Raw genomic sequence first — 57488 nt, 5'->3', positions numbered from 1 at the left:
TACGACTGCTGATCGCGCCGGTCGCCGCCCTGGTGGCGGTACTGGTGGTGATGACGGCCGTCGCGCCGGGCGCGCACGCGGCCACCGACCTCTCGAAGGTCGCCGAGGAACTGCGCGAGAACCCCGTCTACGTCGACCCGGCCGCCTCCGACCAGCTCGCGGCGTCGGACGCCGAGGCCCTCGCCGACAAGATCAAGGACGCGGACAAGCCCGTCTTCGTGGCGGTCCTCCCGGCCGATACCCCCACAAAGGACCTCTTCCGCAACCTCCGCACCGAGACCGGCGTCACCGGCCTGTACGGCGTCCGCGTCGGCGAGCAGTTCGACGCCCGTGCCGACAGCGCGGTGATGAGCCGCCAGGCGGTCTCCAACCTGGTCAGTGCCGTGCAGGACACGGGCGACACCAAGGCCCAGCTCAACGACTTCGTCGACGACGCCCTGCGCAGCATGGGCGGCACGGCGCCGAGCAGCTGGAGCGACGGCTCGGAGACCGGCGTACCGGTCGGCGGTCTGATCACGTTCGGCGCCCTGGTCGCGGCCGGCGGCGCGGGCACCTACGCCGTGGTCCGGCGCAACCGCCGCCGCCACGAGGAGGAGCAGCGGGCCGCTCTGGAGAAGCTGCGGGTCGTCGTCGACGAGGACATCACCGCCTTCGGCGAGGAGCTCGACCGCCTTGACTTCCACCCCGGGGAGCCCGCCGCCGACGACGCGATGCGCGCCGACTACGAACGCGCCCTGGACTCCTACGAGCGGGCGAAGTCCCTGATGGCGGCCGCGACGAAACCGGAGGACGTCCGGCCCGTCACCCAGACCGTGGAGGACGGCCGCTTCTCCCTGGCCCGGCTCGCGGCCCGGCGCGAGGGCGACCGGCTGCCCGAGCGCCGCCCGCCCTGCTTCTTCGACCCGCGCCACGGCCCCTCGGTCGCCGACATGAGCTGGACGCCCTCGGGCGGCACCACACGCGACGTCCCCGTCTGCGCGGCCGACCGGACCCGGCTCACCGAGGGCCGCGACCCGGCGATCCGCGAGGTCGACACCGACTACGGCCGCCGCCCCTACTGGGAGGCCGGCCCGGCGTACGGCCCCTGGGCCGGCGGCTACTTCGCCGGCGGCATCCTGCCCGGCCTCCTCGTCGGCACCATGCTCGGCAGCATGATGGCCGCCCCCGCCTACGCGGCCGACTACGGCTCCGGCTACGGAGACTTCGGCGGTTACGAGGGCGGTGACGTCTCCGGCGCCAACTTCGACTCCGGCGACTTCGGGGGCGGCTTCGGCGGAGGCGACTTCGGCGGTGGAGGCTTCGGTGGAGGGGACTTCGGGGGCGGGTTCTGAACCACGCCATCGACTGACCGCGGCGGTCACTGAAACCGGCCGCGACTGACCACGGCGGTCACTGAACCCGATGGGTCCCGTTGGGTTCTGCGATCGCCGCGGGCTCCGACCCGCCTCGCGCGCCCGCCCGGGGCTCAGCGCCGTAGCGCGTCCCGGTCCGCGAGCCGCGCCCGCTGACGCCACACCACCCCGGCCACGACGCCCGCGAGCGCGATCAGCCCCGCGCTCACCCACACCGGCGACCGGTACCCGAACCCGGCGCCGATCGCCGTGCCACCGGCCCAAGGGCCCAGCGCGGCGCCGACGTTGAACGCGGCCGTCGCGAAACCCCCGGCCAGTGTGGGTGCTCCCGGTGCCGCGTAGAGCGCCTGGGCGATCAGCGTGGAGCCGACGCCGAAGGAAAGCGCTCCCTGGGCGAAGACGAGCCCGAGGGCCAGGACCGGGTGCCCGGCCCCGAGGGCCAGCAGGCACCAGCCCACGCAGGCCGCGACGCCCCCACCGGCGAGGAGCGGCACGGGGCTGCGGTCGGCGAACCGCCCCGCCGCGGTCACCCCCACGAACGACCCGGCGCCGAACAGCGCGAGCACCCCGGGCACCCACCCGCTGCCCAGCCCCGTCACCTCGGTGACCAGCGGCGCGAGATAGGTGAAGGTGCAGAACGTCGCGCCGTTCACGAGGGCGCCCAGCAGCAGCGTGACGACCAGCCGAGGGCTGCGCAGTGACCGCAGTTCACCGCGCAGGGCGGGCGGCGCACCCTCGGCGGTCCCGCCCGGCACGGACCACGCCACCGCCACCAGGGCCGGCAGCGACAGCAGCGCCACGGCCCAGAACGCCGTACGCCAGCCCCACAGCCCGCCCAGCAGGGCCCCGGCGGGCACCCCGGCCACACACGCCAGTGTCACGCCGCCCAGCAGTGTGGACGTGGCCCGGCCCTTCGCGTCAGCCGGGACCATTCCCGCGGCGGCTACGAGGGCGACGGCGAGGAACCCCGCGTTGGCGAGCGCCCCCACCACCCGCGTGGCGAGCAGGACCTCGAAACTGCCGGTGAGAGCACCGACGACATGGACGGCGAGAAAGACGACGAGGAACGCCGACAGCGCGCCCCGCCGCGACCAGCGCCGCGCGAGACCCGCCACGAGCGGCGCCCCTACGACCATTCCCGCCGCGAAGGCGGAGGTCAGCGCACCCGCGGCGGGAACGGACACCCCCAGATCCCGCGCGATGTCCGGCACCAGCCCGGACAGCATGAACTCGGACGTCCCTTGCGCGAACACGGCAAGGCCCAGCAGAAGTAGAGCGAACGGCATGAGGAAACTCCGCACCCGGAAGTCGACGACGAACACGACACGTCGGTCGGCGATCCGGTGGCGGAGCGAAGAAGGGGCCTGCCTCAGCGGCCCGGCATCACAAGCAGCCACCGGAGAGCCGGTGGCCGCACTCTGGATGCCTCGGGGCTGGACACGACAGGGACGTTAGGCGGATTCGGAGGACCGGGTCCACCGGTTTTCCCGCCGCTCTCCCCGGGCGGCGGTCACGGCAGCGTCCCCCCGGTGCCCGCCGCGGTGGACGATGACGACGGCCGCGAGGCAGACGGCCAGCCCGAGGGCGGTCTGGAGGCCGAACGGCTCGCCGAACATGAGCGCGCCCCAGACGGCCGTGACCGGGGCCATGAGGAACATCAGGGTGTTGACCTCGGTGACGCCGGAGCGCTTCAGGATGAGCCAGTACAGCCCGTACCCGCCGAACGTGGACAGGCCCACGAGCCAGGCGACCGCCACCCAGAAGGCTCCCTCGGCCGGCGGCGCGGCGGCTCCGGCGGCCAGCGCAAGCACGGTGAAGAGGACGGCGCTGGTGACGCAGTGGACGGTCAGCGACACCGAAGGGGCGACCCGCGAGCGGGAGCGGCTCTCCAGGAACGTCGCCGCGACCAGGGACAGCATGCCGAGCAGCGGGACGGCGTACGCCCACCAGACCACGTCGGTCCCGGCGGCGTCGGCCAGGGTGACCACGGCGACGCCGCTCAGCCCGAGGCCCAGGCCGATCCACTGCCGTCCCGAGACGTGGCTCCCGAGCAGCGGTCCCGCGAGGGCTCCGGCGACGAGGGGCTGGATGCCGTCGATCAGGGCCGTGGTGCCGCTGGAGACGCCGAGCTGGATGGCGTAGTAGACGCTCAGCAGATAGCCGCTCTGCGACAGCACGCCGATCACGGCCTGCCGGGTCACGTCCCGGGCGGTGAGCCCCCGCCACGCGGAGCGCGTGAGGACGGCGACGGCGATCAGGACGACGGCCAGCGGCAGGAACCGCCACATCAGGACCGTGAGCGCGGACGCGCTGCCCGCGCCGAGCTTGGCTCCGATGAACCCGGAGCTCCAGCACAGGACGAAGGCGAGGGAGAGCAGGATGTTCACGACACCACAACCACTAGACAGATCGGTTTACCCGTTCCTCGTCGACTATACAGATCGGTATACTCGGGTGCCATGGGTACCACTGCCTCCGAAACCCCCCGCCGGATCACGCTGACGCCGGCCGCCCGCCGCGCCCTCCAGGCCGCCGCGCGGCTGTTCTACGAACGCGGCATCCATGCCGTCGGGGTCGACCTCATCGCCGCCGAGGCCGGGGTCACGAAGAAGACCCTCTACGACCGGTTCGGCTCCAAGGAGCAGATCGTCGTGGAGTACCTCGCCGACCGCGACGAGCGCTGGCGGGCCTTCCTCGGCGAGCGCCTCGACGCGGCCGGGCCGGACCCGGGGGAGCGCGTCCTGACGGTCTTCGACGCCTCACGCGATTGGGCGCGGGACAGCAGCCCGAAGGGGTGCAGCATGGTCAACGCCCACGCGGAGATCAGCGACCCCGCGCACCCGGCCCACCCGATCATCACCGGCCAGAAGCGGTGGATGCTCGACCTGTTCACGAGTCTCGCCGCGGACATCACCCCGGACGAACCAGCCCGTCTGGCCCGGGCGTTGATGCTGCTCCACGAGGGCGCGCTCGTCGCCCACGGCCTCGGCATCTTCCCGGACGCCATCGACCACGCCCGCGAACAGGCGCGCGCGCTGCTCGCGTAGCGGACGGAATCTGTCCTACTCGGTCCCTACGGTGGTGCCATGACCTCCTCCGACGGCCCGGCCCCGCTCCCCTTCGCCACCGTGGCCGACCTGGACTCCTGGCTGACCACCCACCCCGCCCCGCATCCCGGCCTCTGGGTCAAGGTCGCCAAGAAGGGTTCGGGCATCCCCTCCGTCAGCGCCGCCGACGTCAACGACGTGGCGCTCTGCCACGGGTGGATCACCGGGCAGCGCAAGCGCCTCGACGCGTCGTACTACCTCCAGAGGATCACCCCGCGCCGCCCCGGCAGCCTCTGGTCCATGGTCAACGTCCGCCGGGTGGAGGAACTCACCGCCGCCGGACGTATGCGCCCCGCCGGGCATGACGAGGTGACCACCGCGAAGGCGGACGGCCGTTGGGACGCGGCCTACGCCTCCCAGCAGGAGGCCGAGGTCCCGGAGGACTTCGCGACAGCGCTGGCACGCAGCCCGCGAGCCGCAGCAGCTTTCGAGTCCCTCGGCCGAACGGACCGCTACCTCACGATGCTCCCCGTCCTCCGCGCCCTGACACCGGGGAGCCGGGCAGCGCAGGTGACGGCGGCGGTGGCGAAGTTGGAGGCGGGTGGTCGGGGGTGAGCGGCCTGACGGGGCGGGCTGGGGCGACGGGGGTTGTTCTGGCGCGAGCGTTCGGGCTCGGGCTCGGTGGCGCGGGCCGGATCGGCTGAGGCCAGCCCCAACACCCGGGCGCGGGCCCGCCATCGGACGGGTCGGGCAGGTAGGCGGACCCTGGCCGTCTGGGCGTGGGCCCGCCGACGGCCGGGCCGGATTGACGGGGGCGCTCCAGCGCGCGACGCAGACTCGGCGGGGGGGAGGGGCCGAGGTGACGGGAGTTCGCCCCATCGCCCGTGCGGGGACCCTCCTCGGGCGGGGCAACTCACCCCACAGGCGCGGGCCCGGCCCCGGATGACCCGACCCGACCGGCAGTCACCCGACCGCACAGCCACGGGCCCGGTGCCCAACCGCCCGCACCGGACCCGCAAGCCGCTTCGTCACTGCCGAGGGCGCGTCAGAGGGTGGACGCCGCCGAGGCTATCGCCGAGGCGAACGTGGAGACCTCCGTGTAGACGCCGGGGGCCTCGGGGCGGGCGCAGCCCTCGCCCCAGCTGACGATGCCGACCTGGATCCAGGCGCCGGCGTTGTCCTTGCGGAACATGGGGCCGCCGGAGTCGCCCTGGCAGGTGTCGACGCCGCCCGCGTCGAAGCCGGCGCAGATCTCCTCGCTCGCGACGAGGCCGCTGTACAGACCGCCGTAGGCCTTGCACGCGGCGTCGCTGACGAAGGGCACGGTCGCCTTCAGGAGGTAGCGCTGCTGGGAGCCGCCCTCACGGTTCGCGCCCCAGCCGGCGACGGTGAAGTCACCGGTGTTGTACTGCGAGGTCGTGGCTGTCTTCAGGGTCGGCAGATTGATCGGCTGGGCGAGCTTGATGAGCGCCCAGTCCTTGCCGGTGCCGTTGTAGCCGGGCGCGCGGAGCACCTTGGTGGAGCGGACCTGGACCCGGCCGCTCGTGGACTGGAGGTCGACGACCCCCGCGGTGGCGGTGATGCTGGTGTTGTTGCCGGAACTGCCCACACAGTGCGCGGCCGTGAGCACGATCTGCTGGGTGTAGAGCGCGCCGCCACAGCCCATGGACAGCCTGACCATGAACGGGAACTCGCCCTGCGCGGCCCGCGTCCCGCCGACGACGGGCGAGGGCGCGGCCTGCGCGGCGGTGACGGGCTGAAGGCTGGCGATCGCGAGCGCGGCGGCGCCGAGGACCGCGCATCTCTTGAGAGCCGTGAGAAGTCTCTTCAACGTGATGCCTTCCGTGGGGGGTTGACCTGGGGAGATGTGCAACCGAAGCATCCGTTTGACGAGCTCATGTCAGCAGCAGGAGCAAAAAGAACGTCCATGTGCTGGCATGGACCGGTCAAAATTCTGCTGCTGGATTATGAGAACGCCGTGAGTCCTCGCACAAGAGGCCCGATTCGGCCACGCCGCACGGAGTGGTCCCGTGCGGCGTGGCCGGTGGTGCGGGCGATGCGGGAGGTTCAGGCGTTCCTGATCGCCGAGATGTCGAAGTTGAGCTTGATCTTGTCGGAGACGAGCACGCCGCCGGTCTCCAGCGCGGCGTTCCAGGTCAGGCCCCACTCGGAGCGCAGGATCTCCGCCTTGCCCTCGAAGCCGACGCGCTCGTTGCCGAAGGGGTCCTTCGCGGCGCCGTTGAACTCCAGGTCGATGGAGAGGGGGCGGGTGGTGCCGAGGATCGTCAGGTCGCCGGTGATGCGGTAGTCGTCGCCGCCGAGGGACTCCGCCTTCGTGGAGCGGAACGTCATGGTCGGGAACTCGTCCGCCTTGAAGAAGTCCGCGCTCTTGAGATGGCCGTCCCGGTCCGCGTTGCCCGTCTCGATGCTGTCCATCACGACGTCGAGGGAGGCCGCGGACCGCGAGGGGTCGGTGCCGTCGAGGCTGAGCGTGCCCGTGAAGTCCTGGAAGCCGCCCTTGACGTTGGTGACCATGGCGTGGCGGGCGACGAAGCCGATCGTCGAGTGCGCGGGGTCGATCGTGTAGTCGCCGGTCAGGGCGGCCAGCTCCGGCCGTACGGCGCCGGACGTGCCGGTGGCGGTCTCGATGTCCTTGCTGCTGAAGATGCTCATGGGTAGGCCTCCTGCGAGTGATGCGATGAGAAGTCTCGATGTTGAATCTTGAACTACATCAACGCGCACCACCGTAGACCTATTCCGGTTCAATGTTCAACATCATTGGAGGCCGTGTCGCGATACCGCCGCCTGGCGGCACCGCGCGGCCCGCAGGGGTGGTCCTGCCGCGGGCGTCGCGGACGGGCCCGGCCCGTGGACCGCCAACGGAAACGGGCACGTCGGGCCGGGTGAGCCAGGCCCGCGAGCAGGGCTCCAGCGCTGGCGGGACGCACCGGGATGGCGGTGTCCTGGGAGAGGAGGTTCCGTGTGAAGGGACCCGCATGGATACAGACGAGACCACGGCGGACGTACACCGCAGGGAGACCGACCGATGACACTCACCGGCTCCGGCTCGGCCTACGACCCACCGGGCCCCGCCCCACGCGGCCCCGTAGCCCCCTCACACGTGCGCGAGCACGGACCGGCACGGCGTCTGGACCGGCGCGTGGCCCTCGTCACCGGGGCCTCCTCGGGGATCGGGGCGGCGACGGCACGGCGATTCGCCATGGACGGCTGGCAACTGCTCCTCAACGGACGCGACCGGCGCTGTCTGGAGCAGACGGCCTCCGGCACCTCGGCGCTCGTGCTGCCCGCCGACCTCGCCGCCCCGGGCGGACCGCGCCTGCTGGCCCAGTCCGCGCTGCACGCGACCGGCCGGATCGACGTCCTGGTCGCCGGGGCGGGCATCGGCTGGACGGGCCCGTTCGCCGCCATGCCGCACACCGACATCGACCGGGTGCTGGCCTTGGACCTCAACGCCACGCTCCACCTTGTGCGTGAAGTGCTGCCGTCCATGATCGAGGCCGGCCGGGGCCGGGTGGTGCTGCTCGGCTCGGCCGCGGGCTGCTCGGGCGTACGGGAGGAGGCGGTGCACTCCGCCGCCAAGGCGGGCCTCGCCGCCTTCGCCGACGCCCTCCGCCAGGAACTGCGCGGCACGGGCGTGGGCGTGACCCTGGTCGTCCCCACCCGCAGGGACAGCGGCCCCTACGACCACACCACCCCCCGTCCCGTCTCACCCGGCAACGTCGCCCGCGACATCTTCGAGTCCGTACGCCAGGACAGCGACGAGGCGCCCCCCACCCCCACCTGGCGAGCCCTCCCGAGCCGCCTCAGGGCCCTGACCCCGGGGCTGAACCGCCGCATAGCGAACCGCCGCTACTGACCGGCAGGGGCCCGCGCCGGGAGGCCGGCCTCGGTGTGCATCCGGCCGAAAGCACCGTTCAGGTGGCCGTCTGCCCGGGCTCGGGCGTGGGCATGATCGTCGAGAGTCGTGTCCCCCCCCGGCCTGGCGAGGCGTCCCGGGCCGCCTCAGGGCCCGGCGGCCGGGGCACGTGCCGGGAGGCCGGCCTCGGTGTGCATCCGGCCGAAAGCACCGTTCAGGTGGCCCTCTGCCCGGGCTCGGGCGTGGGCATGATCGTCGAGAGCCGTGTCCCCCCCGGCCTGGCGAGCCGTCCCGGGCCGCCTCAGGGCCCGGCGGCGGGGGCACGTGCCGGGAGGCCGGCCTCGGTGTGCATCCGGCCGAAAGCACCGTTCAGGTGGCCGTCTGCCCGGGCTCGGGCGTGGGCATGATCGTCGAGAGTCGTGTCCCCCGGCCTGGCGAGGCGTCCCGGGCCGCCTCAGGGCCCGGCGGCCGACCCGGCGCCGGGAGGCCGGCCTCGGTGTGCATCCGGCCGAAAGCACCGTTCAGGTGGCCCTCTGCCCGGGCTAGGGCGTGGGCATGACCGTCGAGAGCCGTGTCCCCCCCCCGGCCTGGCGAGCCGTCCCGAGCCGCCTCAGGGCCCGGCGGCCGGCCCGCGCCGGGAGGCCGGCCTCGGTGGGCATCCGGCCGAAAGCACCGTTCAGGTGGCCCTCTCCCCGTGGTAGGGCATGGGCATGACCCCCGAGCGTCGCGAATTTCCCCGCCGCACGGCCAAGGACGCCACCACCCTGCCGAGCCCTGGCCGTCGGGCCCTGCTGCTCGCGGTCGGGGCGCTGGCGGCGACCGGCTGGGCGGCGTCCATGCCCCGCGCCGCGTATGCCTCCGAAGCCGAGGACCCCTACGAGACCCTCCGCCGCCGCTGGCTCGGTATCGCCCTCGGCGAGGGCTACGACCCGGCAGCGGAGCCGTACGCCACCCGGCTCGCCGAGACCGGTGCACTCGCCCGCGGGCTGCGCGCCTCCATGGCCCCGGCGGCGAACTCCCTCTGGCCCGGGCACCCCTTCGACCCGCCGGCCGGCATCACCCTCAGCTACGGGCGTCTGTGGACCATGACCCAGGCCTACGTTCAGAAAGGCACCGGCTCGACCGCCGACCCGGGCCTGCTCGCCGACGTCCTGCGCGGCCTCGACCACCTCAACGCGACCGTCTACAACCCTTCCACCACCCGCTACGGCAACTGGTGGGAGTGGCAGATCGGCAGCCCCCGCCTGCTCACCGACATCACCGCCGCCCTCTACGACGAACTGGGCGAAACCCGCGTCCGGGCCGCCTGCGCCGCCGTCGACCACTTCGTCCCCGACTCCGCCCTCGGCGACTACACCGGCACCTCCACCGGCGCCAACCGCGTCGACCTGTGCCGCTCCGTCGCCCTGCGCGGCATCCTCGGCCGCGACCCGGCCAAGATCGCCCTCGCCCGGGACGCGCTCTCCCCGGTCTTCCCCTACGTCACCCGGGGCGACGGCCTCTACGCCGACGGCTCCTTCGTCCAGCACACCTGGGTCGCCTACTCGGGCACCTACGGACAGGTCATGCTCGACGGCCTCGGCCGGCTCTTCACCCTGCTCGCCGGATCCGACTGGGCGGTCACCGACCCGAACCGGCAGATCATCCTCGACAGCGTCGAGCGGGCCTACGCCCCGCTCATCCACGACGGACTGGTCATGGACAGCGTCAACGGCCGTGCCATCAGCCGCGGTTACCTCATCACCGACGACCGCAAGGTGATGCGCAGCGACCACTTCCACGGCCAGCAGCTCATCGCGGCCATCGCCCTCCTCGCCGCCGCCGCGACCCCCGCGGAACGCGACCGCTGGCACGCCCGCGTCAAGGGCTGGATCGAACGGGACACGGTCACCCCGATCCTCACCGCACCCCAGTTCGGCGTCGCCACCCTCGCCCGGCTGCACGCCATCGCCGCCTCACCCGCCCCGGCCGCACCCGAACCCACCGGGCACCACCTCTTCGCCGCCATGGACCGCGCCGTCCACCGCCGCCCCGGCTTCACCGTGAACATCGCCATGGCCAGCGACCGCATCGCCCACTACGAGTGCGGCAACGGCGAGAACCCACGCGGCTGGCACACCGGCGCGGGGATGGTCAGCTGGTGGTCCGGTACGAGCGACCAGTACACGGACTGGTTCTGGCCGACGGTGGACTGGTACCGCCTGCCCGGCACCACCGTCTCCACCAAGCGCCTCGCCGACCGGGAAGGAGGCGAGTGGGGATCCGCCCGCCCGGACGCCCGCTGGGTCGGCGGCACCACCGACGGCACCTGCGCGGCCCTCGGTCAGCACCTCAAGGGCCTCGGCTCCACCCTCCAGGCCCGCAAGTCCTGGTTCTGCGTCGCGGACGCGGTGATCTGCCTCGGCGCCGGGATCGGCTGCGCCGACGGCGTCCCGGTGGAGACGATCGTCGACAACCGCAACCTCGGCGAGTCCGGCACCCAGCGCTTCGCCCAGGGCCCGAACTGGGCCCACCTGGAGGACCACGGCGGCTGGGTCCTGCTCGACGGCGAGCCGAAGGCGCTCCGCGAGGACCGCACCGGCGCCTGGGCCGACATCAACACCGGCAGCACCCCGGAGCGCCGCACCCGCCGCTGGCAGACCCTCTGGCTCGACCACGGCACCGACCCCGAGGACGCCACATACGCCTACGTCCTGATGCCCGGGGCGTCCCGCCGCGCGGTCGCCCGCCGCGCCGCCCACCGGCACTGGCTGTCGGTCCTCGCCAACGACGCGGACCGCCAGGCGGTCACCGTGCCCTCCCTCGGCTTCCTGGCAGCGAACTTCTGGCAGGCCGGCACGGCAGGTCCGCTCACCGCCTCCGCCGCCGCGAGCGTGCTGACCGTCCGCCGGGGCCGTACCGCTACCCTCTGTGCGAGCGAGCCGCCCCGCACGGGCACGCCGCTGGAGATCACCTGGGACCGCCCGGTCCGCCAGGTCGTGCGCGCGGACGAGACCGTCGAGGTGCTCTCGACCGGCCCTCGACTGAGGCTGCGCATCACCCCGGGGGAGGTATGCGCGACCCACCGATGTGAGGTGACTCTCGGTTGAGGTCTTTGTGCGACCCCTACAAGCCGCACACCCTCTGAGCAGTCGGATTGGCTGCACTCCACCATGGTTCTGTTCAGGGGTACCAGGAAAACACGCCGGAGACTGTGAGGAGTCGACGGCCCGCTTTCCTGGGTTGGCTTCGTAAGGTCACTACATGACCGTTTTGGATGAGGCGCCGGGTGAGCCGACCGACGCGCGTGGACGCGTGGCCGAACTGCACGAGATCCGTGCGCAGGCGGTGGCCGGACCGAGCGAGAAGGCGACCAAGGCGCAGCACGCCAAGGGCAAGCTGACCGCACGGGAGCGCATCGAGCTGCTCCTCGACCCGGATTCCTTCCGTGAGGTCGAGCAGCTCCGCCGGCACCGGGCCACGGGTTTCGGCCTGGAGGCCAAGAAGCCGTACACCGACGGTGTGATCACCGGCTGGGGGACGGTCGAGGGCCGGACGGTCTTCGTCTACGCCCATGACTTCCGGGTCTTCGGCGGCGCGCTGGGCGAGGCCCACGCCACCAAGATCCACAAGATCATGGACATGGCCATCGCGGCCGGCGCGCCCCTGGTCTCCCTGAACGACGGCGCCGGTGCCCGTATCCAGGAGGGCGTCTCCGCCCTCGCCGGCTACGGCGGCATCTTCCAGCGCAACACCAAGGCCTCGGGCGTGATCCCGCAGATCAGCGTCATGCTGGGGCCCTGCGCGGGCGGCGCGGCCTACAGCCCCGCCCTGACGGACTTCGTGTTCATGGTCCGCGAGACCTCGCAGATGTTCATCACCGGCCCGGACGTCGTCAAGGCGGTCACCGGCGAGGAGATCACCCAGAACGGCCTGGGCGGCGCCGACGTGCACGCCGAGACCAGCGGCGTCTGCCACTTCGCCTACGACGACGAAGAGACCTGCATCGCCGAGGTCCGCTACCTGCTCTCCCTGCTCCCGCAGAACAACCGCGAGAACCCGCCGCGCGCCGAGGCCTCGGACGCCGTCGACCGCCGCTCGGACGTCCTGCTGGACCTGGTCCCGGCGGACGGCAACCGGCCGTACGACATGGCCAAGGTCATCGAGGAGATCGTCGACGACGGCGACTACCTGGAGGTCCACGAGCGCTGGGCGCGGAACATCATCTGCGCGCTGGGCCGGATGGACGGCCAGGTCGTCGGCATCGTCGCCAATCAGCCGCAGGCCCTCGCGGGCGTCCTGGACATCGAGGCCTCCGAGAAGGCGGCCCGCTTCGTCCAGATGTGCGACGCCTTCAACATCCCGATCATCACTCTTCTGGACGTACCCGGCTTCCTGCCCGGCGTCGACCAGGAGCACGGTGGGATCATCCGCCACGGCGCCAAGCTGCTCTACGCGTACTGCAACGCGACCGTGCCGAGGATCTCGCTGATCCTGCGCAAGGCCTACGGAGGTGCGTACATCGTCATGGACAGCCAGTCCATCGGTGCTGACCTCACCTACGCCTGGCCGACGAACGAGATCGCCGTCATGGGCGCGGAGGGTGCGGCCAACGTCATCTTCCGCCGCCAGATCGCCGAGGCCGAGGACCCCGAGGCCATGCGCGCCCGCATGGTCAAGGAGTACAAGTCCGAGCTGATGCACCCGTACTACGCGGCGGAGCGCGGCCTGGTCGACGACGTCATCGACCCCGCCGAGACCCGCGAGGTCCTCATCAAGTCCCTCGCGATGCTCCAGACCAAGCACGCCGACCTGCCTTCCCGCAAGCACGGCAACCCTCCGCAGTAACCCCGCGGACATCTCTCTCACGGAGACTGACACCCATGAGCACCCCTGACATCCGCGTCGAGAAGGGCCACGCCGAGCCCGAGGAAGTCGCCGCCATCACGGCGATCCTCCTGGCCCGCGCCGCCGCCCGCCCCACCGACCCCACCCCGACGCACCGAGGCCGCGACAAGGCCGGCTGGCGCCGCCTGGAACGCGAGCCGGGCTTCCGAGCCCCGCACAGCTGGCGCTGACCCCAGCACCTGAAAGAGGCCCCTCCACCAGGAGGGGCCTCTTTTGCTTTTTGCCTTTAGGGGCGCGGGGAACTGCGCGACAAGCCACGATCAACCCGCACCCGGCAACGCAACAGCCCCCGGCAACCCAGAGGCCGCCAGGGGCTGTCCCACAGCAAGAAACTAACGAAGCCGTGCCATCAGCGCGTGCTCAACCAGCGTGATCAACGCCGACTTCGCATCGGCCCGATGCCGCGCGTCCGTCGTGATGATCGGCGTGTCCGGCCCGATCTGCAGAGCCTCCCGCACCTCGTCCGGGTTGTACGGCTGCTGCCCGTCGAACCCGTTCAGCGCGATCACGAACGGCAGACCCGAGTTCTCGAAGTAGTCGACGGCCGGGAAGCAGTCGGCGAGACGCCGCGTGTCCACCAGGACGATCGCGCCGATGGCGCCGCGCACCAGGTCGTCCCACATGAACCAGAAGCGGTCCTGACCGGGCGTACCGAAGAGGTACAGGATCAGGTCCTGGTCCAGGGTGATACGGCCGAAGTCCATGGCGACCGTGGTGGTCGTCTTGTCCCCGGTGTGGGTGAGGTCGTCGATGCCGGCCGAAGCTGACGTCATGACGGCCTCGGTACGCAGCGGGTTGATCTCCGAGACGGCCCCGACGAACGTGGTCTTGCCCACGCCGAAGCCACCCGCCACCACGATCTTCGCTGAGGTGGTGGAGCGGGAAGGACCGCCGCTAGAGCTTGCGAAGTCCACTGAGCACCCTTTCGAGCAGTGTCACGTCTGGCTGGCCGCCGGCGTTCTCGTCGCCGCCGGGCTGATGGATGGCGACCAGTCCCGCCTCCGCCAAGTCGGCGACGAGGATCCTGGCCACGCCGAGAGGGATCGTGAGGAGCGCCGAGATCTCGGCGACCGACTTGATTTCCCGGCAGAGGTTGCAGATCCGCTGATGCTCGGGCAACTGGCCCTGCATCTGGTGCGGCTGCGCAGTGGTGTGCACCAGCGCCTCGATGGCGAGCTGGTAACGCGGGCGGGTCCGGCCACCGGTCATGGCGTACGGACGCACCAGCGGGTTGTTCGACGCCCCGGCGGGCGCCGGCTCGGGGGTGCGGCGCTGCGGCTGCACAGGCTGGATACGCGGGGCCGGCGGCTGGTCGTACGGCGACGGGCCGGGGCCCTGCGGCGCGTACGGCTGCCGGTGGCTCGGTGTGGAGGGGAAGTTGTAACGGTTCGGGTTCTGGGCACCGTCGTTCTGGCCCTGTGCGGGGCCGTACGACCAGTTGCCCGAAGACGAACCGCCTGGGGGTGTTGCCACTTTCTCCTCCTCCGACTGTGCTGGCACCCATGGCTGTGGAGCCGCGTCCCGAAACTTTACGGCCACGGGACGCCAAAACGCACCGTCCGTCTGTTAGTTGAGCAGGCTCCCCTGGAGCTCCGCACGAAGGTCCGGTGTCAGGACCGTACCGGCTCGGTCCACCAGCAGCGCCATCTCGTACCCGATGAGGCCGATGTCCGCCTCGGGATGTGCGAGAACAGCGAGCGAGGAGCCGTCGGATACGGACATGATGAAGAGGAATCCCCGCTCCATCTCCACAACCGTCTGGTTCACAGCGCCTCCCTCGAAGATCCGGGAGGCGCCTGCCGTCAGGGACGTCAGACCGGAAGCGACGGCCGCGAGCTGGTCGGCGCGGTCGCGGGGGAAGCCTTCGGACATAGCCAGAAGGAGTCCGTCGGCGGAGACCACCACCGTGTGGGACACCCCCGGGGTGTTGTCCACGAAGTTGGTGATCAACCAGTTCAGGTTCTGTGCCGCCTGGCTCATCGGGCTCACACTAACGCTCCTGGTTGTAGGTGCTGTCAGGACCACCGTGCTGATTCCACGTGGCCTGGCCGTTCGTTTCAGTGCCTGCGTTGCGTCCGCGTTCCACGCCGCGCCGCAGGTTGCTCAGCCTGCCCCGGACGTCCTCCGGGGCGCGGGAGACCTGTGGGCCTCCCTGGGGGGTGCTCTCGGCGGCACCCTCGATCAGGTTGGCCTTGGGTACCCGCCTCGGCAGGCCGGAGGAGGTGACCCCGCCCGCCCTGGGCTTCCGGAGCTGCGAAGCCTGCTGCCACCGCTCGTCGTTCGCCGAGCGCCAGTCGCTGTCGCCGGTGCTCTCCGGGGCGGAGGCCTCAGGCTCCTGGCTCACGTGCCGCGCGCCGCCCGTGCCGTTCGCACCGCTCCCGGTGGAGCCGCGGCGGGGAAGTCCCGCGTCGGTCATCGAGTGGGCGGCGGAGTGGGCCGGTCCCGGACGGTCGAAGCCTACGCGGTCCTGCTCACTCGCGTCAGCGGCCTGCGCAGATTCCGTTTCCTGGGCCTGAGAAGGGTACTGGCTCGGGTAGCCGTTCTGGTAACCGTCCTGCTGCGGCCAGTCGTCCTGGTGACGGCGCTGCTCGAAGGCGGGGAAGCTCTCGCGCCCGCCCGCACCCTGCGCCGGGGGCTCCTCGTGAGCCGGCTCCGCATAGGAGGGCTCCGGGTAGCCGCCGTTCGGCGCGAAGGTGTCGTTCTGCGGCATGCCGCCGCCCGGCGCGAAGTACTGATCGCCGTACGCAGGCTGCTGCGGCTCCTCGTACGCCGTGTGCCGCTGCTCCTCGTACTGCGCCTGCTGGTTCTCGTACGTCGGCTGACGGTCGTACGCGGAGGGCTGCTGCTGGGGGTAGCCGGTCCGGCCGGTGTCGTAGGCCTGGCCGGTGTCGTAGCCCTGCTGCCCGTTGAACTCCTCGGGGTACGCGTGCCCCTCGTCGGGGTCCTGCGGGTTCCGTCCGGGCAGGGCGGGCTGCTCGTCGTGGGACTGGGCCTCCAGGGCCGCCCTGCGCTCCTCGCGCATCAGGGAACGGCCGACGGGGTCCAGCTCACGTATGTCGTCCGGGACCTCGGAGTAGCGGCTGTCGTCGAAGCCGAGCTCCGCCGCCGTACGCATGGGCTGCTGGTTGAAGTTCTCGCCGCCGCCGAAGTTCTGCTCCGGGATGATCTGCGAGACGGTGAACTCGTCGCGGTCCACATGCTGCTCGCCGCCACCACCGTGGGTGATCGCGTCGGGCAGCATGACCAGCGAGGTCGTACCGGCCTGCTCGCCCGAGGGGCGGAGCTGGACGCGGATGCCGTGCCGGTCGGACAGCCGGCCGACCACGAAGAGGCCCATGCGCTGCGAGATCGCGGCGTCCACGGTCGGCGGGTTGGCCAGCTTGTGGTTGATGTCCGCGAAGTCCTCGGCGGTGAGGCCGATGCCCTTGTCGTGGATCTCGATCATGACCCGACCGTCGGGGAGACGGGTGGCGGTCACGCGAACCTTGGTCTGCGGGGAGGAGAACGTCGTGGCGTTCTCCAGCAGCTCGGCGAGCAGGTGCACGAGGTCGGTCACGGCACGGCCGTGGATCTCGGCCTCCGGGACACCGGACAGCTCGATGCGCTCGTACTGCTCCACCTCGGAGGAGGCGGCGCGCAGCACGTCGACCAGCGGCACCGGCTGGTCCCAGCGGCGGCCGGGCTCCTCGCCGGCGAGGACCAGGAGGTTCTCGCCGTTGCGGCGCATACGGGTCGCGAGGTGGTCCAGGCGGAAGAGGTTCTCCAGCTGGTCCGGGTCGGCCTCGTTGTTCTCCAGGTCGGTGATCAGGGTCAGCTGGCCCTCGATCAGCGACTGGTTGCGGCGCGACAGGTTGGTGAAGATCGCGTTGATGTTGCCCCGCAGCAGGGCCTGCTCGGCGGCGAGCCGGACGGCCTCGCGGTGGACCTGGTCGAAGGCGCGGGCGACTTCGCCGATCTCGTCGGTGGTGGTGATCGGGATGGCCTGGACCCGGGTGTCGACGCGGCCGGGGTCGGTGCGCGAGAGCTGGTCGACCAGCATCGGCAGACGCTGCTCGGCGATGCCGAAGGCGGCGTTGCGCAGCTGGCGCATCGAGCGGCTCATCTGGCGGGCGACCGCGCCGGCCAGGATGAAGGCGAGGAGCAGCGCGACCACGACGGCGGCACCGGTGACGTAGGCGTCACGCTGGGCGTCGGCGGCGATGTCCGAGGCTTCGGCCACGGCCTTGTCGGCCATGTCCGCCTCGATCTTCTCGTACGCGTTGAACTTGAGCGTGTTGACCGCCCACCAGTTCTCGGCGGTGATGCCCTTCTCGGCGAGGGCGGCGCGGGCGCTCGGGTCGGTGTTCGGGAGCGTCGCGACGGCCGAGACCATCGTCGTCGGGTTGGCCGGCGGGGGCACGTAGTCCGGGTTCTTGGCCTTCGCCTCCCGGGCCATCGCGGCACCGTCGGTCTTGATCTTGGCCTCGGCCGCATCGAGCTTGTCCGCGTCCTGCTGGGTGCCACCGCCGATGTACTCCTGCACGGCGATGCGCTCGAGGTAGGCGTACGAGGACAGGGCGATGCGCTGGCTGGCCAGGTTGCCGTCGTCCGGGCCCGGCTTGATCAGGATGTGCATGCCGATGGAGCGCTGCAGCGACAGGGCCGCCTTGGTGAGCTCGATGGCGTACACGGTCCGGCCGTAGCTGGTGATGTTGCCGGTGCCCAGGCCGAGCTCGTTGGCGAACTCCGTCAGCGGGTGGGCGACCTCGACGTAGCCCTCCTCGGTCTGCACACCCTTGAGCTTGGAGGTGTACGCGACCTGGCGCAGCGTCTGCAGCTTCGGCTCCAGCTTGCGGAACACATCCAGCCGGCGTTCCAGACCGGGCTTCGCCGGCATGTTCTGGGCCGCGGCGTCGAAGTCGTCGGCCGCCTGGTCGGTGGCCTTGCGGAGCTGGGTGACGGTCGCCTTGTCCTGGGCCGTCTGGGCGCTGCCCTTCAGCAGGGGCGCCGCCGAGGTGTCGCGCTCGTTGTAGAGGGCGTTGGCGTACAGCAGGGAGGCCCGCACCAGACGCGCGGTGTTCTCCGCGTCCTCGGCCTCCTGCCAGGTGTCGATCGAGCTCTTCACCTGGAAGCCGCCCATGACGAGGCCGACCAGCACGGGTATGAGCAGGATCGCGTTGAGCCTGGTCGCCACGCGCCAGTTGCGCGGGGAGAGACGGCCGCTGCTCTCGGCAGGCGTGGCCGTCGGCTCCGAACCGGGCACGGGGGCGGGCGCCGCTGTGCGCGGCGGCGGGGTGAAGTTGCCCCGGGCCGACGGCTCGGGACTGTTCTTGCTTCGCCTCACTCGACCAACAACCTCTCGGCGGTCGGCACCAACGTTGTGCCGCAGTGTCTCAGAGCCCAACACGCCATCGACGGACGAGTGCGTCATTGACTATTGGGCAGTTCAGGCATTCCAGCACGACGACCTGCGCTCTTCCAAACAGTCCGAGGCAGGGAATCAGGGCCATGTAAGCCCCAGATAAAACGGTCATAAAGAGCGAGCCCCGCCAAAAGGCGGGGCGATTGTGCGCGCAGCGAGACCGGATGTGCGCGACGCGTGGCCGTACCACCAGATTCCTCTGCCGAAACGTTATGAACACCTTGGCCGACCGTGTCAAAGGACACAGCCGGCTCCGGTGCATCTACGACAACTGCCGTATGGCGCGCTCTGATTGGGTGCTACCTCAGCCGTGCCATCAAAGCGTGCTCGACCAGCGTGATCAGGGCACTCTTCGCATCGGCCCGGTGGCGGGCGTCCGTCGTGATGATCGGGGTGTCGGGCCCGATCTGCAGCGCCTCGCGCACCTCCTCCGGCTGGTAGGGCTGCTGCCCGTCGAAGCCGTTCAGCGCGACCACGAAGGGCAGGCCGCTGTTCTCGAAGTAGTCGACGGCCGGGAAGCAGTCGGCCAGCCGGCGCGTGTCCACCAGGACCACCGCGCCGATGGCGCCGCGCACCAGGTCGTCCCACATGAACCAGAAGCGGTCCTGGCCCGGCGTACCGAACAGGTACAGGATCAGGTCCTGGTCCAGGGTGATGCGGCCGAAGTCCATGGCCACCGTGGTGGTGGTCTTGTCCCCGGTGTGGGTCAGGTCGTCGATCCCCGCGCTGGCGGAGGTCATGACGGCCTCCGTGCGCAGCGGGTTGATCTCCGAGACGGCACCGACGAACGTGGTCTTGCCCACGCCGAAGCCGCCCGCCACCACGATCTTCGCGGAGGTGGTGGAACGACCCGCGTCAGAGCTTGCGAAGTCCACTGAGCACCCTTTCGAGCAGTGTCACGTCCGGTGCGCCGGTGGCGTCGTCGCCGCCCGGCTGGTGGATCGCGACGAGACCGGCCTCCGCGAGGTCCGCGACGAGGATCCTGGCCACACCCAGCGGCATGTTGAGCAGCGCCGAGACCTCGGCGACCGACTTCACCTCACGGCACAGGTGGCAGATGCGCTGGTGCTCCGGCAGCAGCCCCATGAGTGCCGCGGGGTCCGCGGTCGTGCTGATCAGAGCCTCGATGGCCAGCTGGTAGCGCGGCCGCGTCCGGCCGCCGGTCATGGCGTAAGGCCGTACCAGCGGCTGGTCGCCCTCATCCTCGTACGGCTCCGCGTACGGATCATGAGAGGCGGGGGGCGGGGTCATGGGTCCTCCGGGCGGGACAGCAAGTCGGTCAGTCGAGCCGTCTGACGGGGCCTGTGTGGGGTGTGTGGCGGCCGGACGGTGATGTGGTGAGACGGGTGGTGCCGGGCCGTTCAGTGGAGCAGACTGCCTTGGAGCTCGGCTCGCAGGTCGGGGGTGAGGACCGCGCCCGCGCGGTCGACCAGGAGCGCCATCTCGTAGCCGACGAGGCCGATGTCGCATTCGGGGTGTGCCAGGACGGCCAGTGACGAGCCGTCCGAGACGGACATCAGGAAGAGGAACCCCCGCTCCATCTCCACCACCGTCTGCGCGACGTCGCCCCCCTCGAAGATCCGGGAAGCGCCTGCCGTCAGGGACGTCAGGCCGGAGGCGACGGCCGCGAGCTGGTCCGCGCGGTCACGCGGGAAGCCCTCCGACAGCGCCAGAAGGAGACCGTCGGCGGACACGACGACGGTGTGGGACACCCCGGGGGTGTTGTCCACGAAGTTGGTGATCAACCAGTTGAGGTTCTGTGCCGCCTGGCTCATCGGACTCAACTAACGCTCCTGCTGGTGAGAGGGTCGAGGGAAGCTGCCGGTCTGTGTGGACCCGGCCTGACGACCCTGTGCGATACCGCGGCGGAGATTGGTCAGCCGGCCCCGGACGTCATCGGGCGCCCGGGAGATCTGCGGACCGCTCTGCTGCGCCGGTTGCTGCTGAGCCGTGCCCGCGACGAGGTTCGCCCGGGGTACACGACGCGGCAGGCCGGAGGTGGTGACACCGCCCGCGGCGGGCTGGCGGACGCGCTCGGCCTGGCGGCCGAGATCGTCGTTCGGTGAACTGCGCCAGCCGGCGGGGGCGGACGACCGCTGCGGACCGGTGGGTCCCTGCGGTTGCTGCGGGGCCGGAGCCGAGCCGTTGTTCTGCGGCTGCTGCTCCTGCTCCTGCTGGCCGTGTTGGCCGTGGAACCAGTTGGTCTCCAGTGTGTCGTACAGCGGCGTACGACCGTCGCCCGGACCGGAGGCCGGCGGCAGGGCCTCGGGCTCCTGCCGGGCGGGCCGGGCCTGCGGGGCGGGCGGGCGCGGGGCGCCGAAGTCCGCCGGGCCGCGGCCGCCGCCCGCCTGCGTCCGGTCGAACTGGCCCCTGCCACCGGGGTCGGCCGGGGTGGCCGGACCCGGAAGGGAGGGCCGGCCGGAGCCGTTGTCCTGGCGGGGTGCCGGGTACTGGCTGCCGTTGTTGTCCTGGCGCTGCCCCTGGTACTGGCCGGTCGAGCCGTTGTCCTGGCGCTGCGCGGGGTACTGGCCGCCGTTGTTGTCCTGGCGCTGCGCCGGGTACTGACCCGTGGAGCCGTTGTCGTAGGACTGCGGGGCCTGCGGGGCCGGGTACTGGCCCGTCTGGGGCGACGAGTCGCGGCGGCCGGCCGCGGAGCCGAAGACGTCCGGGCGGACGAACTGACCCGGGTCCTGCGATCCGTTCGTGCCGGTGGAGAACTGGTCCGACTGCGGCACGGCCGGGATCTCCGCCGTCGCGCCCGGACCCTGGCGGTCGTCGACGCGCGGCATCTGAGACGTACGGGCGACGTCCGGCTCCTCGTGACCACGCGGGGCGTCCAGCGAGGCACGCGGCACCGGCGGCTGGGCGTTCTCGTCGCTCCAGCTCGGCACGCGCTGCTGCGCGTCGCCACCGGGCAGCTCGGCCCGCGGACCACCGCGCGGCGGGAGCTGCGGCCGACGGCCCTGGCCCTGCTCGCTGTTGCCGCCCGGGTTCTGCCGGCCACGGCCGCCACCGAAGGCGTCCTGGCCCTGCGGCCCGTTGGTGCCCGCGGCCTGCAGGCCCTGCGGAGCGCCCGGGGCCTGTCCGAACCCGGCACCGGCCGGAGCCGGACGGCCCTGCGGCGGCCCGGAGGGGGCACCCTGATCGAACAACGACGGGGACTTCTCGGGACCCTGGGGCCCACGGGCTCCGCCCGGCGCTCCCGGACGGCCACCCTCGGCGTCCCGCCCGGGCAGCGCGGCCCGCGGGCTCTGGCCCGGAGCCAGCCGGCCCGCGCCGGACGCACCCGAAGCACCGGCACCGAAGGCACCGCCACCGGAGGGACCCGCCCCGAGGGCGCCACCGCCCTGGCCGCCACCGGCGCCACGCCGGGCCGCTGCCACACCGGCGGCGGCCTGCGCGGCGGCCGGACCACCACCGCCGAGCGGCGGCTGGCCGGGCTGCTTGGGCTGGGGCTTCCGGCCGCCCTGGGCGACATCGACGGGCAGCATGACCAGCGCGGTCGTACCACCGGAGTCGGACGGGCGGAGCTGGATGCGGATGCCGTGGCGCTGCGACAGACGGCCGACCACGAACAGACCCATGCGGCGGGAGACGGAGACGTCCACCGTCGGGGGAGAGGCGAGCCGCTCGTTGATCGCGGCCAGGTCCTCCGGCGACAGACCGATACCGGTGTCGTGGATCTCGATCAGCACACGGCCGTCGGGCAGGGCGTGACCGGTGACCTTGACCTTGGTCTGCGGGGAGGAGAACGAGGTCGCGTTCTCCAGCAGCTCGGCGAGCAGGTGCACGAGGTCGTTGACCACGCGGCCGGCGACCTCGGTCGTCGGCACGGAGGCCAGTTCGATGCGCTCGTACTGCTCCACCTCGGAGGCGGCGGCGCGGAGGACGTCGACCAGCGGGACCGGGCGGGTCCAGCGGCGGCCGGGCTCCTCACCCGCGAGGACGAGGAGGTTCTCACCGTTACGGCGCATGCGGGTGGCGAGGTGGTCGAGCTTGAACAGCGAGGAGAGCTGGTCCGGGTCGGCCTCGCGGGACTCCAGTTCGGAGATGAGCGAGAGCTGACGCTGTATGAGGCCCTGGGAGCGGCGCGAGAGGTTGGTGAACATCGCGTTGACGTTGCCCCGCAGCAGGGCCTGCTCGGCGGCGAGGCGGACCGCCTCGCGGTGCACGTCGTCGAAGGCCGAGGCCACGCGGCCGATCTCGTCCCGGGAGTGCACACCGACCGACTCCACGGACGTGTCGACGTCCTGCGGGTCGGACTCGGAGAGCTGCTTGACCAGCTCGGGCAGACGGTCGGAGGCGACCTTGGTCGCGGTCTCCTCCAGCCGGCGCAGCGAGCGGATCATGGAGCGGGCCACGACGAAGGCGCCGACGAGCGACACACCGAGCACGATCAGGATCAGCGCACCGGAGATGATCGCGTCGCGCTCGGTGGCGCTGCGCAGCTCGCGGGCCTTCTGTTCCATCTCCTCGAGCAGGGTGTGCTCGATGTTCTTCATCTGCTGGATCTTGGTGGAGCTGTCGTCCAGCCAGTCGCGGTAGGACCGCTTGTCCTGCTGGGCGAGACCGCTCGCGGAGACCAGGGCACGGCCGGCGTAGGTGTCGGTCGCCTTGATCGTGGAGTTGCCGCCGTCCTCGATCGGCTTCAGCAGCTCGGCGGCGGCGTCCTCGCCGTAGATGCTCTTGAAGCTGCGGATCTCGGACTTCTGGCTCTCCAGGGACGACTCGGCGTAGAGCCGGTCGTTCGGCGAGAGCTTGCCGGTCGTGGTGTTGCTCGCGGGCAGTGCCGCCGCGAGGGCCGCGCGCTGGATGGAGGAGTACTCCTTGGCGGAGGAGAAGGCCGCCAGGGCGCGGGTGCGCTGGATCATGTCCGGGTTGCTGGTCGCCTCGGCCATGTCCTGGGAGAGGTCGACCAGGTTCTCGATCAGACGGTGGTACGCCTCGATCGTCTGCGTGGAGTTGCCCTCGGAGGCGTAGGCGCTCTTGCGGATCTGCGCCAGGTCGCCCAGCTCGCCGGCGAGCTGGATGAGGTACTCGCGGACGCCCTTGAGGTTGCCGTCCTTGCTGGCGCTGTCGATCTCCTCGGAACTGTCGAGGAAGTTCTTCATCGCCCGGTCGGTCTTCTCACGAAGACCCTTGACCGTGAAGTCGGTCGCCTTGCCGCCGTGCGCGAGCGGGCCGGCCGACTGGTCGCGCTCCTCCTGGAGCGCGGCCGACAGCTCGGTGGCCTGCTTGGTCATGTCCGTCAGCAGCTTCATGTTGTCGAGCTGCTGGATGTCGTCCATGGACTGGTTGATACGCAGCGCGCCGAGCGAGGTGGCCGCGACCACCGGCAGCGCGAGCAGCGAGACCAGTCGGGTGGAGATGCGCCAGTTGCGCAGGGCTATTCGCGGGCCGGGGCCGGTGGGTCCCGTCGGCGGCTTCAGCGCCGGGGAGGGGTTGGAGGCCCCCGAGGGGGCCGATGGACCGGATCGCCCGGAGCGCTCACCGCCGTCGCCGGCCGAGCCCGGGTTCTGGGCGTGCTGGGGCGCGGGGCCGCCCTTCATGGCGCCAGTCCCGCCGTGCGGCTCCGGCTCCGCCGAAGCGCTGCCATCCCTCTTGAAACGTCCCTGCACTAGCGTCGCAACCTCTGGACCAGGCACCCCGTCGCGTGAGCGGCGGGGCACGGTGTCGGCGTTCTGGGGACGCCCTGAGTACGCCCCCGTGGTGGTCGTGAGTGACCGGCGCTGGCTCCCCCTTCTCGCCGCCACTCGGCGCGTCTGTGCGCCCCCTGTGCGCCGGCTCGATCCTGCGGCGGTCCGTGAGATTCCAGCACAGCACAGGATCTCCAACAAGGCCCGTAGGCCAGGCCGTGACATAGGTGACACCACGTGAGGGCCGGATCACCGGTCGTAGAAAGTGAGTTCGTCCATTTCGGACGTAAGCCCGCGAGTCGTCAGGGCGGGACGGGTGTCCCAGTCGCCATGATCAGGAGCGGAATGGTGGCTTCAGGGAGTCAATGTCCGTTTCGTGGGGGTGGGGCATGAGTCCGGATTGACCGATTCGGACTCTGATTCGTGAGGAAACTCACATGCCGATCATGGCCCCTCCGCGATTGGGCCGGGAATCCCATGTTTAGCCTGACGCTTTACAGCGATGGCAAAACCGACAAGCCGCGCCCGGCGCGAGGTCCACGGATCCGCCCGGCGCCGTCACAGGACAGGGTGCAAGTAAACAGTGACTACGACGACGATGTTCCACAAGATCGCCAACCCGCGACGCACGACGCTGGCGCACCTGGAAGGCGCCGACGAACTGCGGACGCCGGAGCAGCCGGAGCACAGCGTCGAACTCCCCGCCCAGACAGCCAACCCCAAGCGCACCATCCTCACCGAGGTCCCCGTCGCGGCCGCCGCGGCCGCGGTGTGACACCAGGTAATACGCGCACCGGCCGCCGACTGCTCAAGGCGGCGGGAGACGAACATCGAGGGCGCCCTCCGACGGCCGGGGGCGCCCTTCATCATGAGCGCGGCGCGGACACCCGCCCGCGTTAGCCTGGAGCGTCAGACTCCAGCCGCTTCAGTCAAGGGGCCAAGCCACCCGTGCGCATCGCCAGATTCTCCATCGACGGGAACGTCGCCTTCGGCGCCATCGAGGGCGAAAAGCAGGACGAGCTCGTCCTGGACATCATCAAGGGCATCCCGTTCGCGGACTTCGAACTCTCCGGTACGAAGGTGCCGGTGAGCAAGGTCAGGCTGCTGCCGCCGGTGCTCCCCAACAAGGTCGTGGCCTTCGGCCGCAACTACGCGGAGCACGCGCGCGAGCTCGGCAACGAGGTCCCCGACGCCCCCTTCGCGTTCTTCAAGCCCTCCACCTCGGTGATCGGCCCCGGCGACGACATCCAGTACCCCTCCTTCTCCGAGGAGGTGCACCACGAGGCCGAGCTGGCCGTCGTCATCGGCCGGATGTGCCGCGAGGTCCCGCGCGAGCGCGTCCGGGACGTGATCTTCGGTTACACCTGCGCCAACGACATCACCGCCCGCGACGTCCAGCGGCGCGAGAAGCAGTGGGCCCGCGCCAAGGGCTTCGACTCCGCCTGCCCGCTCGGCCCCTGGGTGGAGACGGACCTGGACCCGGCCGACCTCACCATCCAGCTCACGGTCAACGGCCAGCAGCGCCAGCTCGGCCGTACGAGCGAGATGATCCACTCGGTCGAGGACCTGATCGTCAACATCTCCGAGGCCATGACGCTGCTCCCCGGCGACGTGATCCTCACGGGCACCCCGGCTGGGGTCGGCCCCCTGAACGTCGGCGACGAGGTCGCCGTCACCATCGAAGGCATCGGCACTCTCACCAACAAGGTTGTCAAGCGTGGCTAGCGCACCCGGCACTCCCGTACGCGTCCGTTTCTGTCCGTCGCCCACCGGTAACCCCCACGTGGGCCTGGTCCGCACCGCCCTGTTCAACTGGGCGTTCGCCAAGCACCACCAGGGCACCCTGGTCTTCCGCATCGAGGACACCGACGCGGCCCGCGACTCCGAGGAGTCCTACACCCAGCTGCTCGACTCGATGCGCTGGCTGGGCTTCGACTGGGACGAGGGCCCCGAGGTCGGCGGCCCGCACGCGCCGTACCGTCAGTCGCAGCGCATGGACCTCTACAAGGACGTCGCGGCCAAGCTGCTCGACGCCGGCCACGCCTACCGCTGCTACTGCTCCCAGGACGAGCTGGACACCCGCCGCGAGGCCGCCCGCGCCGCCGGCAAGCCCTCCGGCTACGATGGCCACTGCCGCGAGCTGGCCGACGCCCAGGTCGAGGAGTACCAGGCCCAGGGCCGCGAGCCGATCGTCCGCTTCCGGATGCCCGACGAGACGATCACCTTCACGGACCTGGTCCGCGGCGAGCTGACCTTCACCCCGGAGAACGTCCCGGACTTTGGGCTCGTCCGCGCCAACGGCGCCCCGCTCTACACGCTCGTCAACCCGGTCGACGACGCCCTGATGGAGATCACCCACGTCCTGCGCGGCGAGGACCTGCTCTCCTCCACCCCGCGGCAGATCGCCCTGTACAAGGCGCTGACCGAGCTGGGCATCGCCAAGGAGACCCCCTCCTTCGGCCACCTGCCCTACGTCATGGGCGAGGGCAACAAGAAGCTCTCCAAGCGCGACCCGCAGTCCTCCCTCAACCTCTACCGGGAGCGCGGCTTCCTCCCCGAGGGCCTGCTCAACTACCTCTCCCTGCTCGGCTGGTCCCTCTCGGCCGACCAGGACGTCTTCTCGATCGACGAGATGATCGCGGCGTTCGAGATCTCCGACGTGAACCCCAACCCGGCCCGCTTCGACCTGAAGAAGTGCGAGGCCATCAACAGCGACCACATCCGGCTGCTGGACGTGAAGGACTTCACGGAGCGCTGCGCCCCGTGGCTGCGGGCCCCCTTCGCCCCCTGGGCCCCGGAGGCCTTCGACGAGGCGAAGTGGCAGGCCATCGCGCCGCACGCGCAGACCCGCCTCAAGGTGCTCTCCGAGATCACCGACAACGTCGACTTCCTGTTCCTGCCGGAGCCGGCGGTGGACGAGGCCAGCTGGACCAAGGCCATGAAGGAGGGCTCGGACGCCCTTCTGCGCACCGCCCGCGAGAAGCTGGAGGCCGCCGACTGGACCTCCGCCGAGTCGCTGAAGGAGGCCGTCCTGGCCGCCGGCGAGGCCCACGGCCTCAAGCTCGGCAAGGCCCAGGCCCCCGTCCGCGTCGCCGTCACCGGGCGCACGGTCGGCCTGCCGCTGTTCGAGTCCCTGGAGGTCCTGGGCAAGGAGCAGACCCTGGCCCGGATCGACGCGGCGCTGGCGAAGCTGGCCGCGTAACGCACCACCCACCACGAGGGCGGCGTCCGCTTCGGACGCTGCCCTCGTCGTGTCCGCCCAGCCGTCACCCGGAGTTCATCCTTCCGGCCGACTCCGGCTCCCCGAGGGGACCTTGGATGTCCCTCGTGCACACGGTGTGCGTGTGCGCCCTGGTACCGGGGGAGAGGCCATGAGCCGTTCACGAAGACTTGTCCACGCGGCCGTCGGCGGGGTGGTGGCCCTGTCCTGCACCGTGCTGACCACACCCGCGCAGGCGGCACCCGAGCCCGAGGCGCCGGTGGGCACGGTGCGCCTCGTCACCGAGAAGCGCGTGACCGTCGACTACCCGTGGGCCGGCGCCTCCGGCTTCCAGTACCGGCCGGGAACCACCACGGTCACCACGGTCGACCACCCCGACACGGTCCCGCCCGCCCACGCCGGCCCGGACGACCTGGCCAGTGGCACCGACGTGATGAGCACCCGCGCCGGCCAGACCGTCACCCAGCGGCACCGCTCCACGGGCGTCACCGCCACCGTCACGATCCCCTCCGGCCAGGCCTACCGCGCCGCCGTGGGCTGGAGCGTGCTGACCATGGACGGCACCGGCGCCCTGCACGTCCTGCGCGCCACCGCCGGCGGGACCACCGCGGACACCCCGGTCACCGGCTTCCCGACGGGCGCCCGGCCCGTCCACTACCGCACCGGCGGCTCGGTCACCCATCTCGCGATCGTCTCCGCGCTGGACGGCAAGACGTCCGTCGGCCTGGTCGACCTCTCCGACGGCGCCTTCCGCACGTACGTCACCACCGCCGAGGCCACCCCGCAGCTCGCCTTCAACGACCGCTGGCTGGTCGCCGACTGGAAGGCGATCCGGGTGGACGCCGGACCCGGCACCGAGCCCACCGCCCTCACCAGGACCGACGCCCAGCTCGAAGCCGTCGTCGGCGACCAACTCCTGCTCGGCAACCCGATGTTCGTCCTGGGCGGCACCGAGGCCGCCCTGACCGCCCGCTCCCTGGTCACGGGCGCCTCCAGCACCGTGCTCCCCTCGTCCTTCGGCGGAATCGGCCCCACCCTGGACGGCGGAGCCCTGGCCACCGCGGGCCCCTCCAGCCTCGACTGGGACATCCACCGGATCACCCTCACCGACAGCGGCGGCCTCACCACCACCAAGGTGGCCCGGGTCCCCGCGGCCTCCACCGGAGTGCAGGGACTGGCCGTCGCGGGCGGCGAGTTGTTCCTCTACGGCGCGACACCGGGCGCCTCGCTCCGCTACAACGGCTTCCAGCTCGCCTCCGACGGCCGTCCCACCGGCCGGCAGACCCGCCGCAGCCCGGCCCTCACCGCCCCCACCTGCCTCTCCGGCGACGCCGCCTGCCCCCAGCTGGAGGCCCTGGGCGACGGCCGGGTCGGCCAGCTCTGGACCGACGGGACGGGCCAGGAATCCGTCCTCAACGTCGGCCTCGACACCACCACCACGCTCAGCGAGGCCACGGACGGCGACTCCGGCGGCCGGATCGGCGGCGGCACCGGCCGCTACGTGCTCTACAACGGCGGTTCCGGCAAGCAGCGGATCGTCGACTTCCCGCGCGGCGCGACCGGCGGCGAGACCACCCTCACCCGCGACCGCACCGCCGCCGCCGTCTGGGGACAGACCCTGTGGACCCCGGGCAGCACCCAGGGCGAGGTCACCGGCCGCAACCTCAAGACCGGCACGACCACCACCCTCGCCACCGGCGCCCCCTGCACCCCCACCGACATCCAGGCCGTCAACACCTGGCTCTACTGGTCCTGCGGCAGCTCCGCGGGCGTCTATGACCGGGCCACGGGCCGCAGGATCACGGTCCCGGCCGACACCGGCCCGGCCCGCCTCGCCGACGGCTTCCTGCTCCGCGAGAACCGCGCCACCCACGACCTGCTGCTCACCGACTTCCACACCGGGACGGCCACCACCCGCACCCTGGTGAAACTGCCGGCCACGGACCAGAACACCGGCGGCAGCAACGGCCGCTGGGCCGTCGACCGCTTCGGCGGCCACATCGCCTACCTCAACGGCACCTACGGCGAGGTGTCGATCGTCCCCAGCGGCGTCCCCACCTCACCGCTCGCGCAGACGGAGGCCCAGGTCTACTCGCCGTCCGTGATCGGCAGATCGTTCCCCTGGTCACCGGTCTGGCAGCTCAACAAGCCCTCCACCTGGACCCTCACCCTGACCACGGCCTCCGGAACCACCGTCCGCACCCTGACCGGCACCTCCACCGGAGCCGCCGTACGCCCCGCCTGGGACGGCACCACCGGCACCGGCGCGGGAGCCCCCTCCGGCGCCTACACCTGGAAGCTCACCGCCCACCCCCGCGACGACCAGGGACCGGACCTCACGCTCTCCGGCACGATGAACCTGGGCTGAGCGCGGGACGCGGTGGGTACGGTCGGAGCATGAGCATCCAAGCCGTGGTCTGGGACGTCGACGACACCCTCTTCGACTACACCACCGCCGACCGCCTCGGCATGCGCGCCCACCTCACGACCGAGGGCCTCCTCGACGACTACGGCACCGTCGAGCAGGCCCTCGCCCGCTGGCGGGAGATCACCGACCTGCAATGGGCGCGCTTCGCGGCCGGGGAGGCCACCTTCGAGGCCCAGCGGCGCGACCGCGTACGGGTGTTCCTGGGCCGGGAGCTGACCGACGACGAGGCCGACGCGTGGTTCCGGCGCTACCGCGACCGCTACGAGGAGGTCTGGACCCTCTTCCCGGACGTCCTGCCCGTCCTCGACGCCCTCGCCGCCAGCCACCGGCACGCCGTGCTCTCCAACTCCAGCATCCACGTCCAGGACCACAAGCTGCGCGTCCTCGGCGTCCACGACCGCTTCGAGAGCATCCTGTGCGCCGCCGAACTCGGCGTCTCCAAGCCCGACGCCGGCGCCTTCCTCGCCGCCTGCACGGCCCTCGATCTGCCGCCGCACCAGGTCGCCTACGTCGGTGACCACCCGGAGATCGACGGGCGCGGCGCCGCCGAAGCCGGGCTGCTGTCGGTGTGGATCGACCGCGGCGGCCTGTACGCCACGATCGAGCCGCCCGTCGGTCCGCACCGCATCGCCTCCCTCGCCGAACTGCCCTCACTGCTCGGCCCGGATAGTCGTTTTGGAGCCCCGTCCACCTTCAGGTAATGTTCTTCCTGCGCCGCGGGGAGCGGGCCGAAAGGCAGGAACCCCAGGCGCACTACTAGAACAAGAACCCCCTCAGGGGCTTGCGTTCCAGTGGCCTATGGTGTAATTGGCAGCACGACTGATTCTGGTTCAGTTAGTCTTGGTTCGAGTCCAGGTAGGCCAGCTCGCAGAGCTCATCTGCAAGGCCCCCGTTGTGTAGCGGCCTAGCACGCCGCCCTCTCAAGGCGGTAGCGCCGGTTCGAATCCGGTCGGGGGTACAGGGTTCCGGAAGATCGACGATCATCTCGGAACTGCTAGGGCCCCCGTTGTGTAGCGGCCTAGCACGCCGCCCTCTCAAGGCGGTAGCGCCGGTTCGAATCCGGTCGGGGGTACTGACTGGTCTAAACCACATTGGTCTATGGTGTAATTGGCAGCACGACTGATTCTGGTTCAGTTAGTCTTGGTTCGAGTCCAGGTAGACCAGCTCGGACCTGCGGCGGTGTAGTACTAAACGCCTGCAGGCTCCACGCCCCCGTTGTGTAGCGGCCTAGCACGCCGCCCTCTCAAGGCGGTAGCGCCGGTTCGAATCCGGTCGGGGGTACAACAGAGAACGGCCCTCCACTTCGGTGGGGGGCCTTTTCGTATGCCCTGTCGTTTGGGGGCGCGGGGAACTGCGCGAGCAACCACTTCCGGGCCCGCACCCGACGACGAAACCGTCCCTGTCATGGCGCTTGGTCGGGGAAAAGCCTGCCGCGGCGTTGAGGCCGACCTTCCCCGAGAACACCCCGTCGGTTCAGCCAGTGCGTCGCAGCGCCTCGGAGAGGCGCCCGGCGGCGTCGATCACGGCCTGGGCGTGCATCCGCCCCGGGTGACGGGTCAGACGCTCGATCGGCCCGGAGACGGAGACGGCCGCCACCACCCGGTTCGACGGCCCCCGCACCGGCGCGGAGACGGACGCGACGCCCGGCTCGCGCTCGCCGATCGACTGGGCCCAGCCCCGGCGCCGTACGCCCGACAGGGCCGTCGCCGTGAAGCGGGCGCCCTGCAGACCCCGGTGCAGCCGCTCCGGCTCCTCCCAGGCCAGCAGGATCTGTGCCGAGGAGCCGGCCTTCATCGTGAGCGTCGAACCGACCGGGACGGTGTCCCGCAGTCCGGACAGACGCTCCGCCGCGGCCACGCAGATCCGCATGTCGCCTTGGCGGCGGTAGAGCTGCGCGCTCTCGCCCGTGATGTCACGGACATGCGTGAGCACCGGGCCGGCCGTGGCGAGGAGACGGTCCTCACCCGCCGCCGCTGCGAGTTCTGCCAGGCGAGGGCCGAGAATGAAACGGCCCTGCATGTCGCGCGCCACCATGCGGTGGTGTTCCAGGGCCACGGCCAGGCGGTGGGCCGTGGGTCGTGCCAGTCCGGTAGCGCCGACCAGGCCCGCGAGGGTGGCCGGACCGGACTCCAGAGCGCTCAGGACGAGGGCCGCCTTGTCCAGAACGCCGACGCCGCTACTGTTGTCCATGAAACGATACTCGCGTCTCACTCTGTGAAACGCAAGTTCAATTTTCCGTGGAACCCGCCACTCTTGAAGACACGAAGTCACAACGGCCCGTGACGTACGGGCCTGGCGGCGGATGCCCGGAATCCAGGGGCGCGGGCCCGCCTCCTCAAGATCTCTAGTTGGGCCGGCGGATCGTCGTCGGCCGGAGGGAACAGCGATGGGTAGGACACTCGCGGAGAAAGTCTGGGACGACCATGTCGTCCGGCGCGCCGAGGGCGAGCCCGACCTTCTCTTCATCGATCTGCACCTGCTGCACGAGGTGACCAGCCCGCAGGCCTTCGACGGTCTGCGCAAGAGCGGCCGCAAGGTCCGGCGCCTCGACCTCACCATCGCCACCGAGGACCACAACACCCCCACCCTCGACATCGACAAGCCCATCGCCGACCCGGTCTCCCGGGTTCAGCTGGAGACGCTGCGCAAGAACGCCGCCGACTTCGGCGTGCGTCTGCACCCGCTGGGCGACGTCGAGCAGGGCGTCGTGCACGTCGTCGGCCCCCAGCTGGGCCTGACCCAGCCCGGCACCACCGTCGTCTGCGGCGACTCGCACACCTCCACGCACGGCGCCTTCGGCGCGCTGGCGTTCGGCATCGGCACCTCCCAGGTGGAGCACGTGCTGGCCACCCAGACGCTGCCGATGTCCCGCCCCAAGACCATGGCGATCACGGTCAACGGCGAGCTGCCCGACGGCGTCACCGCCAAGGACCTGATCCTGGCGATCATCGCGCGGATCGGCACCGGCGGCGGCCAGGGCTACGTCCTGGAGTACCGCGGCGAGGCCATCGAGAAGCTGTCGATGGAAGCCCGCATGACCATCTGCAACATGTCGATCGAGGCCGGTGCCCGCGCGGGCATGATCGCCCCCGACGAGACCACGTTCGCGTACCTCCAGGGCCGCCCGCACGCCCCCGAGGGTGCCGACTGGGACGCGGCCGTCGAGTACTGGAAGACGCTCAGGACCGACGAGGACGCCGAGTTCGACGCCGAGGTCGTCATCGACGCCACCGAGCTGGCGCCGTTCGTCACCTGGGGCACCAACCCCGGCCAGGGCGCACCCCTTTCGGCGTCCGTCCCCGACCCTGCTTCGTACGAAGACGCATCGGAGCGCTTCGCCGCCGAAAAGGCCCTGGAGTACATGGGGTTGGAGGCCGGGCAGCCGCTGCGCTCCATCAAGGTGGACACCGTCTTCGTAGGCTCCTGCACCAACGGCCGCATCGAGGACCTGCGCGCGGCCGCCGAGCTCGTCAAGGGCCGCAAAGTCGCCGACGGCGTACGGATGCTGGTCGTCCCGGGCTCCGCGCGGGTCGGTCTGCAGGCCGTTTCCGAGGGTCTGGACGTCGTCTTCAAGGACGCCGGCGCCGAATGGCGGCACGCGGGCTGCTCGATGTGTCTGGGCATGAACCCCGACCAGCTGGCCCCGGGTGAGCGCTCCGCGTCCACCTCCAACCGCAACTTCGAGGGCCGGCAGGGCAAGGGCGGCCGGACGCACCTGGTGTCGCCGCAGGTCGCGGCCGCGACCGCCGTCCTCGGCCACCTGGCCTCCCCGGCCGACCTGTCCGCCGACGACCGTACGCCCGCTGGAGTCTGAGAACCATGGAAGCCTTCACCACCCACACCGGCCGGGCCGTCCCGCTGCGCCGCAGCAACGTCGACACCGACCAGATCATCCCCGCCCACTGGCTCAAGAAGGTCACGCGCGACGGGTTCGAGGACGGGCTGTTCGAGGCCTGGCGCAAGGACGAGTCGTTCGTGCTCAACCAGCCCGAGCGGCAGGGCGCGACCGTCCTGGTCGCCGGCCCCGACTTCGGCACCGGCTCCTCCCGTGAGCACGCCGTCTGGGCGCTGCAGAACTACGGCTTCAAGACCGTGATCTCCTCCCGCTTCGCCGATATCTTCCGCGGCAACTCGCTCAAGAACGGCCTGCTCACGGTGGTTCTGGAGCAGAAGATCGTGGACGCGCTGATGGAGCTCGCCGAGAAGGACCCGCAGGCCGAGATCACCGTCGACCTGGTCGCCCGCGAGGTGCGCGCCGAGGGCGTCACCGCCTCCTTCGAGCTGGACGAGAACTCTCGCTGGCGGCTGCTGAACGGCCTCGACGACATCTCGATCACCCTCCAGAACGAGGAAGACATCGCCGCGTACGAGGCGAAGCGTCCCGTGTTCAAGCCGCAGACGATCCAGCTCTGATCCCGAGCACGGTGCGGCGCCTCTGAACAAGGCGACTTTCGGCCACCGCAACACCCCCTCTGTACCCCCGATCAGCCCGATCGGGGGTACAGCCGTGTCTGCACCCGAACGGCCCTGTCCGCCCGGAGGGTGACGCTCAACTTCCCACGTTATGCGGGTGGTTGCCGGGGTACGCGAGGTGTACAGCCGTGACTTCCGCGCGTGCCAGGAAGGCCGTTTGCGGCGGTAGTTGTCCCCTGCGCAGGCGACAACTCGCCCCAGATGGCACAATCTGTGCATGGAACACGACGGCCAACTCGAGCTCTATGCGGCAGTCGCGGACCAACTCAAGGAAGCGCACGCAAGGGTGCGCGCACTGCAAGTCCCGGAGGGCGTACGGATGGCGCTGACCCGGAAGCTGCTGGTCATTACGGCCGCGGCCAAGCACGATCTCGCCGACGCGGCAAGGCGGCTGGAACGGTTCACCGCGGACCTCGACGAGGGACGTCTCCCCGACGAGGAACGCTGAACCGGACGACACCGTCGAGTTCGTTGCGGCACAAGGGTGAGAAGCCCGTTTCGTGTTTGATTTGCGGTATATATCTGCCTAACGTGCGAAAAAGCTTGAACACATTCGTTCTGGCGATGTCTCCGAAGGGGAAGACGTGAACAAGGCGCAGCTCGTAGAAGCGATTGCCGACAAGATGGGCGGCCGCCAGCAGGCCGCCGATGCTGTCGACCACGTACTGGACGCCATCGTCCGCGCGGTCGTCTCGGGTGAGCGGGTTTCCGTCACCGGCTTCGGTTCGTTCGAGAAGGTCGACCGTCCGGCCCGGTACGCCCGTAACCCCCAGACGGGCGAGCGGGTTCGGGTCAAGAAGACCTCCGTTCCGCGCTTCCGTGCGGGTCAGGGCTTCAAGGACCTGGTCAGCGGCTCGAAGAAGCTGCCGCGCGGTGGCGAGGTCTCGGTCAAGAAGGCGCCGAAGGGCAGCCTGACCGGCGGTGCCGGCGCGACGGTCAAGAAGGCCGCCGCGAAGAAGGCGACCGCGAAGAAGGCCGCCGCCAAGAAGACCACCGCCAAGAAGACGACGGCGAAGAAGGCGACCACGAAGACGGCGGCCGCGAAGAAGACGACGGCGAAGAAGGCGCCCGCCAAGAAGACCACGGCGACCGCCAAGAGCACCGCCGCGAAGAAGACCACCGCCAAGAAGGCCCCGGCGAAGAAGGCCACGGCCAAGAAGGCGCCCGCCAAGAAGTCGACGGCGCGCAAGACCACCGCCAAGAAGACCACCGCCCGCAAGAAGTAAGGGCACCGGGTCACTCACGCGACGGGCCGGACTCCCACATGGAGTCCGGCCCGCGGCGTGTTCGCGCAGAGGTCGTTCAAAAGCCCGCTCAAGCAGAGGTCAGAGGGTCTGCAGCGTCACCAGAGTGATCCTGAGGTCGTCCTTCGCGCCTTCCACCTCGATACGCACGCGCTGCCCGGGGCGCAGCAGCCTGAGACCCCCCGCGTCGAACGCCGGCGCGTCGAAGGGCACCGGGGTGCCGTCGTCCAGAAGAACCTGTCCGCTGCGGCTTTCGGGGTCGTACGTGTACGCGGTCGCCTGCATGGCCGCAGCCTACTGCCCGGGGATCAGCAACCGCGCGGCGGCCGCGGCCGTATGAGGACCGACCCCCAGGGCCAGCGCGTTGCGCAGGTCGTCGCCGGTGTCCACGTCCTGGCGTACGGAATCCACGTCGGCGAGGCCCAGTTCCACGGCCCCTGACGCCCGGTGCCGGGCCCGGGAATCGGTGCCGAAGGCCGGGAGCAATTCACGGCCCGGGGCAGCGGCCAGCAGGGTCGTTCCGATAGCGGCCGCGTCCGGGAGAAATGCGCGCGGGAATTCAGCGGCCGCGTCGAGTACCCGGGTCAATTCCGGCGGGCGCAGTGCCGGCAGATCGGCGTTGAGCGCGGCCACCGGACTTTCCCGGCGAGTGGACCGTATGATCCGCGCCCCGTGTGCGAGAGCGGCGTTGAGGCCGCTTCCCGGCTCGTCGGGGATGATCGCGGCGCCGAGTACGGCCAGCTCACGGCCCGCCCGGGCGTCGTCCGTGACGACTGCCACATCCCGTACCGCGGGACAGGCCAGCGCGGCCGCCACGGTGTCCTGGGCGAAGGCGAGCGCCAGGCCCGGCCGCAGCCTGTCGTCCGCGGTGTCCGCAAGCCTGCTCTTGGCCTGGGCCAGGGGTTTCAGGGGTACGACCAACGTCCACTGCACAGGTGTTCCGTCCCTCTCTTGTCGCGGTCATTGTCACCCGGGGCCTCGGGCGGCGGGCAGGTCGGGGCGTACGGTGTTCTCGACAGACCGGCGGCCTGGGGCGACACTTGTGCGGCCCCCCGGTGGCCCCCGCTCCAGGCCCTAGAGGAAGGTGTCCGCGTGCCCCGCCGCAGAATCGGCTTCTGGTACCGCTTCGCCGCGGTGATCTGCAAACCGCCGCTGGTGGTTCTGCTCAGGCGGGACTGGCGCGGAATCGAGCACATTCCGGCTGATGGTGGATTTATCACCGCGGTGAACCACAATTCGCACGTCGATCCCTTCGCTTACGCGCACTTTCAGTACAACACCGGGCGCGTTCCGCGATTCCTCGCGAAGAGCGGGCTTTTCAAGAGCGGATTCGTCGGGGCCGCCATGCGAGGTACCGGGCAGATCCCCGTCTACCGCGAGAGCACGGACGCGCTCAGCGCATTCCGGGCCGCGATCGACGCCGTGAACCGCGGTGAATGCGTCGCCTTCTATCCCGAGGGCACGCTCACCCGCGACCCGGAGGGCTGGCCCATGACCGGCAAGACCGGGGCGGCGCGCGTCGCCCTGGAGACCAAGTGCCCGGTGATCCCCGTCGCCCAGTGGGGCTGCAACGAATTGCTGCCGCCGTACGCGAAGAAGCCGCACCTCCTGCCGCGCAAGACGCACCGCGTGCTCGCCGGACCGCCCGTGGACCTCTCGCGGTTCTACGACCAGGAGATGACGGCGGACCTGCTGAAGGAAGCCACCGAGGTCATCATGGCCGCCGTCACCTGTCAGCTCGAGGAGATCCGCGGGGAGAAGGCGCCCGCCACGCCCTACGACCCGCGCCGGGAGCGGGTCGAACAGCGGCGCCGCACCCAGGCGCAGGCACAGCGGGGCGGGCAGGAATCGGTGCAGTCGGTGCAGTCGGCGCAGGAAGAGGGGCTGGGCAAGTGAGCAAGCCGGTCAAGGCGGCGGTGCTGAGCGCCGGTTCGTGGGGTACGGCGTTCGGCATGGTGCTCGCCGACGCGGGGTGCGAGGTCACCCTGTGGGGGCGCCGTCCGGAGCTCGTGGAGGCCATCAACTCCACCCGCACCAATCCCGACTACTTCCCGGGCGTCGAGCTGCCGGAGAACGTACGGGCCACCACGGATCCCGCGGAAGCCGCCGCGGACGCCGACTTCACGGTCCTCTCGGTCCCCTCGCAGACCCTGCGCGGCAATCTCGCCGACTGGAGCCCGCTGCTCGCCCCGAACACGGTCCTCGTGTCGCTGATGAAGGGCGTCGAACTCGGCTCCGCGATGCGGATGAGCGAGGTCATCGACGACGTCGCCAAGGTCGGCCCGGAGCGCATCGCCGTGGTCACGGGGCCCAATCTGGCCCGGGAGATCGCCGCGCGGATGCCGGCCGCCGCCGTGGTCGCCTGCACCGACGAGGCCGTCGCCCAGCGGCTCCAGGCCGCCTGCCACACGCCGTACTTCCGCCCGTACACCAACACCGACGTCGTCGGCTGTGAACTCGGCGGCGCGGTGAAGAACGTCATCGGGCTGGCCGTCGGCATCGCGGACGGCATGGGCCTCGGCGACAACGCCAAGGGCTCGCTCATCACCCGCGGTCTCGCCGAGACGACCCGGCTCGGCATGGCCCTGGGCGCCGACCCGCTGACCTTCTCCGGACTCGCGGGCCTGGGCGACCTGGTGGCCACCTGCTCCTCGCCGCTGTCCCGCAACCACACCTTCGGCACCAACCTCGGCAAGGGCATGACCCTGCAGGAGACCATCGCGGTCACCAAGCAGACCGCCGAGGGCGTCAAGTCCTGCGAGTCGGTGCTGGATCTGGCCCGGCGGCACGGAGTCGACATGCCGATCACCGAGACGGTCGTGGACATCGTGCACGAGGGCAAGCCTCCGGTGGTGGCCCTCAAGGAGCTGATGTCGCGCAGCGCGAAGCCCGAACGACGCTGAGCGACGCGACGCCGGGGGCGCTGTATCCCAGTCCTACCAACGGGTACTCTCAACCCGATATGAGCACCGAGAACCTCCCCCAGAGCCCCGAGCAGCCGCCTCGCAAGCCGCGTGTGGCCGTCGTGTTCGGCGGGCGCAGCTCCGAACACGGGATCTCCGTGGTCACCGCCGGCGCCGTCCTCAAGGCCATCGACCGGACCAAGTACGACGTCCTGCCGATCGGCATCACCCAGGACGGCCGCTGGGCGCTCACGGCGGACGAACCGGAGCGGATGGCGATCGTCGACCGGCGCCCGCCGAGCGTCGACGCGCTCGCCGAGTCCGACGAGGGCGGCGTGATCCTCCCGGTCGACCCCGCCAACCGCGAAGTCGTCTACAGCGAGCCGGGATCGGTTCCCAAGGCGCTCGGCGAGGTCGACGTGGTCTTTCCGGTGCTGCACGGCCCGTACGGCGAGGACGGCACCCTCCAGGGCCTTCTGGAGCTCTCCGGTGTCCCGTACGTGGGTTCGGGTGTGCTCGCCTCGGCCGTGGGCCAGGACAAGGAGTACATGAAGCGGGTGTTCACCTCCTTCGGGCTCAAGGTGGGCCCGTACGTGGTGGTCCGCCCGCGTGAGTGGGAGCAGGACGAGACCGCCGCCCGCAAGAAGATCGTCGACTTCGCCGGCGAGCACGGCTGGCCGCTGTTCGTGAAGCCCGCGCGCGCCGGTTCCTCGATCGGCATCACCAAGGTCGACGACCTCTCCGGACTCGACGAGGCGATCGCCGAGGCCCAGCGCCACGACCCGAAGATCCTGGTGGAGGCCGCGCTGCGGGGCCGCGAGATCGAGTGCGGCGTCCTGGAGTTCGAGGACGGCCCCCGGGCCTCCGCCCCGGCCGAGATCCCCACGCCCGAGGCGCACGCGTACTACGACTTCGAGGCCAAGTACATCGACTCGACGCCGGGGATCGTGCCCGCGCCGCTGACGCCCGAGGAGACGGCCGAGGTCCAGCGTCTGGCGGTCGGCGCCTTCGACGCGGCGTCCTGCGAGGGCCTGGTCCGCGCGGACTTCTTCCTCACCGAGGACGGCGAGTTCGTGATCAACGAGATCAACACGATGCCCGGCTTCACACCCATCTCGATGTACCCGCAGATGTGGCAGGCGAGCGGGGTGTCCTACCCGGAGCTGGTGGACCGCCTGGTGCAGGCGGCGCTGCGCCGCTCGACGGGCCTGCGCTGAGGCGACCGCGCGTCGCGGGAGGCGTCCGGAGAGGTCAGGAGGCGATCCCCTCGGGGATCGCCTTCTTCACTGCGGAGGCCAGATCGATCAGCACCCCGGAGGTGTCCGGCCCGTCCGGCACGCGTACTTCCACGTACGCCTCCCGGTTGGCGGTGGTGAAGACATGCCCCCCGTCGCCGCGCTCCTCCATCAGCCAGTCCACCCCGTTCACACCCCCGGCGACCGCGTCCGGATCACGTCCGTCGGCCACCTTCGGATCGACCATCTTCGGCGGCTGCGGAACACCGCAGCGCAGTATGATCGCCGGGCTGCCCCAGCCCGCCGTCAGCGCCGACGCGGGCTCGGGATCCTCGCGGCGCTCACCGTCCACCTTCGCGGGCAGTACCTTGTCCAGGTTCCGGCACAGTTCGGTGGCCTTGGCGCCCGGACTGGGAACCGCCGCCGACGCGCTGTCGTCTGCTGAGGAGCAGCCCGCGACAGTGATCAACAGCGCGAGAGCGGGCAGGCGGAACATGCGGAAGACAAAACGGTGCCGGTGACGGAAAGAGTTCACCGGCACAGGGTAGACGGGGGCTAGATATGGACGATCGGGCAGGTCAGGGTGCGGGTGATGCCGTCCACCTGCTGGACCCTGGCGACCACCAGGCGACCGAGATCGTCGACGGTGTCGGCCTGGGCCCGCACGATGACGTCGTACGGTCCTGTCACGTCCTCGGCCTGGACGACCCCAGGGATCTTGCTGATCGTCTCGGCGACGGTCGACGCCTTGCCGACCTCCGTCTGGATCAGGATGTACGCCTGTACCACGGAACCTCCAGGGCGGCCACGAGGATCATGTGGGGAAAAGGAACGCCACGGTATCGCGTCGCCGCTCACCACGGGGAGACCCGTGGGGACCGGGTCTTGCGCGCCGGGGCCCGGGTCCGGCAGAACATGACGGTCACTTCGACCGTAGCGAGGCCCCAGTTGCCTCGCGACCGGGCATGCACAGGGACAGAAGGGGAGAGAGGGCGATGAAGGGCACTGTTGGTGAGCTCGGTGAGTTCGGGCTCATCAGGGAGCTCACCTCCCGTCTGACCACCACCCCGGCGGTCCGGGTCGGCCCCGGCGACGACGCCGCCGTGGTGGCCGCGCCCGACCGCAGGGTCGTGGCCAGTACGGACATCCTGGTGGAGGGCCGGCACTTCCGCCGGGACTGGTCGACGGCCTACGACGTGGGCCGCAAGGCCGCCGCGCAGAACCTCGCCGACATCGCCGCCATGGGCGCCGTACCGACCGCGCTGCTGCTCGGTCTGGTCGTCCCGGCCGAACTGCCGGTGACCTGGCCGAGCGAGCTGATGGACGGCCTGCGCGACGAATGCCAGGTGGCGGGCGCGGCCGTGGTCGGCGGTGACGTCGTACGCGGCGACTCGATCATGGTGTCGATCACGGCGCTCGGCGATCTGCGCAACCAGGAGCCCGTGACGCGGGCGGGCGCGCAGCCCGGCGACCTCGTCGCGGTGACCGGCTGGCTGGGCTGGTCGGCGGCCGGGTACGCGGTGTTGTCGCGGGGGTTCCGCTCGCCGCGCGCGTTCGTGGAGGCCCATCGGCGTCCCGAGCCGCCCTATCACGCGGGTCCGGCCGCCGCCGGGCTCGGGGCGACCGCGATGTGCGATGTGAGCGACGGGCTGATCGCCGACCTCGGGCACATCGCCGAGGCCAGCAAGGTGCGGATCGACATCCGCTCCGGGGCGATCGACATCCCGACCCAGATGAACGACATCGGGCAGGCCGTCGGCGTCGACCCCATGCAGTGGGTGCTGACCGGGGGAGAGGATCACGCGATCGTGGCGACGTTCCCCTCGGACGTGAAGCTGCCCGCCCGCTGGAAGGTCATCGGCGAGGTCCTCAACCCCTCGGCGCTGCCCCAGGTCACGGTCGACGGAGCGCCGTGGACCAGCAAGGGCGGCTGGGACCACTTCGGAGACATAGAGACATGATCCCCAACGTCCTTACGGTGGCGGGCTCCGACTCCGGCGGAGGCGCGGGCATCCAGGCCGACCTGAAGACGATGCTCGCGCTCGGCGTGCACGGCATGAGCGTCGTCACGGCGGTGACCGCGCAGAACTCCCTCGGCGTGCAGGGCGCTTGGGAGCTGCCCGTGGAGGCCGTGCGGGCCCAGTACCGCAGTGTCGTCGACGACATCGGCGTCCAGGCGGTCAAGACCGGCATGCTGGCCTCCGCGGAACTCGTGGAGGCGGTGGCCGAGTTGCTCGCGGGGACGGACGCCCCGGCGGTCGTCGACCCGGTGGGTGTCTCCAAGCACGGCGACTCCCTGCTCGCCGCCTCGGCGCTGGACTCCGTCCGTACGAGGCTGCTGCCGGTGGCGACGGTCGCCACCCCGAACCTCGACGAGGTGGCCCAGCTCACGGGGGTGCGGGTCGAGTCGGAGGAGGAGCTGCGGCGGGCCGCGGCGGCCGTGCTCGCCTATGGGCCGCGCTGGGTGCTGATCAAGGGCGGGCATCTGCCCGGGGACGCGGTCGATCTGCTCACCGACGGCTCCGAGGAGCACTGGCTGCGGGCCCCGCGCCATGACAACCGGCACACGCACGGTACGGGCTGCACGCTGGCCTCCGCGATCGCCTCAGGGCTGGCGAAGGGGCGGTCGGTGCCGGAGGCGGTGACGGCGGCCAAGCAGTACGTCACGGGGGCCGTCGCGGCCGGCTTCGCGCTCGGCGGGGGCATCGGGCCGGTGGATCACGGCTGGCGGTTCCGGGCCGGGGCCTGAGCGAAGGGGCACGGCAAAGAGCCGGTCCACCCTCAGGTGGACCGGCTCTGTAAGCGAACCAGCAGTGGCCGCGCGCTAGCTGAGCGTCAGCGCGAGACCTTGCCGGCCTTGATGCACGAGGTGCAAGCGTTCACGCGCTTCGGCGTCCCGCCCACCACGGTACGCACACGCTGGATGTTCGGGTTCCAGCGACGGGGCGTACGGCGGTGCGAGTGCGAGATGTTGTTGCCGAAGCCCGGCCCCTTGCCGCAGACGTCGCAGTTGGCAGCCACGGGTCACTCCAAAGACTTCAGATGCACTTACGGTTGATCCCGGCATGCCGGGATCAGAATCTAGGAGTCTGAGTGGCGTTGCCAGGGGAATGGCCCGATTGGGATCGGGCAACCGGAGCAGCATACAACGACTGCTCCAGGACAACGAAATTACCATGGCCGGGCCGTGTTCCCACCTGGCCCGCTTCCGGTGAGGACCGCCCCGGAGACTACGCTGCGTGCCACGTCCAGCAGCTGAGGGAGGCGCGGTGGCGCAGGTGCCGCAGACATTCTTCGATGCTCTCGCGGTGCGCACCTGGTGCGGTCTCGCTCTCGAGACCCTGGGGCGGGCGCGTGAGGAGATCGACGCGATCAATGTCTACCCCGTGGCGGACGGGGACACCGGCACGAACCTGTATCTGACCGTGGAGTCCGCGGTCGCGGCGGTCGAGGCGGTGTTCGCGGGCCATGCGGCGGGGTCGGATCCCGAGGGGCCGACCTTCGCCGATGCCGCCCGGGCGATGGCGCACGGGGCGCTCATCGGCGCCCGTGGCAACTCCGGGACGATCCTCGCCCAGCTACTGCGCGGCATGGCCCAGGTGCTGGCCGACGACGAGGCCGCCCACGCGGACGGCCCGGGCCTGCGGCTCGCCCTGCGGCACGCGGCCGACTCCGCCCGTCAGGCCGTGGCCCACCCCGTCGAGGGCACCGTCCTCACGGTCGCCTCGGCCGCCGCCGACGCCGCCGACGGTGCCGAGGGCGACTGCGGGAAGGTGGCCCGGGCGGCCTATGAGGGAGCGCGCACGGCCCTCGCCGCGACCCCGGCCCAGCTGCCCGTCCTGGAACGCGCCGGGGTGGTCGACGCCGGTGGGCGAGGGCTGGTGGCGGTGCTCGGGGCGCTGGTGGAGACGTTCACGGGGGAGACGCCCCGGGTGGTCGCGGCCGGTGTGGTGAGCCTGCCGGGGGCCAGGGCGTCCGGGGGAGTGGCGGCTGCCGGGGCAGTGGTGGCCGAGGAGCCGGTGGGCTTGCGCCCCGGCCCGGATGAGGACCCCCGTGATCTCCACGCGCGCGTGGAGCCCGCCGACGGTCCCGCGCAGGGCGAGTGCGCGGACAGCACCGCCACGGCGCACCAGGACGGCCCCGCCTTCGAGGTGATCTACCTCTTGGAGGCCGAGGACGCGGCCGTGGCGCGGTTGCGGGGGCGGCTCGACGCTCTCGGGGACTCCCTCGTCGTGGTCGGCGGCGACGGGCTGTGGAACGTCCATGTCCATGTCGACGACGCGGGCGCCGCCGTAGAGGCCGGCATCGAGGCCGGGCGGCCCTACCGGATCCGCATCACGCACTTCGGCGCCGGCGATGTGCACACCACCGGCGCCGAGCGGCCGCCCCGGGAACGCGCCCAGCGCGCCGTCGTGGCCGTCGTGCCCGGCGAGGGCCTGGCCGGGCTGTACACCGAGTCCGGCGCGACCACCGTGCTCGCACGCCCCGGGGAGCCGCCCGCGAGCGGAGAGCTCGTACAGGCCGTACGGCGGGCCCACGCGCGCGAGGTCGTGCTGCTGCCCAACGACGCCGAGCTGCGTCACACCGCCGCGGCGGCGGCCGAGCAGGCCCGTACGGAGGGCATCCGCGTGGCCCTCATCCCGACCCGCTCCGCGGTCCAGGGCATCGCCGCGCTGGCCGTGCACGAGCCGGAGCGCCGCTTCGACGAGGACGTGGTGTCGATGACCTCGGCGGCCGGAGCGACCCGCTACGCCGAGGTCACCGTCGCCGAACGCCAGTCCTGGACCATGGCCGGCATCTGCCAGGCCGGCGACGTCCTCGGCCTGATCGACGGCGACGTGGCCGTGATCGGCACGGACGTCGCGGCCACCGCCGGGACCGTCCTGGACCGGATGCTCGCGGCCGGGGGCGAGATGGTCACCCTGGTGCTCGGCGACGAGGCCCCCGAGGCGATCGCCGAGCACCTGGAGGGCCGGGTCCGCGAGGGGTACCTCGCCGTCGACACGGTCGTCTACCGGGGCGGACGGCAGGGGTCCCTGCTCCTCATCGGCGTGGAGTAGGCCCGGATCGGCGCGGGGCAGGCCGGCGACTCACCCCTGCCGCTCCGCCACCGACCGGAGCAGGTGCCCGGCCTCGGCCCGCCGGGCCCGTACCTCCTGGTCCTCGGCGGCCTCCGCGTCGTCGAGGCCGTCGTGTCCCTCGTACGCCGCCAGCACCGTACGCGCGCGTGCGGTGGCCTCGGCGGGGCGGCCCAGGTCGGCCTCCAGCCAGCCCGCGGCCAGTTCGGCGCCGGTGCGGCTGTGCAGGGCGCCGTCGCCGAGAGAGGCGAACACCTCCACCGACCGGACCACTTGGGACAGGGCCGCCTCGATCACGTCCCGGGTCGAGGCGTCTTCGACGTCCTCGGAGACGGAGCGGGCCAGCAGGTCGCCGAACTGTCGGTGGGTGTGGCCGAGTTCGGCTGTGAGCCGGAACCGGGACTCCTCGTCGGCGGCCGTGTCCCGCGCCGCCTCGCACTCCCGGACCGCGCTCGCCATCAGGCCGCGTGCCTCCTCCCGTCCGTCCGGCTCGTGCAACGCCAGCCAGGCGCGGGCGCGCAGGGAGCGGACCAGCCCATGGGTGTTGCCGAGTGCGCGCCACAGGTCGCCCGCACGCGCGTAGGCCCGGTCCGCCTCGGCGGCCAGCCCGGCCTGTCCGAGGGACTCACCGGCCAGGTGGGCGAGGGTGGCGTGGTCGTGCTGCTCGGGCCAGTGCCGGGCGATCTCGGCCGCCTGGAGGCGCTGTTCGGCCGCCGCGCGGTGCTCGCCGAGTTCGCCCAGGCAGTCGCCGAGCCACCACCGCGTCTGCACGACCGCCCCGTCGCCGTGTGTCTCGGCGGTCAGGTCGGGCAGCGCCGACTCCAGCACCTCGGCGGCCTCGGCCCACCGCTCCTGCCGCAGCAGGAACCCGCCGAGCTGCTGCCGTGCCCAGGCACCCAGCGTGGCGCTCTCGCCCGCCTCGTCGGCCCAGTGCGCGGCCTGCAGGGCGTGCTCGGCGGCCTCCACGGCCTCGCCCCGGCCGCCGGTCACCTCGGCGAGCTGGAGATGCAGCTGGGCCTTCCCCGGCGCCTCAAGATGGGCCCCGCCGTGCTCCAGGGCCGCCCGCAGCGCCCGTTCCGCCTCCGCCATGTCGTCGAGGTGGTGGGCCAGGGAGGCCAGCCGGGCCTCGTACTCCACCGCGTACCAGGGCAGCCCGGCCGCGACGAACGCCGCCGCGCCCCGCGCGAACAGCTCCGCGGCCGACTTCAGGTCCCCGGCCAGTCCCGCCAGCTCGGCGAGCATCGCCTGCGCCTCGGCGGCCCGCGCGGCCAGTCGTACGTCCTCGCCGGTCCGTCCGTCGACGAGTGCCAGGAGTGCGCGGACGGCGGCCTCGGCCTCGGCGAGCGCCGCCTCCGTCCCGGGCCCCTCGGCCTCGTGCGCCCGGCGCATCAGGATCCGGGCCCGGCCCATCACGACGGACGCCGTCTGGCGCAGGCCCGTGCGGTCGGCTGCGTACAGCGCCAGGATCTCGTCGTACGGGCCGGCCACGGCCGCGACCGCCTCGGTCACCTCGCCCCCGAGTGCGCGTACGTACGCCGCACGCGCGCGTGCCGCCAGGGCCTCGCCCGGGTCGCCGGCCTCCGCGTACAGCTCGGCGGCCCGCTCGAAGAGCGCGGCACCCTCCGGGCCGAGGCCCATCGCCTCGTGGTCCGCGATCTCGGCCCGGTCGCGCGGGTCCAGCTCGACGCCCTCCGCCGCCCCGGCGACCGCCGCCCACGCCTCCACGGCGTTCGGCCGCAGGGTGTCCGACAGCCGCCGCGCCTCGGCCAGCAGGGCCGGCAGGTCCGGCCGCGCGGTGACAGCGGTCGTCACGGCAGGGGGAGCGGGCGCGGGGACCGTCCGCACCGACCGCACCCCAAGCGGCAGCCGCTCCACCAGGGGTTGCCGCTCCATACGCGCGCGTGCCCGCTCGCTGACGTGGGCCGTGCCGTTGCGCTCGTCGAAGCGCGCCGCCAGCGCCAGGGCCTCCGCACGCGCGTGCGCGGCCAGTTCCCGGGCGGTCCACTCCCGGCCGGGCGGGCCCGGCACCTGCCGGTCGCCGAGACCGAGTCCGGTCAGACGGTCCATGAGCAGGGCCACCACGCTCATGAAGTCCAGCCTGCTCTGCGGCTGCCCGTCGTCCGTGAAGTAGGCGGGCCGCTCCGCGAGCAGTTCGAGTCCGCGCGCCTCGTTCCCGGTCAGCGCGCAGAACTCCACGTGCTCCGCGTAGGCGCCGCGCATGCTCTCCATGGCCCGGACGAGCCGGACGCCCCGCAGATGGTGCGCGCGGGCCTCGTCGAGGCGGCCCAGCCGCAGCAGCGGCACCAGGGAGGAGGCGAGGGCCGTGTGCGGCTCGTGGGCGCAGGCGTACTCGCCCTCCAGCACCGGCCGCCACAGCTCCACGGCCTCCGCGTCCCGGCCCAGCTCCGCCTGCCACCAGCCCTGCCCGTGCAGCTCGCACGCGTGGCAGTCGGCCATGGCGTCCCGGTCGGCGGCCAGCCACGCGGCGTACGCACGCTCGGCTCGCGCGACGTCCCCGACATGGGCGGCCACGCTGTGCTCGGCGCCGCGCACGGCCCGCTCGGAGTGCCCGGCGAGCCGGTAGCGGTGCTCCATCTCGCCGAGCCACTTCTCGATCGACGCGAGCGGGATGTGCGGCTGGTCGAGCATGCCGGACGACACCCACTTGAAGACCCAGTGCAGCGAGTGCGTCTCGTACTCGTCGAAGTCCTCGGGGTGTTCGTCCCACAGGCGCAGCAGCCGCGCGAAGGGGACGAACATCTTCCCCTTCTCGGAGCTGTAGTTGTAGACCTTGAGCTGGTGCCCGAGCGCCTCGATCACGGCGAGCGGCACGTTCAGCTTCTCGGCCGCCGTCAGCAGCTCCTCCGCCCGCGCGTTGCGGGCGGGCCCCTCCGGTTCGTCGGAGTTCTCCGCCATCGCCCGGCGCAGGGCGTCGAAGTCGGTGATCTCACTCATGCCTGACCGTCCTCGCTGTGCGTGGCCCACTCCAGGAGACCGATGAACGCGCGGTTGAGCAGCGCCGAGTCGGCGGGCCTCAGCGGCCGCTGCGCCATCAGCAGGGCCTGCCCGTACAGCGACTCCGTCGCCGTGCCGATCAGCTCCGGGTCGTGCAGCGCGCTGATCCGCCGGACCAGCGGATTGAGGTGGTTGAGCACCAGACGCGCGCGGGGAGCACTGCCGCGCAGGGAGCCGAGGATGCCCGCCCACAGGTCGTCGGCCTGCGCCTCGGCGTCGGCCCGGGCCTGTTCGTGCCGGGCGTCCCGGTCGTCGAGGTGCAGCGCGGGCACCGAGAGCGGGTTGAAGGCCCGCAGCACCACATCGCAGCCCAGCTGGTCGAGCCGGGCCCGTGCCGCCGCGAGGAAGCCCGACAGGGCCAGCTCCTCGGCCGGGTCGACCGCGTCCAGATGGGCGGTCACCGTGTCCGCGTCCAGCTCGGCGACCACGGTCCCCGGCCGCACCGAGGGCAACGCCTCCACCAGCTCGCTGTCGTACGTGTAGCCGCCGTTGATCACGCCGATGCCCTGCGCGGACGCGATCGGCGCGACCTGCCGGTACTCCTCGACGGTCCGCGTGAAGTGCACCACCGGGTGCCGCTGCGCGAACTCCTCCAGGGACAGCCGCCCGTCGGTCGTCTCGAAGGGCAGCCACGGCAGCATCGTGCGCAGCATCTCGCGGTCGTGCCGGGCCAGCGACTTCACACCCAGGTGGTGCACCGACAGGAACGCGGCCAGCCGCTCCGGATCACCGGCCGCCAGGCCCGTCAGCCACCCGCGGATCCGCTCGCCCAGCGCCTCCCGTACGGCGGCCAGGGTCTCGTCCTCGTACAGCGACTCGCGCGAGGCCGTCGGCCGCAGACTGTCCGTGTCGAGCACACAGCGCACGAAGAACGCCCAGTCGGGCAGCAGCTGCTCGGCCCGCTCGGTCAGCAGCATGCCCTTGAGGTGCACGCGATGACCCGCGCGCTGGGCCGGGCTGACCGCCGACGGCAGCACATACGCCACCCCGCGGATGCCGGCCAGCGGCACGGCCAGGTCGATCGTGTCCAACGGCGTGAAGCCGAACAGGTCGTGGCAGTGCCGGGCGAGGGCGACGCGGCGACCCGCCGGGCTCGGATACGAACGGTCCCAGGGCGCGGGCAGGTCGGTGACCGCCTCGCCGCCCACCCGGACGTCGTACGGCAGCAGCGACCCGAAGTCTCGTGCCAGGGCCGCGACCCGCTCGGGCGTGAGCCACTCCGCCGCCCCCGCCCGGGCCACCAGATGCACGGTGGTGCCCGGTTCGGGGCGCTCGGCGTCCGGCAGCGTCCGCACGGTGTACGAACCGTCGTCCCGGGCCGTCCACTCCACGGGCGGCTCCCCGGGCGCACGGGCGCTGCGGCTGACGACCCGGATCCGCTCGGCCACGACGAAACAGGCCAGCAGCCCGATGCCGAACTGCCCGAGGAAGTCGGAGCGGGCCTCCTGAAGGCCCTCGGCACGCTTGGAACTGCGTCCGATCGTGGCGAGCAGACTGTGCACGTCCGCCTCGGTGAGCCCGACGCCGGTGTCCTCGACCCGCAGGGCGCCGCCCTCCGCGTACAACCGCACCCGGGCGGGGGCGTCGGGCTCCGCCGCGCGTCTGGCGGTGATGGCGTCCACCGCGTTCTGCAGCAGCTCGCGCAGATACACCTTGGGACTGGAGTAGAGATGGTGGGAGAGCAGGTCCACCAGACCACGCAGGTCGACCTGGAAGGTGTGAGGTGACTGGGGCGAACGGGGTGCCTGGGAAGCCTGTGAGGTCTCGGAATCCATCTTCACGGCGCCGGTGGGGGACTCGCGACGGCGCGGGGTCGGGCGGTCCCGATGAGGCGGTGACCGCGAGGAAGGGCCGGGAGCGCGTCATCCTAAGGCCGGAACCACCCGTCTGACCAGCGATTTCCGGGACGTGTACGGCAACGTGCGCCGCCGCCTCTACGGCATTGTCAGTGGCGTGGTGTGCAATGGATCTCGTGCCCGCACTGGAAGAACCGCTGCAACAACCGCTGAAGTCGGTGCTCGGCCCCGCCACCGCGAAGGTGATGGCCGAGCATCTCGGCCTGCTCACCGTCGGCGACCTGCTCCACCACTACCCGCGCAGATACGAGGAGCGCGGCCAGCTCACCCACCTCGCCGAACTCCCCATGGACGAGCACGTCACCGTGGTCGCCCAGGTGGCCGACGCCCGCCTGCACAGCTTCGCCTCCGCCAAGGCCCCGCGCGGCAAGGGCCAGCGCCTGGAGGTCACCATCACGGACGGCAGCGGCCGCCTCCAACTGGTCTTCTTCGGCGCCGGTGTTCACAAGCCCCACAAGGAGCTCCTGCCGGGCACGCGCGCGATGTTCGCGGGCAAGGTCTCCGTCTTCAACCGCCGCCTCCAACTCGCCCACCCGGCCTACGAGTTGCTGCGCGGCGACCCCGATGACCCCGACGAGTCCGTCGAGACCTGGGCCGGCGCCCTGATCCCGATCTACCCCGCCACCGCCAAGCTGGAGTCCTGGAAGATCGGCAAGGCCCTCCAGACGGTCCTGCCCACGGCCCAGGAGGCCCTCGACCCGCTGCCGGACTCCCTGCGCCAGGGCCGCGGCCTGGTCCCCCTCCCCGAGGCCCTGCTCAAGATCCACCGCCCGCACACCAAGGCGGACATCGAGGACGCCCGGGCCCGCCTCAAGTGGGACGAGGCCTTCGTCCTCCAGGTCGCCCTCGCCCGTCGCCGCCACGCGGACGCCCAACTCCCGGCGGTGCCCCGCAAGCTCACGCCCGACGGCCTCCTCGCCTCTTTCGACGACCGCCTCCCCTTCACCCTCACCGACGGCCAGCAGCGGGTCTCCCGGGAGATCTTCGACGACCTGGCCACCGACCATCCGATGCACCGGCTGCTCCAGGGCGAGGTCGGATCGGGCAAGACCATGGTCGCCCTGCGCGCCATGCTCGCCGTGGTCGACGCCGGCGGGCAGGCCGCCATGCTCGCGCCCACCGAAGTGCTCGCCCAGCAGCACCACAGATCGATCGTCGAGATGATGGGCGAGCTGGCCGAGGGCGGCATGCTGGGCGGCGCCGAGAAGGCCACCAAGGTGGTGCTGCTCACCGGCTCCATGGGCGCGGCGGCCCGCCGTCACGCCCTGCTCGACCTCACCACCGGCGAGGCCGGCGTCGTCATCGGCACCCACGCGCTGATCGAGGACAAGGTGCGGTTCCACGACCTGGGCCTGGTCGTGGTCGACGAACAGCACCGCTTCGGCGTCGAGCAGCGCGACGCCCTGCGCGGCAAGGGCAAACAGCCCCCGCACCTCCTGGTCATGACCGCCACGCCCATCCCGCGCACGGTGGCCATGACGGTCTTCGGCGACCTGGAGACCTCCGTCCTCGACCAGCTCCCGGCCGGCCGCTCGCCCATCGCCAGCCATGTCGTTCCGGCCGCCGACAAGCCCCACTTCCTGGCCCGCGCCTGGGAGCGGGTCCGCGAGGAAGTGGGCAACGGCCATCAGGCCTATGTCGTCTGCCCGCGCATCGGTGACGAGGAGGACGACCCCAAGAAGCCCGGCAAGAAGAAGCCGCCCGAGTCCCCGGAGGACGCCGCCGAGAAGCGCCCGCCCCTCGCGGTCCTCGACGTGGCGGACCAGCTCTCCAAGGGCCCCCTCCAAGGCGTCCGGGTCGAGGTCCTGCACGGCCGTATGCAGCCCGACGACAAGGACGCGGTCATGCGCCGCTTCGCCGCAGGCGAGACCGACGTCCTGGTCGCCACCACGGTCATCGAGGTCGGCGTCAACGTCCCCAACGCCACCGTCATGGTGATCATGGACGCCGACCGCTTCGGCGTCTCCCAGCTCCACCAGCTGCGCGGCCGCGTCGGCCGTGGCTCGGCGCCCGGCCTGTGCCTCCTCGTCAGCGAGATGCCCGAGGCGAGCGCGGCCCGCCAGCGCCTGAACGCCGTCGCCGCCACCCTCGACGGCTTCGAGCTCTCCCGCATCGACCTGGAACAACGCCGCGAGGGCGACGTCCTGGGCCAGGCCCAGTCGGGCGCCCGGACGTCTCTGCGGATGCTCGCGGTCATCGAGGACGAGGAGATCATCGCCGAGGCGCGGGAGGAGGCGACAGCGGTGGTGGCATCCGACCCGGACCTGACCCACCTGCCCGCGCTCAGGACGGCTCTGGACGCCCTCCTGGACGAGGAGAGGGAGCAGTACCTGGAAAAGGGCTGAGGGCGAATGCCCCTCTCTTAGGGGCGCGGGGAACTGCGCGACCAGCCACACTGATACCTGAACCCGCCCACGACCAAGGACCACAGATGACGCGCGTGATCGCCGGCCAGGCCGGCGGACGCCGCCTGGCCGTCCCGCCAGGCACCGGAACCCGCCCCACATCGGACCGCGCCCGAGAGGGCCTGTTCTCCACCTGGCAATCCCTCCTCGGCGGCCCCCTGGAAGGCGAACGCGTCCTCGACCTCTACGCCGGCTCGGGAGCCGTAGGCCTGGAGGCCCTCTCCCGAGGCGCGGGCCACACCCTCCTCGTCGAAGCCGACGCCCGAGCGACCCGCACGGTCCGCGAGAACGTGAAGTCCCTGGGTCTCCCCGGCGCCGAGGTCAGATCAGGCAAAGCGGAACAGATCATCCGTACGCCGAACCCCGGCGACCCCTACGACCTCGTCTTCCTCGACCCCCCGTACGCCGTCACGGACGACGATCTTCGCGAGATCCTGCTCACACTCCGCACGGAAGGCTGGCTCGCGGAAGAAGCCCTCGTCACCGTGGAGCGCAGCACCAGAGGCGGTGAATTCCGGTGGCCCGAGGGTTTCGAACCCCTCCGGGCCCGCCGCTACGGCGAGGGAACGTTTTGGTACGGTCGCGCCGCCTCTACGTGCGAAGACGCACGATGACCGGACCGGAGAGCGAGGGAACACAAGTGCGCCGCGCCGTCTGTCCCGGGTCGTTCGACCCGATCACCAACGGACACCTCGACATCATCTCCCGCGCCTCCAGGCTGTACGACGAGGTCTATGTCGCGGTGATGATCAACCAGGCCAAGAAGGGCCTGTTCGAGATCGAGGAGCGGATCGACCTGATCCGCCGGGTCACCGCCGAGTACGGCAACGTCCGGGTCGAGGCCTTCCACGGCCTGCTCGTCGACTTCTGCAAGCAGCGCGACATCCCCGCCATCGTCAAGGGCCTGCGCGCGGTCAGCGACTTCGACTACGAGCTGCAGATGGCCCAGATGAACAACGGCCTCTCGGGCGTGGAGACCCTCTTCATCCCCACCAACCCCACCTACAGCTTCCTGTCGTCCTCCCTGGTCAAGGAGGTCGCGACCTGGGGCGGGGACGTCTCCCACCTGGTCCCGGCGGAGGTCCTCCAGGAGCTCAACGAGCGTCTGCGCAAGGACTGATGGGACTACAGTCGTCCCGTCCGTCTCCAACGCATCTGTAGAGAGTGGCGAGCACACGGTGGACGTGCAGAAGAAGCTCGACGAGATCGTCTCCGCGGTCTCCGGCGCCCGGTCCATGCCCATGTCGGCCTCGTGCGTGGTCAACCGCGCCGAACTGCTCTCGCTGCTGGAAGAGGTGCGCGCGGCGCTGCCCGACTCGCTCGCCCAGGCCCAGGAGCTGATCGGCGGCCGCGAGCAGATGGTCGAGCACGCCCGCCAGGAGGCCGAGCGCATCATCGGGCAGGCGCACGCCGAGCGCGGCTCCCTGATCTCCGACACCGAGGTCGCCCGCCGTTCCCAGGCGGAGGCCGACCGGATCCTCACCGAGGCCCGCCAGGAGGCCGAGGAGGTCCGCGCCGAGGCCGACGACTACGTCGACTCCAAGCTCGCCAACTTCGAGGTCGTCCTCACCAAGACCCTCGGCTCCGTCGGCCGCGGCCGCGAGAAGCTCCTCGGTACCGGCCCCGGCATCGACGAGCAGGGCTACGAGGACGAGGACGCCCCCGAGCGCAGCCAGGACCCGGAGACCCTGCGCCGTACGGCCGACGAGTACGTCCACGCCAAGCTGGGCTCCTTCGAGGCGGTCCTCGCCAAGACCCTGGAGGCCGTCGGCCGCGGCCGGCAGAAGCTGCACGGCCGTATCGCCAGCGACGACCTCGGCGCCCTCGCCGGCGACCTCAGCACGGTCCAGCACTCCAGCGACGCCGACTACCTCGCCGACCTGGCCGCCCTCGCGGACCAGAAGCCCCCGGCCGAGCAGCCCGCCCAGCAGCCCGACTACGGGCCGCCGCAGCCGGCCTACGCCCCGGCCGCCGCCTACGATCCGGCGACCGGCGCTCCCGTCCCGCAGCAGCCCGCCCCCTACGGCGGCGGCTACCCGCAGCAGCCCTACGCCGCCCAGCAGGACCCGTACGGCTACCAGCACGCCGATCCCTACGCCTACCAGGGCTACGACCCTCAGCAGGCCGCGTACGACCCGAACCAGGCCCAGCAGGCCCAGCAGGCGCAACAAGCCCAGCAGGGCCAGCAGGGATACGCCCTCGACGAGACCAGCCTCTTCGACACCGGCATGATCACCGCCGAGCAGATCCGCGCCTACGAGCAGGGTCGCGGCAACGGCTGAGCACCGGATTGGGCCGACAGCGAAAGGTCCAGTATCCTGGCTCTTCGGTCGCGCGTACGTCCGCGATCCACGCTGCCCGCAACACCGAAGGGCGGCGACCTCTCAGCTCGCAAGATCGAAAGCAGGAATGGCTCTGAACGCCCGCCTCGACCACCGAAACCCCCTCGTGTTCGACACGCACGAGCTGGGCCGGCGGCCCGGTGCGCTGCAGCGCCTGACCCGCACGGTCGACGCTCCCAAGGACTTCGGTATCAAGGGAGTCATCGGAGTGCCGGAAGGCGCCCCGGTGGAGCTCGAACTCCGCCTGGAGTCGGTCATGGAAGGGGTGCTTGTCACAGGCACCGCCCGTGCCGGGGCCGAGGGGGAGTGCGTAAGGTGTCTGGAGCCGCTTCAGCTCGACGTCGAAGCGGAATTCCAGGAGATGTTCTCGTACCCTGACGCCGACGACCGGGGCCGCGTGATCGCGGAACCGGGCGACGACGCCGAGGACGACGAGGACAGGCTCTTCCTCGAGGACGGCTTGTTCGACCTCGAGACCGTGCTGCGTGATGCGGTGGTGCTCGCACTGCCGATGCAGCCGGTGTGCCAGGAAGACTGCCCTGGTCTGTGTGCCGAATGCGGCGCGCGGCTGGCGGACGACCCGGACCACCACCACGACGCCGTCGACATCCGTTGGGCGGCTTTGCAGGGACTCGCCGGCACCATGAAGGACGGCGAGAAGGACGAGATGAGCGGCGCCGAACCGGGCGTCGACGAGAAGCAGGAGAAGTAGCCGTGGCTGTTCCGAAGCGGAAGATGTCGCGCAGCAACACGCGCCACCGCCGGTCGCAGTGGAAGGCTGCGGTCCCCACCCTGGTTGCGTGCGAGCGCTGCCACGAGCCCAAGCAGCAGCACATCGCGTGCCCGTCTTGCGGCACCTACAACAAGCGCCAGGTCCTCGAGGTCTGAGCGGCTGGTGAGAGGCACTGTGTCCACGCCGAAGAAAAACTCTGCGGACAACCAGGCCTCGTCCCACACGCTGTTGGAAGGGCGGCTCGGGTACAAGCTCGAGTCCGCCCTTCTGGTGCGTGCGCTGACCCACCGTTCCTACGCGTACGAGAACGGCGGTCTGCCGACCAACGAGCGCCTGGAGTTCCTCGGGGACTCCGTCCTCGGCCTCGTGGTCACGGACACGCTGTACCGAACCCACCCCGATCTGCCCGAAGGCCAGCTGGCCAAGCTGCGGGCCGCGGTGGTCAACTCGCGTGCGCTGGCGGAGGTGGGCCGTGGGCTCGACCTGGGCTCCTTCATCCGGCTCGGCCGCGGTGAAGAGGGAACGGGCGGCCGGGACAAGGCGTCCATCCTCGCCGACACCCTCGAAGCGGTGATCGGTGCGGTCTATCTCGACCAGGGACTGGAGTCCGCGGCGGAGCTCGTGCACCGTCTGTTCGACCCCCTGATCGAGAAGTCCTCGAACCTCGGAGCCGGCCTGGACTGGAAGACCAGTCTCCAGGAGCTCACCGCGACCGAGGGGCTCGGTGTACCCGAGTACCTGGTCACGGAGACCGGCCCCGACCACGAGAAGACCTTCACTGCTGCCGCCCGCGTCGGAGGCGTCTCGTACGGCACCGGCACCGGCCGCAGCAAGAAGGAGGCGGAACAGCAGGCCGCGGAATCCGCGTGGCGGGCCATCAAGGCCGCAGCGGACGAGCGCGCCAAGGAGGCGGCCACCAAACAGGCCGCCGCCGACGAGAGCGCCGGCCCCGAGCCGGCGTCCGCCTGACCGAACAGAAACAAGCGCACCCGAGCGCCCGCCCCTGCCCGGGGGCGGGCGCTCGGCTCGTACACCGGGGGAGCCCATGCCCGAGTTGCCCGAGGTCGAGGTCGTCCGGCGCGGCCTGGAGCGGTGGGTCGCCCACCGGACCGTCGCCGAGGTCGAGGTGCTGCACCCGCGCGCGGTGCGCCGCCACCTCGCGGGCGGCGCCGACTTCGCGGACCGCCTGAAGGGCCACCGCATCGGCACACCCAGCCGCCGCGGCAAATACCTGTGGCTGCCCCTGGAGGACACGGACCAGTCGATCCTGGCCCACCTCGGCATGAGCGGCCAGTTGCTGGTGCAGCCCCACACGGCTCCGGACGAGAAGCACCTGCGCATCCGCGCCCGCTTCACGGACGCCCTGGACACCGAACTCCGCTTCGTCGACCAGCGCACCTTCGGCGGGCTGTCACTGCACGACAACACCCCCGAGGGCCTGCCCGACGTCATCGCGCACATCGCCCGAGACCCGCTCGACCCGCTCTTCGACGAAGAGGGCTTCCACCAGGCGCTGCGCCGCAAGCGGTCCACGATCAAACGGGCCCTGCTCGACCAGTCGCTGATCAGCGGCGTCGGCAACATCTACGCCGACGAGGCCCTCTGGCGCGCCCGCATCCACTACGAGCGCCCGACCGCGACCTTCACACGCCCCCGCACACTGCTGCTCCTCGGCCATGTGCGGGACGTGATGAACTCCGCCCTCGCGGTCGGCGGCACCAGCTTCGACAGCCTCTACGTCAACGTCAACGGCGAGTCGGGCTACTTCGACCGGTCCCTCGACGCGTACGGCCGCGAGGGCCTGCCCTGCCGACGCTGCGGCACACCGATGCGCCGGCGGTCCTGGATGAACCGCTCCAGCTACTACTGCCCGAAGTGCCAGCGACCGCCGCGGATCACGCCCTAGCGGAGTCGTACCGCTCGCGGGCGGCCAGGACGTCGTCCATGCTGCCCTCCACGAAGTGGATCAGGGCGAGCAGGCGCTCGGCCACACCGCGTCCCAGCGGCGTCAGTTCGTAGTCCACCCGGGGCGGGTTGGTCGGCTGGGCCTCACGATGGACCAGGCCGTCGCGCTCCAGCGCGTGCAGCGTCTGGGAGAGCATCTTCTCGCTCACACCGTCGACCCGGCGGCGCAGCTCGTTGAAGCGCAGCGACCCCTCGTACAGAGCGGTCAGCGCGAGCCCGCCCCAGCGGCCCGTGACATGCTCCAGCGTGCCGCGCGAAGGGCAGGCCCTGGCGAACACGTTGTACGGGAGGTCGTCCAGCCCCTCCGTGAGCTCCTGGGTGGTGGTCATGCCCCAAGAGTACGCCAGCACAGCGCTCACTCCTAGGGTGCGCTAACTTCTGGTTAGCGCAC

At 71.3% G+C, this 57488-nt stretch carries 51 protein-coding genes and 5 tRNA genes (1 of these 56 only partly in view); 35 read left to right on the top strand and 21 right to left on the bottom strand.

Features of this window, described 5'->3' with window-relative positions; translation table 11 throughout:
- A protein-coding gene (locus NNW99_RS10010) for a hypothetical protein (RefSeq protein WP_215118344.1) crosses the window boundary here: on the top strand, nt 1–1331 show its 3' portion. 28 nt of this gene lie to the left of the window's left edge; only the last 1331 of its 1359 coding nucleotides appear in the window; the start codon falls outside the window, past its left edge; the stop codon is at nt 1329–1331.
- Between the two features lie 134 nt (nt 1332–1465).
- Here the strand turns inward: NNW99_RS10010 and NNW99_RS10005 are convergent, their stop codons facing one another.
- Together NNW99_RS10005 and NNW99_RS10000 are read right to left on the bottom strand one after the other, a co-directional pair.
- Nucleotides 1466–2638, bottom strand: a complete 1173-nt coding sequence (locus tag NNW99_RS10005; protein ID WP_215124221.1) for a Cmx/CmrA family chloramphenicol efflux MFS transporter — start codon at nt 2636–2638, stop codon at nt 1466–1468.
- Between the two features lie 165 nt (nt 2639–2803).
- Entirely contained in the window at nt 2804–3739 is a 936-nt protein-coding gene (locus NNW99_RS10000) for a DMT family transporter (RefSeq protein ID WP_215118343.1), read from the bottom strand.
- A gap of 72 nt (nt 3740–3811) precedes the next feature.
- Here NNW99_RS10000 and NNW99_RS09995 point away from each other — a divergent pair, with 72 nt between their 5' ends.
- Nucleotides 3812–4399: a TetR/AcrR family transcriptional regulator gene (locus tag NNW99_RS09995; RefSeq protein WP_215118342.1), complete on the top strand. Its 588-nt coding sequence runs from the start codon at nt 3812–3814 to the stop codon at nt 4397–4399.
- A gap of 39 nt (nt 4400–4438) precedes the next feature.
- Complete coding sequence (locus tag NNW99_RS09990; protein WP_215118341.1) at nt 4439–5014, top strand: YdeI family protein; 576 nt, start codon at nt 4439–4441, stop codon at nt 5012–5014.
- A 430-nt stretch (nt 5015–5444) separates the two neighbouring features.
- Here the strand turns inward: NNW99_RS09990 and NNW99_RS09985 are convergent, their stop codons facing one another.
- Together NNW99_RS09985 and NNW99_RS09980 are read right to left on the bottom strand one after the other, a co-directional pair.
- Nucleotides 5445–6230, bottom strand: a complete 786-nt coding sequence (locus tag NNW99_RS09985; RefSeq protein ID WP_215118340.1) for a trypsin-like serine protease — start codon at nt 6228–6230, stop codon at nt 5445–5447.
- Between the two features lie 236 nt (nt 6231–6466).
- Entirely contained in the window at nt 6467–7072 is a 606-nt protein-coding gene (locus tag NNW99_RS09980; protein WP_215118339.1) for a YceI family protein, read from the bottom strand.
- A gap of 373 nt (nt 7073–7445) precedes the next feature.
- On the opposite strand from NNW99_RS09980, the gene NNW99_RS09975 reads away from it, so the two are divergent.
- The 4 genes from NNW99_RS09975 to NNW99_RS09960 all read left to right on the top strand — a co-directional run bounded on the left by NNW99_RS09975 (nt 7446) and on the right by NNW99_RS09960 (nt 13333).
- Nucleotides 7446–8276: an SDR family oxidoreductase gene (locus tag NNW99_RS09975; protein WP_215118338.1), complete on the top strand. Its 831-nt coding sequence runs from the start codon at nt 7446–7448 to the stop codon at nt 8274–8276.
- Nucleotides 8277–8986: 710 nt separating this feature from the next.
- Nucleotides 8987–11365 (top strand): polysaccharide lyase 8 family protein, encoded by a 2379-nt coding sequence (locus NNW99_RS09970; RefSeq protein ID WP_215118337.1) that lies wholly within the window; start codon nt 8987–8989, stop codon nt 11363–11365.
- A gap of 154 nt (nt 11366–11519) precedes the next feature.
- Complete coding sequence (locus tag NNW99_RS09965; protein ID WP_215118336.1) at nt 11520–13103, top strand: acyl-CoA carboxylase subunit beta; 1584 nt, start codon at nt 11520–11522, stop codon at nt 13101–13103.
- Between the two features lie 35 nt (nt 13104–13138).
- Complete coding sequence (locus NNW99_RS09960) at nt 13139–13333, top strand: acyl-CoA carboxylase subunit epsilon (RefSeq protein ID WP_215118335.1); 195 nt, start codon at nt 13139–13141, stop codon at nt 13331–13333.
- Nucleotides 13334–13495: 162 nt separating this feature from the next.
- Here NNW99_RS09960 and NNW99_RS09955 read toward each other — a convergent pair whose 3' ends face one another.
- From NNW99_RS09955 to NNW99_RS09920, 8 genes are all read right to left on the bottom strand, one after another.
- Entirely contained in the window at nt 13496–14077 is a 582-nt protein-coding gene (locus NNW99_RS09955; RefSeq protein WP_009314218.1) for an ATP/GTP-binding protein, read from the bottom strand.
- The gene (locus NNW99_RS09950) at nt 14058–14636 is read right to left on the bottom strand and encodes a DUF742 domain-containing protein (protein WP_184598587.1); all 579 of its coding nucleotides are present in this window, start codon (nt 14634–14636) and stop codon (nt 14058–14060) included. The genes NNW99_RS09955 and NNW99_RS09950 overlap by 20 nt, the downstream gene beginning before the upstream one ends.
- 93 nt (nt 14637–14729) lie before the next feature.
- Entirely contained in the window at nt 14730–15143 is a 414-nt protein-coding gene (locus NNW99_RS09945) for a roadblock/LC7 domain-containing protein (RefSeq protein WP_003993185.1), read from the bottom strand.
- A 10-nt stretch (nt 15144–15153) separates the two neighbouring features.
- Nucleotides 15154–18486 carry a nitrate- and nitrite sensing domain-containing protein gene (locus NNW99_RS09940; protein WP_215118334.1) on the bottom strand — a complete coding sequence of 1111 codons (3333 nt, stop codon included), beginning with the start codon at nt 18484–18486 and terminating at the stop codon, nt 15154–15156.
- Between the two features lie 377 nt (nt 18487–18863).
- Nucleotides 18864–19439, bottom strand: coding sequence for an ATP/GTP-binding protein (locus tag NNW99_RS09935; protein WP_104781463.1), 576 nt, complete (start codon nt 19437–19439; stop codon nt 18864–18866).
- Complete coding sequence (locus tag NNW99_RS09930; RefSeq protein WP_053668780.1) at nt 19420–19815, bottom strand: DUF742 domain-containing protein; 396 nt, start codon at nt 19813–19815, stop codon at nt 19420–19422. Before NNW99_RS09930 ends, NNW99_RS09935 begins: the two co-directional genes overlap by 20 nt.
- A 110-nt stretch (nt 19816–19925) precedes the next feature.
- The gene (locus NNW99_RS09925) at nt 19926–20339 is read right to left on the bottom strand and encodes a roadblock/LC7 domain-containing protein (protein ID WP_030231800.1); all 414 of its coding nucleotides are present in this window, start codon (nt 20337–20339) and stop codon (nt 19926–19928) included.
- Between the two features lie 9 nt (nt 20340–20348).
- Entirely contained in the window at nt 20349–24182 is a 3834-nt protein-coding gene (locus tag NNW99_RS09920; RefSeq protein WP_215118333.1) for a nitrate- and nitrite sensing domain-containing protein, read from the bottom strand.
- Between the two features lie 601 nt (nt 24183–24783).
- Here NNW99_RS09920 and NNW99_RS09915 point away from each other — a divergent pair.
- The 10 genes from NNW99_RS09915 to NNW99_RS09870 all read left to right on the top strand — a co-directional run bounded on the left by NNW99_RS09915 (nt 24784) and on the right by NNW99_RS09870 (nt 31129).
- On the top strand, nt 24784–24975 hold the full coding sequence (locus tag NNW99_RS09915; RefSeq protein ID WP_215124621.1) for a hypothetical protein: 192 nt from the start codon (nt 24784–24786) through the stop codon (nt 24973–24975).
- Nucleotides 24976–25148: 173 nt separating this feature from the next.
- Entirely contained in the window at nt 25149–25925 is a 777-nt protein-coding gene (locus NNW99_RS09910) for a fumarylacetoacetate hydrolase family protein (protein WP_215118332.1), read from the top strand.
- Nucleotides 25918–27402 (top strand): glutamate--tRNA ligase, encoded by a 1485-nt coding sequence (gene gltX / locus NNW99_RS09905; RefSeq protein ID WP_215118331.1) that lies wholly within the window; start codon nt 25918–25920, stop codon nt 27400–27402. Before NNW99_RS09910 ends, gltX begins: the two co-directional genes overlap by 8 nt.
- Nucleotides 27403–27571: 169 nt before the next feature.
- Nucleotides 27572–29788 carry a FlgD immunoglobulin-like domain containing protein gene (locus NNW99_RS09900; RefSeq protein ID WP_215118330.1) on the top strand — a complete coding sequence of 739 codons (2217 nt, stop codon included), beginning with the start codon at nt 27572–27574 and terminating at the stop codon, nt 29786–29788.
- A 29-nt stretch (nt 29789–29817) separates the two neighbouring features.
- Nucleotides 29818–30549 carry an HAD family hydrolase gene (locus tag NNW99_RS09895; RefSeq protein WP_215118329.1) on the top strand — a complete coding sequence of 244 codons (732 nt, stop codon included), beginning with the start codon at nt 29818–29820 and terminating at the stop codon, nt 30547–30549.
- A 91-nt stretch (nt 30550–30640) separates the two neighbouring features.
- Nucleotides 30641–30712: transfer RNA gene (locus NNW99_RS09890), tRNA-Gln, on the top strand.
- A gap of 21 nt (nt 30713–30733) precedes the next feature.
- Nucleotides 30734–30806 (top strand) — tRNA-Glu (locus tag NNW99_RS09885).
- A 41-nt stretch (nt 30807–30847) separates the two neighbouring features.
- Nucleotides 30848–30920 (top strand) — tRNA-Glu (locus tag NNW99_RS09880).
- A gap of 20 nt (nt 30921–30940) precedes the next feature.
- A tRNA-Gln gene (locus NNW99_RS09875) sits at nt 30941–31012 on the top strand.
- Nucleotides 31013–31056: 44 nt separating this feature from the next.
- A tRNA-Glu gene (locus tag NNW99_RS09870) sits at nt 31057–31129 on the top strand.
- Between the two features lie 192 nt (nt 31130–31321).
- Here the strand turns inward: NNW99_RS09870 and ndgR are convergent.
- Entirely contained in the window at nt 31322–32038 is a 717-nt protein-coding gene (gene ndgR / locus NNW99_RS09865; protein WP_184598579.1) for an IclR family transcriptional regulator NdgR, read from the bottom strand.
- A 196-nt stretch (nt 32039–32234) separates the two neighbouring features.
- On the opposite strand from ndgR, the gene leuC reads away from it, so the two are divergent.
- The 4 genes from leuC (at nt 32235) to NNW99_RS09845 (ending at nt 35547) form a co-directional block, all read left to right on the top strand.
- Nucleotides 32235–33662 carry a 3-isopropylmalate dehydratase large subunit gene (gene leuC, locus NNW99_RS09860; protein WP_215118328.1) on the top strand — a complete coding sequence of 476 codons (1428 nt, stop codon included), beginning with the start codon at nt 32235–32237 and terminating at the stop codon, nt 33660–33662.
- A 5-nt stretch (nt 33663–33667) separates the two neighbouring features.
- The gene (gene leuD / locus NNW99_RS09855; protein WP_215118327.1) at nt 33668–34261 is read left to right on the top strand and encodes a 3-isopropylmalate dehydratase small subunit; all 594 of its coding nucleotides are present in this window, start codon (nt 33668–33670) and stop codon (nt 34259–34261) included.
- A gap of 277 nt (nt 34262–34538) precedes the next feature.
- Entirely contained in the window at nt 34539–34769 is a 231-nt protein-coding gene (locus tag NNW99_RS09850) for a hypothetical protein (RefSeq protein ID WP_215118326.1), read from the top strand.
- A 136-nt stretch (nt 34770–34905) separates the two neighbouring features.
- A complete protein-coding gene (locus NNW99_RS09845) occupies nt 34906–35547 on the top strand; it encodes an HU family DNA-binding protein (RefSeq protein WP_215118325.1) in 642 nt (213 codons plus the stop codon).
- Nucleotides 35548–35646: 99 nt separating this feature from the next.
- Here the strand turns inward: NNW99_RS09845 and NNW99_RS09840 are convergent, their stop codons facing one another.
- Both NNW99_RS09840 and cofC read right to left on the bottom strand, forming a co-directional pair.
- Nucleotides 35647–35850, bottom strand: coding sequence for a hypothetical protein (locus NNW99_RS09840; RefSeq protein WP_184598572.1), 204 nt, complete (start codon nt 35848–35850; stop codon nt 35647–35649).
- 9 nt (nt 35851–35859) lie between these two features.
- Nucleotides 35860–36498 carry a 2-phospho-L-lactate guanylyltransferase gene (gene cofC / locus NNW99_RS09835; protein ID WP_215118324.1) on the bottom strand — a complete coding sequence of 213 codons (639 nt, stop codon included), beginning with the start codon at nt 36496–36498 and terminating at the stop codon, nt 35860–35862.
- 159 nt (nt 36499–36657) lie between these two features.
- On the opposite strand from cofC, the gene NNW99_RS09830 reads away from it, so the two are divergent.
- From NNW99_RS09830 to NNW99_RS09820, 3 genes are read left to right on the top strand one after another with little or no spacing between them, the layout of a single operon-like run.
- On the top strand, nt 36658–37461 hold the full coding sequence (locus NNW99_RS09830) for a 1-acyl-sn-glycerol-3-phosphate acyltransferase (RefSeq protein WP_215118323.1): 804 nt from the start codon (nt 36658–36660) through the stop codon (nt 37459–37461).
- Nucleotides 37458–38468, top strand: a complete 1011-nt coding sequence (locus tag NNW99_RS09825; RefSeq protein WP_215118322.1) for an NAD(P)H-dependent glycerol-3-phosphate dehydrogenase — start codon at nt 37458–37460, stop codon at nt 38466–38468. The genes NNW99_RS09830 and NNW99_RS09825 overlap by 4 nt, the downstream gene beginning before the upstream one ends.
- 59 nt (nt 38469–38527) lie before the next feature.
- A complete protein-coding gene (locus NNW99_RS09820) occupies nt 38528–39685 on the top strand; it encodes a D-alanine--D-alanine ligase family protein (RefSeq protein ID WP_215118321.1) in 1158 nt (385 codons plus the stop codon).
- A 34-nt stretch (nt 39686–39719) separates the two neighbouring features.
- Here the strand turns inward: NNW99_RS09820 and NNW99_RS09815 are convergent, their stop codons facing one another.
- Nucleotides 39720–40238 (bottom strand): DUF3515 domain-containing protein, encoded by a 519-nt coding sequence (locus tag NNW99_RS09815; protein WP_370869125.1) that lies wholly within the window; start codon nt 40236–40238, stop codon nt 39720–39722.
- Between the two features lie 20 nt (nt 40239–40258).
- On the bottom strand, nt 40259–40492 hold the full coding sequence (locus tag NNW99_RS09810) for an Lrp/AsnC family transcriptional regulator (protein ID WP_215118320.1): 234 nt from the start codon (nt 40490–40492) through the stop codon (nt 40259–40261).
- 206 nt (nt 40493–40698) lie between these two features.
- On the opposite strand from NNW99_RS09810, the gene NNW99_RS09805 reads away from it, so the two are divergent.
- Complete coding sequence (locus NNW99_RS09805; protein WP_215118319.1) at nt 40699–41664, top strand: thiamine-phosphate kinase; 966 nt, start codon at nt 40699–40701, stop codon at nt 41662–41664.
- Nucleotides 41661–42452, top strand: a complete 792-nt coding sequence (thiD, locus tag NNW99_RS09800; RefSeq protein WP_215118318.1) for a bifunctional hydroxymethylpyrimidine kinase/phosphomethylpyrimidine kinase — start codon at nt 41661–41663, stop codon at nt 42450–42452. The genes NNW99_RS09805 and thiD overlap by 4 nt, the downstream gene beginning before the upstream one ends.
- Before the next feature lie 86 nt (nt 42453–42538).
- On the opposite strand, the gene rpmB is transcribed toward thiD, so the two are convergent.
- Complete coding sequence (gene rpmB, locus NNW99_RS09795; RefSeq protein ID WP_004924906.1) at nt 42539–42724, bottom strand: 50S ribosomal protein L28; 186 nt, start codon at nt 42722–42724, stop codon at nt 42539–42541.
- A 248-nt stretch (nt 42725–42972) separates the two neighbouring features.
- Between rpmB and NNW99_RS09790 the strand changes: the two genes are divergently transcribed.
- Nucleotides 42973–44763, top strand: coding sequence for a DAK2 domain-containing protein (locus NNW99_RS09790; protein WP_215118317.1), 1791 nt, complete (start codon nt 42973–42975; stop codon nt 44761–44763).
- 30 nt (nt 44764–44793) lie between these two features.
- Here NNW99_RS09790 and NNW99_RS09785 read toward each other — a convergent pair whose 3' ends face one another.
- Both NNW99_RS09785 and NNW99_RS09780 read right to left on the bottom strand, forming a co-directional pair.
- Nucleotides 44794–47736 (bottom strand): tetratricopeptide repeat protein, encoded by a 2943-nt coding sequence (locus NNW99_RS09785; protein WP_215118316.1) that lies wholly within the window; start codon nt 47734–47736, stop codon nt 44794–44796.
- On the bottom strand, nt 47733–49571 hold the full coding sequence (locus tag NNW99_RS09780; protein ID WP_215118315.1) for an HSP90 family protein: 1839 nt from the start codon (nt 49569–49571) through the stop codon (nt 47733–47735). Before NNW99_RS09780 ends, NNW99_RS09785 begins: the two co-directional genes overlap by 4 nt.
- A 188-nt stretch (nt 49572–49759) precedes the next feature.
- On the opposite strand from NNW99_RS09780, the gene recG reads away from it, so the two are divergent.
- The 8 genes from recG to mutM all read left to right on the top strand — a co-directional run bounded on the left by recG (nt 49760) and on the right by mutM (nt 57038).
- Nucleotides 49760–51997 (top strand): ATP-dependent DNA helicase RecG, encoded by a 2238-nt coding sequence (gene recG / locus NNW99_RS09775; RefSeq protein ID WP_215118314.1) that lies wholly within the window; start codon nt 49760–49762, stop codon nt 51995–51997.
- Between the two features lie 86 nt (nt 51998–52083).
- A complete protein-coding gene (gene rsmD / locus NNW99_RS09770) occupies nt 52084–52671 on the top strand; it encodes a 16S rRNA (guanine(966)-N(2))-methyltransferase RsmD (protein WP_215118313.1) in 588 nt (195 codons plus the stop codon).
- A gap of 26 nt (nt 52672–52697) precedes the next feature.
- Nucleotides 52698–53177 (top strand): pantetheine-phosphate adenylyltransferase, encoded by a 480-nt coding sequence (coaD, locus tag NNW99_RS09765; protein ID WP_184598550.1) that lies wholly within the window; start codon nt 52698–52700, stop codon nt 53175–53177.
- Between the two features lie 58 nt (nt 53178–53235).
- Nucleotides 53236–54339, top strand: a complete 1104-nt coding sequence (locus NNW99_RS09760; protein WP_215118312.1) for a DivIVA domain-containing protein — start codon at nt 53236–53238, stop codon at nt 54337–54339.
- Between the two features lie 127 nt (nt 54340–54466).
- The gene (locus NNW99_RS09755) at nt 54467–55111 is read left to right on the top strand and encodes a DUF177 domain-containing protein (RefSeq protein WP_189727960.1); all 645 of its coding nucleotides are present in this window, start codon (nt 54467–54469) and stop codon (nt 55109–55111) included.
- Nucleotides 55112–55113: 2 nt separating this feature from the next.
- Nucleotides 55114–55287, top strand: a complete 174-nt coding sequence (gene rpmF / locus NNW99_RS09750; RefSeq protein ID WP_003951102.1) for a 50S ribosomal protein L32 — start codon at nt 55114–55116, stop codon at nt 55285–55287.
- Between the two features lie 19 nt (nt 55288–55306).
- Complete coding sequence (gene rnc, locus NNW99_RS09745) at nt 55307–56101, top strand: ribonuclease III (protein ID WP_215118311.1); 795 nt, start codon at nt 55307–55309, stop codon at nt 56099–56101.
- A 76-nt stretch (nt 56102–56177) separates the two neighbouring features.
- The gene (mutM, locus tag NNW99_RS09740; RefSeq protein ID WP_215118310.1) at nt 56178–57038 is read left to right on the top strand and encodes a bifunctional DNA-formamidopyrimidine glycosylase/DNA-(apurinic or apyrimidinic site) lyase; all 861 of its coding nucleotides are present in this window, start codon (nt 56178–56180) and stop codon (nt 57036–57038) included.
- Here mutM and NNW99_RS09735 read toward each other — a convergent pair.
- Nucleotides 57028–57426 carry a helix-turn-helix domain-containing protein gene (locus NNW99_RS09735; RefSeq protein ID WP_215118309.1) on the bottom strand — a complete coding sequence of 133 codons (399 nt, stop codon included), beginning with the start codon at nt 57424–57426 and terminating at the stop codon, nt 57028–57030. The two genes, mutM and NNW99_RS09735, sit on opposite strands and share 11 nt — an antisense overlap.
- Nucleotides 57427–57488 lie beyond the last annotated feature (62 nt).

The organism is Streptomyces sp. CRCS-T-1, assembly GCF_024442335.1.
GTDB classification, from domain to species: Bacteria; Actinomycetota; Actinomycetes; order Streptomycetales; family Streptomycetaceae; genus Streptomyces; species Streptomyces koelreuteriae.
This window is presented reverse-complemented; position numbering and strand designations above follow the sequence as displayed.

Coding starts and splice junctions, on each gene's coding strand:
- NNW99_RS09995 (WP_215118342.1), top strand. CDS start 3,812: ATGGGTACCACTGCCTCCGAAACCCCCCGCCGGATCACGCTGACGCCG.
- NNW99_RS09965 (WP_215118336.1), top strand. CDS start 11,520: ATGACCGTTTTGGATGAGGCGCCGGGTGAGCCGACCGACGCGCGTGGA.
- NNW99_RS09960 (WP_215118335.1), top strand. CDS start 13,139: ATGAGCACCCCTGACATCCGCGTCGAGAAGGGCCACGCCGAGCCCGAG.
- NNW99_RS09895 (WP_215118329.1), top strand. CDS start 29,818: ATGAGCATCCAAGCCGTGGTCTGGGACGTCGACGACACCCTCTTCGAC.
- NNW99_RS09970 (WP_215118337.1), top strand. CDS start 8,987: ATGACCCCCGAGCGTCGCGAATTTCCCCGCCGCACGGCCAAGGACGCC.
- NNW99_RS09805 (WP_215118319.1), top strand. CDS start 40,699: ATGAAGGGCACTGTTGGTGAGCTCGGTGAGTTCGGGCTCATCAGGGAG.
- NNW99_RS09975 (WP_215118338.1), top strand. CDS start 7,446: ATGACACTCACCGGCTCCGGCTCGGCCTACGACCCACCGGGCCCCGCC.
- NNW99_RS09925 (WP_030231800.1), bottom strand. CDS start 20,339: ATGAGCCAGGCGGCACAGAACCTCAACTGGTTGATCACCAACTTCGTG.
- ndgR (WP_184598579.1), bottom strand. CDS start 32,038: ATGGACAACAGTAGCGGCGTCGGCGTTCTGGACAAGGCGGCCCTCGTC.
- NNW99_RS09930 (WP_053668780.1), bottom strand. CDS start 19,815: ATGACCCCGCCCCCCGCCTCTCATGATCCGTACGCGGAGCCGTACGAG.
- NNW99_RS09840 (WP_184598572.1), bottom strand. CDS start 35,850: ATGCAGGCGACCGCGTACACGTACGACCCCGAAAGCCGCAGCGGACAG.
- NNW99_RS09820 (WP_215118321.1), top strand. CDS start 38,528: ATGAGCACCGAGAACCTCCCCCAGAGCCCCGAGCAGCCGCCTCGCAAG.
- thiD (WP_215118318.1), top strand. CDS start 41,661: ATGATCCCCAACGTCCTTACGGTGGCGGGCTCCGACTCCGGCGGAGGC.
- NNW99_RS09990 (WP_215118341.1), top strand. CDS start 4,439: ATGACCTCCTCCGACGGCCCGGCCCCGCTCCCCTTCGCCACCGTGGCC.
- NNW99_RS09980 (WP_215118339.1), bottom strand. CDS start 7,072: ATGAGCATCTTCAGCAGCAAGGACATCGAGACCGCCACCGGCACGTCC.
- mutM (WP_215118310.1), top strand. CDS start 56,178: ATGCCCGAGTTGCCCGAGGTCGAGGTCGTCCGGCGCGGCCTGGAGCGG.
- NNW99_RS09735 (WP_215118309.1), bottom strand. CDS start 57,426: ATGACCACCACCCAGGAGCTCACGGAGGGGCTGGACGACCTCCCGTAC.
- rsmD (WP_215118313.1), top strand. CDS start 52,084: ATGACGCGCGTGATCGCCGGCCAGGCCGGCGGACGCCGCCTGGCCGTC.
- leuC (WP_215118328.1), top strand. CDS start 32,235: ATGGGTAGGACACTCGCGGAGAAAGTCTGGGACGACCATGTCGTCCGG.
- NNW99_RS09785 (WP_215118316.1), bottom strand. CDS start 47,736: ATGAGTGAGATCACCGACTTCGACGCCCTGCGCCGGGCGATGGCGGAG.
- NNW99_RS09945 (WP_003993185.1), bottom strand. CDS start 15,143: ATGAGCCAGGCGGCACAGAACCTGAACTGGTTGATCACCAACTTCGTG.
- NNW99_RS09755 (WP_189727960.1), top strand. CDS start 54,467: ATGGCTCTGAACGCCCGCCTCGACCACCGAAACCCCCTCGTGTTCGAC.
- leuD (WP_215118327.1), top strand. CDS start 33,668: ATGGAAGCCTTCACCACCCACACCGGCCGGGCCGTCCCGCTGCGCCGC.
- NNW99_RS09850 (WP_215118326.1), top strand. CDS start 34,539: ATGGAACACGACGGCCAACTCGAGCTCTATGCGGCAGTCGCGGACCAA.
- NNW99_RS09900 (WP_215118330.1), top strand. CDS start 27,572: ATGAGCCGTTCACGAAGACTTGTCCACGCGGCCGTCGGCGGGGTGGTG.
- NNW99_RS10005 (WP_215124221.1), bottom strand. CDS start 2,638: ATGCCGTTCGCTCTACTTCTGCTGGGCCTTGCCGTGTTCGCGCAAGGG.
- recG (WP_215118314.1), top strand. CDS start 49,760: ATGGATCTCGTGCCCGCACTGGAAGAACCGCTGCAACAACCGCTGAAG.
- NNW99_RS09780 (WP_215118315.1), bottom strand. CDS start 49,571: ATGGATTCCGAGACCTCACAGGCTTCCCAGGCACCCCGTTCGCCCCAG.